Source organism: Emticicia aquatilis (assembly GCF_014644295.1).
GTDB lineage: Bacteria > Bacteroidota > Bacteroidia > Cytophagales > Spirosomataceae > Emticicia > Emticicia aquatilis.
On the sequence record NZ_BMKK01000019.1, the window covers coordinates 1 to 57,671 of the forward strand.

General features: G+C 35.5%; 48 protein-coding genes. 31 read left to right on the plus strand and 17 right to left on the minus strand.

Annotation, left to right across the window (positions count from 1 at the left end; translation table 11 throughout):
* The coding region (locus IEX65_RS26540; RefSeq protein WP_229250923.1) for a 3-coathanger stack domain-containing protein at window positions 1-1,740 on the plus strand (1,740 nt) is incomplete at its 5' end.
* Between the two features lie 123 nt (window positions 1,741-1,863).
* Entirely contained in the window at window positions 1,864-2,658 is a 795-nt protein-coding gene (locus IEX65_RS26545) for a thymidylate synthase (protein ID WP_188771283.1), read from the plus strand.
* Between the two features lie 95 nt (window positions 2,659-2,753).
* Here the strand turns inward: IEX65_RS26545 and IEX65_RS26550 are convergent, their stop codons facing one another.
* Together IEX65_RS26550 and IEX65_RS26555 are read right to left on the minus strand one after the other, a co-directional pair.
* On the minus strand, window positions 2,754-3,158 hold the full coding sequence (locus tag IEX65_RS26550) for a hypothetical protein (protein ID WP_188771193.1): 405 nt from the start codon (window positions 3,156-3,158) through the stop codon (window positions 2,754-2,756).
* A gap of 52 nt (window positions 3,159-3,210) precedes the next feature.
* Entirely contained in the window at window positions 3,211-3,648 is a 438-nt protein-coding gene (locus IEX65_RS26555; protein ID WP_188771195.1) for a hypothetical protein, read from the minus strand.
* Window positions 3,649-4,171: 523 nt separating this feature from the next.
* On the opposite strand from IEX65_RS26555, the gene IEX65_RS26560 reads away from it, so the two are divergent.
* The 3 genes from IEX65_RS26560 to IEX65_RS26570 are packed head-to-tail and all read left to right on the plus strand — an operon-like array spanning window position 4,172 to window position 7,298.
* Entirely contained in the window at window positions 4,172-4,801 is a 630-nt protein-coding gene (locus IEX65_RS26560) for an ABC transporter ATP-binding protein (RefSeq protein WP_188771197.1), read from the plus strand.
* Entirely contained in the window at window positions 4,798-5,895 is a 1,098-nt protein-coding gene (locus tag IEX65_RS26565) for a hypothetical protein (protein WP_188771199.1), read from the plus strand. The genes IEX65_RS26560 and IEX65_RS26565 overlap by 4 nt, the downstream gene beginning before the upstream one ends.
* A gap of 11 nt (window positions 5,896-5,906) precedes the next feature.
* Window positions 5,907-7,298 (plus strand): TlpA family protein disulfide reductase, encoded by a 1,392-nt coding sequence (locus IEX65_RS26570; protein ID WP_188771201.1) that lies wholly within the window; start codon window positions 5,907-5,909, stop codon window positions 7,296-7,298.
* A 5-nt stretch (window positions 7,299-7,303) separates the two neighbouring features.
* On the opposite strand, the gene IEX65_RS26575 is transcribed toward IEX65_RS26570, so the two are convergent.
* The 3 genes from IEX65_RS26575 to IEX65_RS26585 all read right to left on the minus strand — a co-directional run bounded on the left by IEX65_RS26575 (window position 7,304) and on the right by IEX65_RS26585 (window position 8,480).
* On the minus strand, window positions 7,304-7,711 hold the full coding sequence (locus IEX65_RS26575; RefSeq protein WP_188771203.1) for a putative toxin-antitoxin system toxin component, PIN family: 408 nt from the start codon (window positions 7,709-7,711) through the stop codon (window positions 7,304-7,306).
* Window positions 7,711-7,929, minus strand: coding sequence for a DUF8507 family protein (locus IEX65_RS26580; protein WP_510185809.1), 219 nt, complete (start codon window positions 7,927-7,929; stop codon window positions 7,711-7,713). The genes IEX65_RS26575 and IEX65_RS26580 overlap by 1 nt, the downstream gene beginning before the upstream one ends.
* A 104-nt stretch (window positions 7,930-8,033) precedes the next feature.
* Entirely contained in the window at window positions 8,034-8,480 is a 447-nt protein-coding gene (locus IEX65_RS26585; protein WP_188771207.1) for a hypothetical protein, read from the minus strand.
* A 39-nt stretch (window positions 8,481-8,519) separates the two neighbouring features.
* Between IEX65_RS26585 and IEX65_RS26590 the strand changes: the two genes are divergently transcribed.
* From IEX65_RS26590 to IEX65_RS26605, 4 genes are all read left to right on the plus strand, one after another.
* Window positions 8,520-9,047, plus strand: coding sequence for a peroxiredoxin family protein (locus IEX65_RS26590; RefSeq protein WP_188771211.1), 528 nt, complete (start codon window positions 8,520-8,522; stop codon window positions 9,045-9,047).
* A gap of 203 nt (window positions 9,048-9,250) precedes the next feature.
* Window positions 9,251-10,048, plus strand: coding sequence for a PspA/IM30 family protein (locus tag IEX65_RS26595; RefSeq protein WP_188771213.1), 798 nt, complete (start codon window positions 9,251-9,253; stop codon window positions 10,046-10,048).
* Window positions 10,049-10,053: 5 nt separating this feature from the next.
* On the plus strand, window positions 10,054-10,611 hold the full coding sequence (locus IEX65_RS26600; RefSeq protein WP_188771215.1) for a TerD family protein: 558 nt from the start codon (window positions 10,054-10,056) through the stop codon (window positions 10,609-10,611).
* Window positions 10,612-10,623: 12 nt separating this feature from the next.
* Complete coding sequence (locus tag IEX65_RS26605) at window positions 10,624-11,229, plus strand: TerD family protein (RefSeq protein WP_188771217.1); 606 nt, start codon at window positions 10,624-10,626, stop codon at window positions 11,227-11,229.
* 61 nt (window positions 11,230-11,290) lie between these two features.
* Here IEX65_RS26605 and IEX65_RS26610 read toward each other — a convergent pair whose 3' ends face one another.
* The 4 genes from IEX65_RS26610 to IEX65_RS26625 form a co-directional block, all read right to left on the minus strand.
* Window positions 11,291-12,997, minus strand: a complete 1,707-nt coding sequence (locus IEX65_RS26610) for a PHP domain-containing protein (protein ID WP_188771285.1) — start codon at window positions 12,995-12,997, stop codon at window positions 11,291-11,293.
* A gap of 133 nt (window positions 12,998-13,130) precedes the next feature.
* Window positions 13,131-15,557 (minus strand): TonB-dependent receptor, encoded by a 2,427-nt coding sequence (locus IEX65_RS26615; RefSeq protein WP_188771219.1) that lies wholly within the window; start codon window positions 15,555-15,557, stop codon window positions 13,131-13,133.
* Window positions 15,558-15,633: 76 nt separating this feature from the next.
* Entirely contained in the window at window positions 15,634-16,389 is a 756-nt protein-coding gene (locus tag IEX65_RS26620) for a hypothetical protein (RefSeq protein WP_188771221.1), read from the minus strand.
* Window positions 16,390-16,770: 381 nt separating this feature from the next.
* Window positions 16,771-17,709 (minus strand): malate dehydrogenase, encoded by a 939-nt coding sequence (locus tag IEX65_RS26625; RefSeq protein ID WP_188771223.1) that lies wholly within the window; start codon window positions 17,707-17,709, stop codon window positions 16,771-16,773.
* 379 nt (window positions 17,710-18,088) lie between these two features.
* On the opposite strand from IEX65_RS26625, the gene IEX65_RS26630 reads away from it, so the two are divergent.
* From IEX65_RS26630 to IEX65_RS26655, 6 genes are all read left to right on the plus strand, one after another.
* A complete protein-coding gene (locus IEX65_RS26630; RefSeq protein ID WP_188771224.1) occupies window positions 18,089-18,517 on the plus strand; it encodes a YkvA family protein in 429 nt (142 codons plus the stop codon).
* 237 nt (window positions 18,518-18,754) lie between these two features.
* Entirely contained in the window at window positions 18,755-18,931 is a 177-nt protein-coding gene (locus IEX65_RS26635; RefSeq protein WP_188771226.1) for a Sec-independent protein translocase subunit TatA/TatB, read from the plus strand.
* Between the two features lie 193 nt (window positions 18,932-19,124).
* Window positions 19,125-20,009, plus strand: a complete 885-nt coding sequence (gene yhdJ, locus IEX65_RS26640) for an adenine-specific DNA-methyltransferase (RefSeq protein ID WP_188771228.1) — start codon at window positions 19,125-19,127, stop codon at window positions 20,007-20,009.
* A 1-nt stretch (window position 20,010) separates the two neighbouring features.
* Complete coding sequence (locus IEX65_RS26645) at window positions 20,011-21,135, plus strand: restriction endonuclease (protein WP_188771230.1); 1,125 nt, start codon at window positions 20,011-20,013, stop codon at window positions 21,133-21,135.
* Between the two features lie 5 nt (window positions 21,136-21,140).
* Complete coding sequence (gatA, locus tag IEX65_RS26650; RefSeq protein WP_188771232.1) at window positions 21,141-22,559, plus strand: Asp-tRNA(Asn)/Glu-tRNA(Gln) amidotransferase subunit GatA; 1,419 nt, start codon at window positions 21,141-21,143, stop codon at window positions 22,557-22,559.
* A 157-nt stretch (window positions 22,560-22,716) separates the two neighbouring features.
* Complete coding sequence (locus tag IEX65_RS26655) at window positions 22,717-24,240, plus strand: lytic transglycosylase domain-containing protein (protein WP_188771234.1); 1,524 nt, start codon at window positions 22,717-22,719, stop codon at window positions 24,238-24,240.
* A gap of 63 nt (window positions 24,241-24,303) precedes the next feature.
* Here the strand turns inward: IEX65_RS26655 and IEX65_RS26660 are convergent, their stop codons facing one another.
* Window positions 24,304-24,948: a Dna2/Cas4 domain-containing protein gene (locus IEX65_RS26660; protein ID WP_188771236.1), complete on the minus strand. Its 645-nt coding sequence runs from the start codon at window positions 24,946-24,948 to the stop codon at window positions 24,304-24,306.
* A gap of 351 nt (window positions 24,949-25,299) precedes the next feature.
* Here IEX65_RS26660 and IEX65_RS26665 point away from each other — a divergent pair, with 351 nt between their 5' ends.
* The 3 genes from IEX65_RS26665 (at window position 25,300) to IEX65_RS26675 (ending at window position 33,969) form a co-directional block, all read left to right on the plus strand.
* Window positions 25,300-30,096 (plus strand): beta strand repeat-containing protein, encoded by a 4,797-nt coding sequence (locus IEX65_RS26665; protein WP_188771238.1) that lies wholly within the window; start codon window positions 25,300-25,302, stop codon window positions 30,094-30,096.
* A 35-nt stretch (window positions 30,097-30,131) separates the two neighbouring features.
* Window positions 30,132-32,498, plus strand: coding sequence for a DUF11 domain-containing protein (locus IEX65_RS26670; RefSeq protein WP_188771240.1), 2,367 nt, complete (start codon window positions 30,132-30,134; stop codon window positions 32,496-32,498).
* Between the two features lie 115 nt (window positions 32,499-32,613).
* Window positions 32,614-33,969, plus strand: a complete 1,356-nt coding sequence (locus tag IEX65_RS26675; RefSeq protein WP_188771242.1) for a TlpA family protein disulfide reductase — start codon at window positions 32,614-32,616, stop codon at window positions 33,967-33,969.
* Between the two features lie 111 nt (window positions 33,970-34,080).
* Here the strand turns inward: IEX65_RS26675 and IEX65_RS26680 are convergent, their stop codons facing one another.
* The 4 genes from IEX65_RS26680 to IEX65_RS26695 all read right to left on the minus strand — a co-directional run bounded on the left by IEX65_RS26680 (window position 34,081) and on the right by IEX65_RS26695 (window position 43,508).
* Window positions 34,081-34,407, minus strand: a complete 327-nt coding sequence (locus tag IEX65_RS26680; protein ID WP_188771244.1) for a LytTR family DNA-binding domain-containing protein — start codon at window positions 34,405-34,407, stop codon at window positions 34,081-34,083.
* A 308-nt stretch (window positions 34,408-34,715) separates the two neighbouring features.
* Window positions 34,716-40,655: a beta strand repeat-containing protein gene (locus IEX65_RS26685; RefSeq protein ID WP_188771246.1), complete on the minus strand. Its 5,940-nt coding sequence runs from the start codon at window positions 40,653-40,655 to the stop codon at window positions 34,716-34,718.
* A 229-nt stretch (window positions 40,656-40,884) separates the two neighbouring features.
* Window positions 40,885-41,637 (minus strand): LytR/AlgR family response regulator transcription factor, encoded by a 753-nt coding sequence (locus IEX65_RS26690; RefSeq protein ID WP_188771248.1) that lies wholly within the window; start codon window positions 41,635-41,637, stop codon window positions 40,885-40,887.
* A gap of 5 nt (window positions 41,638-41,642) precedes the next feature.
* Window positions 41,643-43,508, minus strand: coding sequence for a sensor histidine kinase (locus IEX65_RS26695; protein ID WP_188771251.1), 1,866 nt, complete (start codon window positions 43,506-43,508; stop codon window positions 41,643-41,645).
* 345 nt (window positions 43,509-43,853) lie between these two features.
* Between IEX65_RS26695 and IEX65_RS26700 the strand changes: the two genes are divergently transcribed.
* Window positions 43,854-45,026: a tyrosine-type recombinase/integrase gene (locus IEX65_RS26700; protein ID WP_188771253.1), complete on the plus strand. Its 1,173-nt coding sequence runs from the start codon at window positions 43,854-43,856 to the stop codon at window positions 45,024-45,026.
* Here IEX65_RS26700 and IEX65_RS26705 read toward each other — a convergent pair.
* Window positions 44,994-45,206 carry a hypothetical protein gene (locus IEX65_RS26705; protein WP_188771255.1) on the minus strand — a complete coding sequence of 71 codons (213 nt, stop codon included), beginning with the start codon at window positions 45,204-45,206 and terminating at the stop codon, window positions 44,994-44,996. The two genes, IEX65_RS26700 and IEX65_RS26705, sit on opposite strands and share 33 nt — an antisense overlap.
* Window positions 45,207-45,504: 298 nt before the next feature.
* On the opposite strand from IEX65_RS26705, the gene IEX65_RS26710 reads away from it, so the two are divergent.
* The 10 genes from IEX65_RS26710 (at window position 45,505) to IEX65_RS26755 (ending at window position 54,768) form a co-directional block, all read left to right on the plus strand.
* On the plus strand, window positions 45,505-45,945 hold the full coding sequence (locus tag IEX65_RS26710; RefSeq protein WP_188771256.1) for a hypothetical protein: 441 nt from the start codon (window positions 45,505-45,507) through the stop codon (window positions 45,943-45,945).
* A gap of 425 nt (window positions 45,946-46,370) precedes the next feature.
* Entirely contained in the window at window positions 46,371-46,760 is a 390-nt protein-coding gene (locus IEX65_RS26715; protein WP_188771258.1) for a hypothetical protein, read from the plus strand.
* 388 nt (window positions 46,761-47,148) lie between these two features.
* Window positions 47,149-47,730: a hypothetical protein gene (locus tag IEX65_RS26720; protein ID WP_188771260.1), complete on the plus strand. Its 582-nt coding sequence runs from the start codon at window positions 47,149-47,151 to the stop codon at window positions 47,728-47,730.
* A gap of 82 nt (window positions 47,731-47,812) precedes the next feature.
* On the plus strand, window positions 47,813-48,058 hold the full coding sequence (locus IEX65_RS26725; RefSeq protein WP_188771262.1) for a hypothetical protein: 246 nt from the start codon (window positions 47,813-47,815) through the stop codon (window positions 48,056-48,058).
* 70 nt (window positions 48,059-48,128) lie between these two features.
* The gene (locus IEX65_RS26730; RefSeq protein WP_188771264.1) at window positions 48,129-49,049 is read left to right on the plus strand and encodes a hypothetical protein; all 921 of its coding nucleotides are present in this window, start codon (window positions 48,129-48,131) and stop codon (window positions 49,047-49,049) included.
* Between the two features lie 389 nt (window positions 49,050-49,438).
* The gene (locus IEX65_RS26735; protein ID WP_188771266.1) at window positions 49,439-50,359 is read left to right on the plus strand and encodes a hypothetical protein; all 921 of its coding nucleotides are present in this window, start codon (window positions 49,439-49,441) and stop codon (window positions 50,357-50,359) included.
* A gap of 408 nt (window positions 50,360-50,767) precedes the next feature.
* Window positions 50,768-51,511, plus strand: coding sequence for a hypothetical protein (locus tag IEX65_RS26740; RefSeq protein WP_188771268.1), 744 nt, complete (start codon window positions 50,768-50,770; stop codon window positions 51,509-51,511).
* On the plus strand, window positions 51,508-52,665 hold the full coding sequence (locus tag IEX65_RS26745) for a hypothetical protein (protein WP_188771270.1): 1,158 nt from the start codon (window positions 51,508-51,510) through the stop codon (window positions 52,663-52,665). Before IEX65_RS26740 ends, IEX65_RS26745 begins: the two co-directional genes overlap by 4 nt.
* Window positions 52,662-53,327, plus strand: coding sequence for a S1 family peptidase (locus tag IEX65_RS26750; protein ID WP_188771273.1), 666 nt, complete (start codon window positions 52,662-52,664; stop codon window positions 53,325-53,327). The genes IEX65_RS26745 and IEX65_RS26750 overlap by 4 nt, the downstream gene beginning before the upstream one ends.
* Before the next feature lie 7 nt (window positions 53,328-53,334).
* Window positions 53,335-54,768 carry a hypothetical protein gene (locus IEX65_RS26755; RefSeq protein WP_188771275.1) on the plus strand — a complete coding sequence of 478 codons (1,434 nt, stop codon included), beginning with the start codon at window positions 53,335-53,337 and terminating at the stop codon, window positions 54,766-54,768.
* A 529-nt stretch (window positions 54,769-55,297) separates the two neighbouring features.
* Here IEX65_RS26755 and IEX65_RS26760 read toward each other — a convergent pair.
* Both IEX65_RS26760 and IEX65_RS28165 read right to left on the minus strand, forming a co-directional pair.
* Complete coding sequence (locus tag IEX65_RS26760) at window positions 55,298-55,438, minus strand: hypothetical protein (protein ID WP_188771277.1); 141 nt, start codon at window positions 55,436-55,438, stop codon at window positions 55,298-55,300.
* A 137-nt stretch (window positions 55,439-55,575) separates the two neighbouring features.
* Window positions 55,576-55,710, minus strand: a complete 135-nt coding sequence (locus IEX65_RS28165; protein WP_262891882.1) for a hypothetical protein — start codon at window positions 55,708-55,710, stop codon at window positions 55,576-55,578.
* Between the two features lie 301 nt (window positions 55,711-56,011).
* Between IEX65_RS28165 and IEX65_RS26765 the strand changes: the two genes are divergently transcribed.
* Together IEX65_RS26765 and IEX65_RS26770 are read left to right on the plus strand one after the other, a co-directional pair.
* Window positions 56,012-56,236, plus strand: coding sequence for a hypothetical protein (locus tag IEX65_RS26765; RefSeq protein ID WP_188771279.1), 225 nt, complete (start codon window positions 56,012-56,014; stop codon window positions 56,234-56,236).
* A 266-nt stretch (window positions 56,237-56,502) separates the two neighbouring features.
* Window positions 56,503-57,090: a hypothetical protein gene (locus IEX65_RS26770; RefSeq protein ID WP_188771281.1), complete on the plus strand. Its 588-nt coding sequence runs from the start codon at window positions 56,503-56,505 to the stop codon at window positions 57,088-57,090.
* The last annotated feature ends 581 nt before the right edge of the window (window positions 57,091-57,671 follow it).

Genomic DNA, 57,671 nt, shown 5'->3' on the forward strand with positions numbered 1-57,671 from the left:
ACTTTGACAGCCAATTGCTCTACTGGCACTATTCTTTGGTCGAATAATTCAACAAGCACAAGTTTGACAATTTCGGCAGTCGGGACATATTCAATTTCAGCTAAATGTGTTCTGAACGGCTGTGAATCTGACCCAAGTTCGGCTACGAGTTTAGAAATCAAAGATAAACCAACAGTGCCGACTATTACACCACCAACTAATACGGTAGTTTGCTCGCCAAATTCGCTGACTTTAACAGCCAATTGTACCACTGGAACTATTCTTTGGTCGAATAATTCAACAAGCACAAGTTTGACAATTTCGGCAGTCGGGACATATTCCATTTCAGCTAAATGTGTTTTGAACGGCTGTGAATCTGACCTAAGTTCGGCTACGAGTTTAGAAATCAAAGATAAACCAACAGTGCCGACTATTACACCACCAACTAATACGGTAGTTTGCTCGCCAAATACGCTGACTTTAACAGCCAATTGTACCATTGGAACTATTCTTTGGTCGAATAATTCAGCAAGCACAAGTTTGACAATTTCGGCAGTCGGGACGTATTCCATTTCAGCTAAATGTGTTCTGAACGGCTGCGAATCTAACCCAAGTTCGGCTACGAGTTTAGAAATCAAAGCACTACCAAATATTACTGCCATCAATACTGGACCTTACACTGTTGGGCAAAGTATTAGCTTAATTGGGAATGGAGGTGGAACTTACAGTTGGACTGGCCCAAATAATTTCAGTAGTACACTAAGCACACCAATTATAACAAATATTCTTTCAGCTAATGGAGGTATTTATACCCTCACTGTAGTAGGAGTAAATGGTTGTTCGACAGTAGCAACGACAAATGTTGTGGTCAGTGGCGTTGACCCATGCGACCTAAATCGAATAGTTGATTATTGGTATGTAAAAGCAGGAAATCCACACCTACCATTGTTCAATCTGACTGATGGTATGACTATCAACCAAATTCCAGAACAGGTTTCGGTTTTGGTTACACCTTCATTATGTTCGTCGGTAACTATTGAGAGTTTTGAGATGAATATACAAGGACCAGAACTGAATTGGAATATCCTCCAAAATGTATCCCCTAATGCGTTGTTTGATAATATAGGTACAGATATTTGGGGGAGACACTTCAAACCGGGTAATTATACCTTGACTATAACGGGCTACGCTCAAGACAATAAAGGAGGAGGTATTACATACGGACCAAAAGTTATAAGATTTACTGTTGTGGGTAATTTAGCAACTATCAATGCTCCAACACTTTCAAAAACTGCCATTTGTGCAGGTAGTTCTGTTGATGTAAGTTTTAACATTTCTGGAACATTCAATATCGGTAATGAATTTCGAGTAGAGTTATCTGATTCTTCGGGTAGTTTTGCTACTCCAGTCTTGATAGGAACAACCAACGGTGTTGGCACTCTGAGTTGTGCAATTCCACAAAGTACACTCGAAGGAACTAAGTATTTGATAAGAATATCATCCTCAAATCAGGTAGTAGTGAGTAATCCAGCGATAAGCCAAGTTACGATTCATCCTTATAGCTATAATTTGGTAAGCCCTACAAATAACTTGACAGATTCTAAAATCAAACAAGCAGTTGCGAGCATTAATGCCAGTAACAAAGTAATTTCACCTGCAAGCGTAACTTACCAAGCAGGTAAAGCAATCATTCTGAATGCTGGTTTTGAAGCAAATGCGGGTACTGTTTTCAAGGCAGAGATAAAAAGTTGTGATAATTAACTTTTTGAGGAATAAAACAAAAACCCTTCATTTCATAAAGATTTGAAGGGTTTTGTTTTTTGCATGGAAAAAGCATCTTTATCTATTATCTTTGCAAAAAAACTCCAAGATTATTACGATAAAATGAAGCAATACCACGATTTATTAAAGCATATTCTCGAAAACGGCACAAAAAAAACTGACCGAACAGGTACGGGTACTATTAGTGTATTCGGTTACCAAATGCGGTTCAATCTGCAAGAGGGTTTTCCGCTCGTTACGACCAAAAAAGTACACACCAAATCTATCATTCATGAGCTACTTTGGTTTATTAAAGGAGAAACAAATATTGCTTATTTGAAAGAAAATGGCGTTTCGATTTGGGACGAATGGGCCGACGAAAACGGTGATTTAGGGCCAGTTTATGGCAAACAATGGCGTAGTTGGGAAGCTCCAAATGGCCAAGTGATTGACCAATTGAAAGATGTGTTAAATCAACTAAAAAAATCGCCAGATTCACGCCGAATCATCGTTTCTGCTTGGAATGTGGGCGAATTATCGCAAATGGCATTGATGCCTTGCCATGCGTTTTTCCAGTTCTATGTGGCTGATAATAAGCTTTCTTGCCAATTATACCAACGCAGTGCTGATGTATTTTTGGGGGTTCCGTTCAATATTGCGTCTTATGCACTTTTCACGATGATGGTTGCTCAAGAATGCGGCCTCGAAGCACATGAGTTTATTTGGACAGGTGGTGACACTCACATTTATCTAAACCATTTGGAGCAAGTAGAAAAACAACTTTCTCGTGAACCACGTAAACTACCAAAAATGACTTTAAACCCAGAAGTAAAAAGCATTTTTGATTTTAAATTTGAAGATTTTACTCTCTCAGACTACGACCCATATCCAGCTATAAAAGCCCCAGTAGCTATATAATAAATTAGAGCCGTTGCAAATGCAGCGGCTCTAATATTTACAAAGGTTTTTAGTGTTGACGAAGTTTGTCTGGGTTTTGCTGACAACTCTCCATATTATTTACGGTCACCTGCCAAAGCAATTCCACGTAAAGATTGAGTAGTGATTACAAAATCTTTTTTCAATTTCTCAGTACCTAATTCTACTACGAAAGTATATTCGCCATCAACCAAGTTCGACAAATCAAATGCTTTTACATATTGAGTATCGTTTGATGGATAATCGTAGAAAAACAAGTTATTTTCTTTGTCAACCAAAGAGATTTTAGTTTTTTGTTTTGAAGGGTTTTCAAAAGCTAATTTGAAACGTAAATTTCCTAAGTCTTGTACGCTCAATGTGCTTTTTTCAGTCGATGCAACTTTACCAGCTGCTTTCGTTTGAGCCATTCCTTCTGTTGTAGCAGTTGCTAATGTGAATACTACTGCTAATGCCTTGATGATATTTTTAGTGTTCTTGTTCATTGTCTTAATTGTTTAAAGTCTGTTTGTTAATAAAAATGTGAATTTTGAAAAATTAATTGTTGCTCGCTAAAGAAACTCCTCTAAGAGTTTTGGTTGTGATAGCGAAATCTTTTTTCAATTTTTCTTTACCTGTTTCTACTACGAAACTATATTCACCGTCAGTCAAGTTAGAAAGGTTAAAAGCTCTAACGTATTGAGTATTACCGTATGTGTACTCATCGAAAAGTACATTGTTTTCTTTATCGAGTAAATATATTTTCGTTTTTTGTCGCAAAGGGTTTTCAAAAGCTAACTTAAAGCGAAGACTCCCCATGTCTTGAACGCTCAAATTTGTAACTGTAGCCGTTGAACTTGTTTTTCCTGCGGCAGGCGTTCCTGAAGCAGATTTCGCTTGTGCCATTCCTTCTGTGGCTGTTACCGAGACAATCGCTGCGGCAAGGGCCAATACTAATGCAGATTTCTTCATAATTTTCTTTGTCTGTGTTTTCATTGGAGTAAGATTTTTAAAAAGTTAAAACTAAAAAAAGTCATATCAATTATTTATCTCCGTCGAAAACCTTTGTGTTACAAATGTATGTAAGTATTTGAACACAAGTCAATTAAGAAATCGTTAATTTCTGAAAGTTGTTTTAAAATTATAGCAGAATATTAGAATATTACAACGTTTTTCGGAATACTTCAAGAGAAAATTTGAATAATCCTATTAAATTAATAGACTAAATAGCAGTCAAAATATCACTTTTTTGAGTCAGTTTGCAATACTTCCTTATAATAGTACAAAAACCGATTTTTTGACCGTTTTTACTCATTTTTGCCAAATATTCTTTTTCAAAGATTATGTAGAACTATATTTTTAAAATATTTTAATAAATAATATTGTAGAACAATTTTCTAAATTGTATCCCGCCATCACAATTTAGAAAATTGTGATGGCGATACCGTTTATGTAAATACTTATGTAGAAATTTAAAAAAAATCGTAAATCGTCGTTGAAAAAATCGTCAATCGTTAAAATGCTTAAGGTAAAAAACTTTTCAAAAAGCTATAATAACCACACAATAGTTGCGGTTGAAAACTTAGAAATCCCCGAAGGAATTCATTGGTTCAAGGGTATCAACGGGTCAGGAAAATCAACTTTCTTTCGTTCGGTAGCAGGAATTATTCCTTTCGATGGCGAAATTTCATGGAATAATCTCGACATCCGAAAAGATGCAGTTGACTACCGAATGCAAGTAAACATGAGCGAAGCAGACCCGCTCTACCCCGATTATTTGTCGGGATACGATTTATTAACTTTCATTGCTGAAGCAAAAAAAGCCGACGCTTCGCAACTCAAACAACTCACCGAAGTTTTGGGAGTAGATGTTTACTGGAAATCGGCCATCGGCACTTATTCGAGTGGAATGCTCAAAAAAATCTCATTATTGAGTTCATTTCTCGGAAAACCCAGCTTAATCATGCTCGATGAACCCCTCATTACGATTGATAACCGCTCAGTGCAAATTGTCTATGAACTCGTAAAAGAATATGCCGAAAAACAAGGAGTTAGTTTCCTGCTTTCTTCGCATCAAGACTTCCGATTTGAGAAATTGGCTATCAAGAATATGTATTTGGTTCAAAATCAAACCATTACGCAATTATGAAGACCATTTCTCGCATACTCAGTCTGACGATTACGAAAGAATATTATCGCCAAAATGCGGTATTCATATTTGCCGTAATGATGTTTACTTTTGGTTTCCTGCGTTCAAGCGAGCATATCACTATTATCAAATTGGTGTTAAAACTACCTTCGATGCTCGCTCTAACATTCTTGGTTTGGGCTTTACATACCGCCAAAGTCATGCTTTTCGCTCTCAGAATGTTTGAGGCTAAATCCAACGAATTTCTTTATAATATCAGGCTATTTTCAGCACCCAAACGCTATCTGGCTTTAGGTTTGATGCAATTCAATCTTATTCAACTAACTTTTCTGTATTCGCTATGGATGATAAAAATCGGTATTGAAGAAAAGCAATTCTTAGCCACACTAAGCATTATTTGCTTTAATATCATATTTATATTAGTAGGAATCATCGTTTACGAATATCGCCTCAAGCACCCAAATGTTGTTCGAGCTTCTCCAAAACCTATTCAAAATTTACTCAGTCGCTTTAAAACTCCATCTTATCTTTTTTTTATCAGATATTTATTTGCCAAACAGCCAGTACTATTATTATTAAGTAAACTTTTTACGTGCTTCATGCTCATTGGCGTATGTGGCCTCTACCCTACTGACACTTATGACGAACGCCTTTTGGCTCTTGGTGGACTCTTTGCAGCGGCAGGACACACCGTTTTTTGTCAACAGTTTTTCTATTACGAAAACCAGTTTTTGTCATTGAGTCGTAATCTGCCACTAAGTACACAACAGCGAATTTTGGGTTACTTACTCACCTATTCTTTGCTACTTATTCCCGAATTGATTGTTTTGCTGCGTAACCTACCCGATGGCGTGAGTTATCTTTTTGCTTTGCAACTCATTATTTTTATTCTTTCGATGATATTTCTCAACCATCATACGCAGTATATCGATAATGTATCAAACGACGCTTACTTACAGCGGTTGTTTTTTGCAGGAATTCTGTTCTTACTATTGATAATGTTCAAAATTCCAGTAATTTTGATGGCATTAGTCAATTTCTCACTGGCTATTTTCGTTTTCCACAAAAACTATTACGAAAGCCAGTCTTCATAAATCAAATAGCTATGATTCGCTTCTTTTTTCTGTTTGCTCTTTTATCAAATTTTTGTTCAGCTCAAGGGGTATTCAAACTCTCAGGCGAAGTACAAAACCCTACTGAAAGAAAAGTTCTAATTACGCTTTACCGAGACTGGGTTGGCGACGAAGAAGAATACGAAATCAAACTCAACGATAAAAACCAGTTTAGTTTTAGCACAAGCCTCAATCATGTAGCCTACATTGATTTTTATTACGCCGACCAAGGTTTTCATTATTGGATTATCGAGCCAGAAGATGACATTTCGATGAAGTTTACTCCAAAAAACTTTTGGCCGTCGTTGAAATTTACGGGAATGGGGTCGGATAAACTCAACTATTACGTAAAGCAACGAGAAAAATTTGAAGAAAAACGAGATTTTGAGAAAGAAGCTGATGCCCTCAGCAAAGCCCCGCAAGAACAATATTTTGATTTTTTGGACAATGAACAACAGGCACAAATAGAGTTTTTGGAGAAAACCCCTTATCTTTCCGACAACTTCATTCAATCTCGGAAGGCCGATATTATTGGTACGCTGCAAAACTACAAAGTAAATTTTTTGTCGGGAAGCAAGTACGGTTCTTGGACAGAAGAAAAAGTAAAGAGTTCGTTAAAAATAGAAGAACTCCCCGACTCTGTGCAGGCACATTCGCTCGAATACGGCAATATGTTTCAGAACCTCATGGATTTGTTTGTGGCAAAATCAGCGGTCAGAAAACGTAAAGATTTGACCGAACTTGAAGAAATTAACCTCATCAAATCATCGTATTCTCGTACTTATTTTTCTTTTCAATTGATAGAAAGAGTTACGGCCTTCAAACTCAAAAACATGATTGAGGCTGAAAATATTACGCCAAAAATACAGGCAATGGTCGATGATTTTCTGGCAACGGCTACGAGCCGAGACTACAAAAATTATCTTTCTAAAAAGGTGAGTTTCTCCAAAACGCTTGCCAAAGGCTCGCCCGCCAAACCATTCAAGCTAAAAGATATTGATGGTAAAGAAGTTTCGCTCAAAGATTTTCTTGGTAAGACAGTCTATCTCGATTTTTGGGCAAGTTGGTGCGGGCCGTGTATTTATGACATGAAATTTATGGAAATCGTAAAAGCAAAATTTCAAGATGAGGTAGTTTTCATTCAAATTTCACTCGATAGTGATGCAGAATGGCGTGAAGCGATAAAAATGTACGATGTGAAAGGAATCAACCTCAGAGCTGATGAAAATAGCACGATTACTAAAAACTACGGCGTTACGGGCATTCCCGCCTACTATTTAATTGATAAAAAAGGAAACTTCGCAGTTTCTCAAGTAAGCGACCCCAGCAATGACGAAGGTCAAGAATTAATCAGACAAATTGAGGAGGTTTTACAGAGGAAGTAAATCACCTACTTATTAAGAATCTGCTTAAATTCATTCAACTTTACCACGTTTAAAGGAGGGAAATCTATTTTCTTGAAAACGTCAAAATGTTTATCGTTAGAAACTAAATAATGAGCATTGGTAGAAATAGCAAGGTCAGAAAATTTATTATCGTCTGGGTCATTGATAATCAACCCTAAACGAAAATATGGAACAGCTAATTCAGTATTTGGCGAGGTAAGTAGAATTTTTAGGACTACATCTGCGGTTTCTGGGCTATAAAATTCGCTTAGTTTTTCTTCATACTCTTGCAAAATTTCAGTACTGACAACCCAAGTAAATTCCTTATTTCTGAACGCCAAGTAAAGCCAAAAATAGTCACCATTAGCTGGGATAGAGGCAATCAAGCAATTTGTATCAATAACTACCCGCATTATTTAGTACGTTGGCTATTATTCAACACATTTTCAAAGTCTTCTTTTGTGTATCCTTTATGATTAATGGCATGTTGTACTTCTTTTTGAAGCAAATTATCATAATACTTCAAAAGTATTTCATTGATTTCAGCTTGTTCAGTTTCAGACATTTTCCTACTAAACAGCTTCAATAGATTCAACTGAACATCATTTAAACTTTGGGCAGAAACACTCATGGTACATTAGTTTTATAAATCAAATATATGTAAATTTATTTTATCTTTATATATGACATTTAAATAACAATCATTCTATCATTAAGAATTAGCCTCTTTAATAATTATGACGTTGCTTTTTTGTTTAACGTCTCTATTATGACTCCTCCGTGATGTAAAACTTTCACACAATCATTGATAATAACAATATAGTCAGATGGTTGCATAAATGCACAGTCAAACTCTCCCTCGTACCATCTCACAAATTCATTAAAATGATTGATGTTGAAAGCAAAACTCATTTGTCTTTTTAGGCCTTCATCTGTAAGCAATAATATTTGAGTATCCTTTATGTTTTGGAACATCAAATCAAAAAAGTTATTTTCATCCCAAGAGTCTATTCCAAACTCAAAACTTTCCCAATCTGGAATTTGAGTAATGATAAAATCATTTTCTGGGATAGTAGAAAAAATTACATCAGGATTTACCAAAGCACGTTTGTCAATATCTTTCAAATGAAGTAAACTACTTACCGAATCAGTGAAATTTTGAATAGACAATACTTTTACCATATATTAGCTTTGTTTTTATCAAAAATAATAAATTTAATAATGTCAAAATACCTTATTTTATTCCTACTCAGCCTACTATCATTCAAAACTTTCGCTCAAGAAGAAAACCCTTACGAAGCCTATAAAGTAAAATGGATTGGCAAACCTGCACCCGATTTTAAGTATAAAGATATTAGCGGAAAAGAGTTTTTCTTATCCGACCTCAAAGGAAAAGTTGTCTTAATGAATTGTTGGTTCATTAACTGCTCTGGTTGCAGAATCGAATACCCTGGCTTACAGAATCTAAAAAACAGACTCGAAAAACAACACAAAGCAGACCAAATTGTGCTACTCTCGCTGGCTCTCGATTCTAAAGAACAATTACAAGAATACTTAAAGAAAATGCCGCTTAATTTCTTTCACATGGCCGATGCGGGCGAAATCACGCAAGGTATTTATGGGGCTTTGGGTTTCCCAACAAACCTAATTATTGACAAAAATGGTATTATTCGACACATAAAACTCGGCGGTTCTCCCCAATCAGCCGATGATATTGAATATGAGATGTTGCAATTATTGAAGAAATAGAACTTTAAGATAACCTACTCTTTTTTTCAACTACCCTTATCTTTGCTGGCTGTGTTCCTACAAACCTGATTTTTGTAAAATCTAAAAAAAGTTCCTCACTATTGTTTCCTTGGGTCATCCTTATTTTTACCCAATCATCAATTTCTCACTTGGTCGGTCATTCAAAACTCCCATACATTTGATGCAACAAAACGCAACAAATTATGTGGACATCTATCCTCAAAAGAATCTTAAATATCAGTAAAGCACAAGCACATTCGGCACTCGATTCTATCGAAGACCCAGTGCAAATGATGCAATTGGCTGTAGCTGAGTTAGAAGCCTCAATCGTCAAATTATCGAAAGCTGTGGCCGTAACGATGGCCAATCAGAAAAAGTTACAAAAAGACCATGAACAATTTAAACTCGAAGCTATTTCGTGGTATCAGAAAGCAGCTTTGGCTATGCAAAACGGTAATGAAGATTTAGCAAAAAAAGCACTGACACAAAAAACATTGGCCGAGAAAAAGGAGGTTGAATATGGACTTTTGGCCAAAAATTCACAAAAAATGGTTGAGCAACTCAATGCTCAATTAGATGAGTTTAAGCTAAAACTCGAAGAAACTACCACCAAGCAGAAGATTTATGCTGCACGAGCCGAAACCGCCAAAGCACAAAAACAAATTGCGGAATCGCTCGGTGGACTTAATGCAAGTGCATTGGCTAATCTCGAAAAGTATGAAGATAGAATCAATCATTTATCAGCCGAAGCTGAGAGTATTTCGACAATGAATTCAGCAAAAAACAATCTGAATCGAGAGTTCCGAGAAATCGAAACGGAGCTAAATGTTCAGTCAGATTTTGAGCAATTAAAAGCACAACTGGAACAAAAATCTATAACCGAAAAGCCACTCAATTTAGAGACAATCGAAGTAAAGTTTAAAGAAATGCAGTCGAAAACACCGCAAATCGAACAAAAACAAGACTTAAATAAATTATTAAACGAATTTTTCAAACAGTAAAAGCTATGTCTATTAACTTAAAAAAGGGAGGTTCGATTAACCTCAGCAAAGAAATGACCAAACTCAACAAAGTAATGATTGGTTTGGGTTGGGAAAAAACAAACATGAATATCGACCTTGATGCTTCGGTCTTCATTTTAAGTGGCAATCAAAAACTCATTGCCGATGATTATTTTGTGTTTTATAATAACCTAAAATCTCCCGATGGAGCTATTCAACATACTGGAGATAATCGCACAGGTGCAGCCGAAGATGACGATGAAATCATTTTGGCAAACCTCGAAACTATTTCACCAAACGCTCAGGAGCTGGCTATTTGTGTTTCGATTCATGATGCCGTCAACCGTGGTCATAATTTTGGCTTACTCAAAGACGCCTACATTCGCATCGTTGATGTTGATTCTAAAAAAGAAATCACCAAATACGATTTAGATATTTCGCATGCCTTTGATAACGCCGTTGTCTTTGCACAGGTCAGAAGGTCGGGTAATGAATGGCATTTTTCGGCCAACTCGCAAGGCTCGATTGCGGAATTGCAGGGTTTGGTTGATATGTATGCTTAAAAAATTTACACAATGATAAATCTAACAAAAAACGCAAGAATATCGCTCGAAAAAAATGGAATCGAGCTAAAAGAAATAACCGTTGGCCTCGACTGGGGAAGTATCAAACAAAAAAGCTTCTTTGGGTTACTGAATACTCAAGAAGCCGTTGATTTAGATGGAAGTGTGACGCTTTTCGATAAATTTATGAACGAAATCGAAACGGTTTATTATGGAAATCTAAAATCGAAAGATGGAACAATCAGACACAGCGGTGATGACCGAATCGGCGATTCGTCGGCAGATAATAAAGACAATGAAGTGATTAGTATTAATCTTGAGCGAATTTCAAATGATGTAGATAGTATTTATTTCTACCTAAATTCATACAAACAGCAAGATTTTGCTACCATTCCGTACGCAAAAATCAGAATCATTGAGGGCAAGCACCACAACCCGCAACAAATTTTTGCATCTTTCAATTTATCAACGGAGGACTCTTATCAAGGCTACGTTTCGATGCTGATGGCGAAACTCAAACGTGTAGGCACACGTTGGGAATTTACGGCACTGGGAGAACCAGTTTCAGCCAAAGACATTGCCGAAACCATCAGATTGATAAAACACAGTTATGCCTAAGGTTGTATAAAGAGTAGAGCCGTTGCATGCAACGGCTCTGCGTCTCAACGTCTCTATATTTCTATTTTTTCCTTCTTCCTAAATATTCTTCTATTTCAACCAAACTCAAAGCATTGAAGGTCATATTTTTGGTTAAACCGCCTTTTCGGGCAGCTGCCACACCGTAGTGCATATCGTGGTAGCCTTGCATTTCATGAGCATCGGGATTGATACTTAGCATTACGTTTCGGTCAAGGGCATATTCAATCCAACGCCAATCGAGGTCAAGTCTGTACGGACTGGCATTAATTTCTATTACTACTCCGTTGGCAGCACAACAATCAATAACTTCCTTATAATCAATTGGGTAGCCCTGTCGAGAAAGTAATAAACGACCCGTTGGATGCCCCAAAATTGTCGTATAAGGATTTTCGATAGCACGTACCAAACGCTCAGTTGCACGAGCTTGATTCATCGTAAGGTTCGAGTGAACCGATGCAACGATATAATCAAAACTCGCCAAAACTTCATCAGGATAATCCAACAAGCCATCACCCAAAATATCAGATTCGATTCCTTTCAAAATCTTGAATGGGCGGTCAACCGATAACTTTTTATTCAACTGTTCAATTTCGGCGTGTTGCTGTTGTACTTTCGTAATCAACAAACCACTGGCATAGGTGGCAGACTGCGAGTGGTCGGCAATACCCAAATATTCGAAACCTAATTCCTTGCAATAAGTGGCCATTTGTTCGAGTGAATGTTGACCATCTGAGTAAGTAGAGTGATTGTGCAGAATACCTTTTAGGCTATCCCACGTTACTAAATCTTCGTTCTTGTTTTTCTTTATCCAATCAAACTCATTCACGCCCTCACGCATTTCTGGAATGATGTACGGCACTCCGAATTTTTCATAAATGGCAGTTTCGGCCGATTCTTGAGTCAGACCATCGGTCAGACTTGTGGAAAGTCCTACACTGAGCAGTGAAACGCCACTTTCGTTACGGTGTTTCAGATGGTTTTCGTTGGCTGTATAAACAAACTGTTTGTTAAGTAATTCATTCTCAGCAACATAACGAATTTCAACATTAATCTTATTTTCCAAAAACTTCCCACGCCACACAAACGGAGAAGAAGTTTTCTCATCTTTTATAAAACCTTCGGCCGTGAAATCGGGTAAAGAATCGGTATAAGTTGCCAGAAAAGTCAATGTATCAACGGTTTCTGATTTTCGGCGGATTTGCCCCGAAATTTCTACTTTATTGAAACTTTTCTTGAGTTCTTCCAAAATGATTTCTGCCAGAATAGCGGCCTTATCCATTCTCAGCTTTCCTGCTTGACTTTGAATAAACTTCAACGATTCAAGAATCGATTCTTGCGTTTTTCCACCAAAACCTTTTACTTTCGATATACTGCCGTTTTCGCAAGCAATCTGCAATTCGTTGAGGTTGTCAATGCCCAATTCATTCCACAAAACTTTGATTTTCTTTGCTCCCAAGCCTTTAATCTTAAACATTTCGATAACACCTTCGGGAGTTTTGGTCAGTAAATCCTGTAAGTCTCTGAGCTGACCTGTACTAACCATTTCTAAAATTTTACCCGCCATCATTTTTCCAACTCCTTGAATTTGAGTCAGTTGCGTAAAATCAAGCTGCGATAATTCGCCTACATACTTATCCAAATTATAGGCGGCATTAGTATATGTTTTTATTCTAAACTCGTCTTCGTTGTGGAGTTCGAGTAGTTTTGCAGTGAGTTCGATAGTATCAACAATATCAGAGTTAGACATCATAGTTTTTTCTTAATTTTTGTGCAAATTACGGCAAATTCGGGTCAAATAAAACGACTTGAAGAGCAAAACACAATAAAAAAACTGTAAGGCTTTTTACCCTACAGTTTTTATTATCAAACCATCATTTATTTCAAAAGAAATTGAGATACATTTCAAGACCCACATAGGTTGGGCGGCTCCACGAAATCTGATTGCCCCACTCATACTCAAATCCATGCTGAATATAACGAGTGTTAGTCAGATTTTTGCCCCACAAAGCAATACTCCATTTGCCATTTTTAGGCATAATTCCTGCACGGGCATTCACAATAGTCGCAGCTTTACGAGCAATTACTTCATAATTACTTATATCGTTGTAGGCTTTCCCCGTATAATTGATGTTTGCCCCCAAAACCAATCTATATTTATCGCCTAAATCAACATTATATTGTGGTGCAACCGAAAACGTAGCATTCGGTGCTTTCAATAGTTTGTTGCCCGAATAATCATCTTCGCCAAACATAAATTCACGATAACGCATACCAACTACCCCACCCGAAATATCCAAACGGAGTCTTTTATACATAATATTAAACTCAAGTTCGGCACCAAATCCACTTGTGCGAGCGGCATTAGCCACTTCAATTTTATAACCTTGGTCAAGAATTTCTTGTTTATTTTTATAATCAACGTAGAAAATAGCTCCATTCAGACGAGTACGTTCGTTGAATTTAGACTTGAAACCAAACTCATACGAATTTACATACTCTGGTTTAAAAACTAAACTTGCACCTGTTTCATCGCCCGAAACACTCGTATTGAAACCAGCTCCTTTGAAGCCTCTCGAATATTTCAGATAAGCCATCGCAAAAGGATTTACCTCATAGTTTAAACTGGCTTCTCCTGAGAGTACGTTATCTATCGTACTGGTTTCGTAAGGGTCTGATTTCGACCCCAACTCTACTGCATAATAATCAATTGCACCCACAGGTTTTCCTTTATCCATAAAATAGGTCAAAGGCTGATAATAAGACAGTTTTTTGTTTTCGGCCGTAAAACGTAGGCCTATGTTTGCGGTTAGCTTACTTGTTACCTTATAGCCTCCAGATAAAAACATGGCAATACTTTGCGATGAAATTTTACTATTAGTTGTAGCCGTTTCGACATAATCATTATAACGACCAAACTTTTTCTCCATCAATTTTTCAGCTAATGGCAAAAAGTCTTTTGTCAAAGAAAAAGTGTCTTTGCCACTCACTTGTTCGTTCAGAAAATAAAGGCCTCCTACATATGTAAGCTTTTGGTCACGAGGCGAACTCACTCTGATTTCTTGACTGAAATTTTGTAATTTTTGGTTACGTCCCCAACTCGAAACACTCAACTTCGTGAGGTCGTTATCTCCCAAATAAAAATCATCTGAATTATTATAGGCAGTAATTGATGTAAGCGTACGCCCTTGTTTCAAGTCAAACTCAGCTTTTACCGAACCACCAAATTGCTGACGCTCAAATGTATTCGGCACATCGCTTGTAGTTGATTTATAAGTATCGGCAGGAATTCCAAGAGGGTTTCCGTCTTCTGTTGAACCATAAACAAAAGTATTTTCTCCTTTTACATCTTGTCCGTAATAGAAACGAGCAGTGACACGAGTTTTGTCATTTGGTTTGTAGTAAAGCGAGCCTCTTCCACCACCAAAAATAGTTTTGTTGTATCCATTACTTACCGAATTGAGGTCGGTAATATAACCATTCCGATGTGTAAATGCCCCAGTTAGGCGAAGAGCCAATTTATTCTTGATTAACTCAGTGTTGTATTTTCCCCGAAACTGAGCAAACCCATAGTTCCCAAAATTGACTTCTACTTGCCCATTATTAGCAAATTCGGGCGTTTCAGAAATTACATTGACAACACCACCGACGGTGTTTTTGCCGAAAAGAGTACCTTGAGGCCCACGAAGAACTTCTACCCTTGCGATGTCGAAAAGAGTTGAGTTAAAACCAAACCCACGAGAAAAATATACATCATCAATATAAAGAGCAACTGTTGATTCAAAACCGACGTTATCAAAATTTGAAGCTAATCCTCGAATCGAAAACGTTGGTTGTGATGCCACCCACGAATCGGTCATCATATTGGGTATGTTATTGAGAGCTTCGATGGTGCTATAAACACTTCGACGCTCAATATCACTCGACGAAACTACCGATGCTGCAACGGGTACTTTTTGCAAAAACTCCTCTACCCTACGAGCCGAAACTACCACATCGGGTAATTGCAAATCATTGCTGACCATCTGAAAATCGTATTGAGTATTCACTCCAGTAACCTTAACTGTTTTATGAATATCCTTAAAACCAATGAATTTAACTTCAATATTCAGTTCGCCTAAATTATTAGGTACTCGAAGCTCGTATTGGCCTTTCAAATCAGTAATCGTTCCTCTGCTTGTTCCTTTTATTTCAACGGCTGCCCCAACCAAAGGTTCTCCGTTTTCGGCTCTTGTAACTTTACCTTTCAATTTATTTTGAGCAAAAACCAGCGACGGAAGTAATAATAAAAAGTATATATATCGTTTCATAAGTAGCACTATTAGCGTAATTGAGCAGTTTTAATTTCACTCTTGGCCGACAACACGACCGTTTATTTACAATAATCTATTTGCTTGATTTCAGGCCACTTTCCAATAAACGAATAGCCTTCTTTTGATACAATTCTACTTTATCTGGGTCGTTTTGAGGAGCAAAAGGCTTATTACTGAATCGTACTTTCTCCATGAGATTAGTTGAGATATACGCTAATGTGCGGTTTTTATCATATTTATGCGGTTGAAACTTAACCGTTATTTCTAATAAGATATCAATGGTTTTATCAAATACCCACCATGCTTCTGTATCACCATCGAACGCTTTTGTTATTTTATAACTATTATCATCTTTTTCATCATACTTAAAGCCCAAAGCAGCATCGCCTAATTTTCCGATATATTTCAACTTAACATCATCTATTGGGGCATCATAGATACGACTGATTGCGGGATTTGCTAAAATCTCTTTTTCATAATTCAACTCCAAACCTTTACTCTCAGAAGCACTCAAATCATTCGATAGTTTTTGTATTTTACTGTAATTAATGATATTTTCTTCTTGCAGTTTTTTATTATCGGTAGAAACTCGCTGTACATACAAAGCCATGTTTTTATTGGAGGCAAGCTCAGTGTTTAACGAATCTCTAACGTTTGAAACAATCGTGATGAGTTTCTTTTGGTATTCGTGAAGATTTTTATTTTCGGCCTTTAGTTGCTTATTGACTTGATTACTATGAATGAGCTTTCGTTTTAAGGAAGTAAGCGACTGAGCATTCGTCTGAATCACAATAAGCAGTAAGCATATCGAGAAGTAATGTTTTTTCATGAGACTTATTTTAATGAATTAGGAATGTTATTTGGTTGCGTTTATTAAAGATTAAAGCAAAATAGCTATTAAATCATTCTTTCAAGCAGTACTTTTCACAGTAAATCTCTTTCTCAAATGTTTTTATAGATACTTTATAATCAACAGTTTAAAACTACAATTTTTTTAGGAATATATAAATAAAATAGAACCTTAATTTCTTTAGATTCTATTTTGTATCTATGATTACCCCAATAATTTTCACAATTAAACACATACTATAAAACACTCATAATCAACAATTTAAGATTCATCAAAAGTACATTTAACGACTTTAAGCACATAAAAAAACTCGTACAAGCAAAGCTTCCACGAGTTTTTCACGAAATAATAAATCGAATATTACAACGTCGCTAATACATTATTCATATTTCTAACTGCATCAGCCGATTTTGCAAACGCAGCTTGTTCTTCTTGGTTCAAACGGATGTTGATGATTTTCTCCCAACCGTTACGGCCAATTACTACTGGCACACCCATACAGATGTCTTTTTGACCGTACTCACCATTTAAGTAAACACTTGAAGGAATTACTTTTTTCTCGTCACGCACGATAGCCTCAACAACCGCACATGATGCGATACCTGGAGCATACCAAGCCGAAGTACCCAACAAGCCTGTAAGAGTAGCACCACCAACCATTGTGTCAGCAGCAACTTTCTCCAATACTTCTTTTGATAAGAAACGGCTTACTGGAATACTGTTTACAGTAGCCAAACGAGTCAATGGAATCATTGTAGTATCGCCGTGTCCACCGATTACTTGTCCGTGAATATCGCTTTGAGCAAAACCAGTTGCTTGAGATAAATAATAACGGAAACGTGATGAATCCAAAGAACCACCCATACCAATGATACGTTTTTTGTTTACGCCCATTTCTTGAGCTACTTGATACGCCAAGTAAGTCATTGTATCCATTGGGTTAGAAACAATCAATAAAATCGCTTTTGGTGAGTGAGTCAAGATTTTTGTAACTACATCTCTTACGATACCAGCGTTGATACCAATCAACTCTTCACGAGTCATACCTGGCTTACGTGGTAAACCTGAAGTAATTACTACTACATCAGATTTTGCAGTTTTTGTATAATCATTTGTCGAACCGATGATAGTTGTATCGAAGCCCTCTAATGAAGCTGTTTGCATCAAGTCCATTGCTTTTCCCTCAGCAACACCTTGCTTAATATCGAGCAATACAACTTCATCTACGATTTGCTTGCGAGCAATGTTGTCGGCAGTGGTTGCACCAACCGCACCTGCACCTACTACTGTTACTTTCATAGTTTTTTAAGCCCCCTAACCCCCAAAGGAGGAACTTTTTATAAATTAATTCATGCCTTGGGGTTATGGATTAGACATGAAAGTTGAAGAAATATTTAGATAAATTTATAACTTACCATGTAGCAGTTTTAGTATAAAAATCAGCAAAATGGTTTTGTTGTAAATTGGCAACAAATTTATTGGACAAAACTAATACAAAACAATGTATTTGAATGTTTTTTTTGCATTTTTTATATTTCATGGATAATTTTTATAAGTTTTTACGTTTCTATGGTATGTTTCAGAAAGTCATTGCAGCAATGCGAGCTATTTTTGCACAGGAACTTCGAGAAACCAATTACCCAAAAATTTCTTTTACAAAGCACAATAACCTAATAAAATGAGTACCAAAGCGAGTTCAACACAAAGTTTGCTGTCAAAAATAATCGAATCTGCCATTTATAAAAGTGCTTTGGGGAAAGCCCCTCGAATCGCAAAAAATGCAAAAAGTTTATTGAAATTATTACAAGCCGCTCTCACTAAAACCCAAGAAATGGGCGTAGGCGGAATTTTTGATGTCATCAGAGAGAAAATCACAATCATGGGTACGCTTATCAAAGCATACGCTGTGGGTGATTATCGCCAAATCGAACTCGGTAATTTACTTAAAATCATTGCCGCTTTTGTATATTTTATATCACCGATTGACATCATTCCTGACTTCTTGCCATTTATTGGCTTGAGCGATGATGTGGCTCTATTGGTATTTATTTTTAAAAGTATTGACGATGAACTCGTAAAATTTGACCAGTGGAAAAATAAGAAATAGACAATTAGGAGGATTGAATCGACATAAACTAAAATTCAGTTGATAATCAATCTTTTAATCATCGAAGCCTTATTTTTTACATCAAATATCGAACTCAGCCAGTCGAAAGTTTAAGACGAAATTAATTTTTTAATTTCCAATTTACTTTTACATTTGTAGTAGAATAAACAAAATAAAAACACTGTGGACAGTAGTCTGCGGTCTATCGACTAAAAAACACTTTAAATTAATAATATTATGTTTGGTCTTGGAAGTACAGAAATGATTCTGATTTTAGTTGTAATTCTTTTCTTTTTCGGTGCTAAGAAATTACCTGAGCTTGCACGTGGATTAGGAAAAGGAATTCGTGAGTTTAAAGATGCTTCTCGTGAAGTAAAAGAAAACATCGAAAAAGCAACTTCAGAAGATAAATAAGGATTTTTTTGCCAATATTCTGCTGCCTTCGGCTTCGCTCAGGTAACCGCATATTGGCAACACCTTAACAACAGCCACTCAGTTTTAAATTGAGTGCTGTTGTTTTTTTGTTTAGATACATCTCATTCTAAGTATTACATCTGCTTTTTTGTAGATTTGCAGAATTAAATTAATTAATTGTAAGAGTAAAAAAATGGAAATATTTGGCAATATCAATTCTTTAGATTGCTCATCACAGATTATACTTGGTGATGCCTTAGAAGTATTGCGAACACAAATTAAAGATAGTTCCATAGATTTAATTTTTGCAGACCCTCCGTACAACATCGGAAAAAACTTTAATGGTACTTTAGATAAATGGGCTAAAGATGATGATTATCTAAGTTGGTGTTATGAATGGCTTGATTTATGTATTCAGAAACTAAAGCCAAATGGAAGTTTGTACGTAATGACTTCCACCCAATTTATGCCTTATTTCGATATCCACCTGAGAAAAAAGTTACATATTCTATCCAGAATCGTTTGGTCGTATGATAGTTCGGGGGTCCAAGCCAAAAAATATTTTGGTTCAATGTACGAGCCGATACTTTTTTGCACCAAAGATAAAAGCAACTATACTTTTAATGCTGAAGATATCTTGGTTGAAGCTAAAACAGGAGCTAAACGAAAGCTAATTGACTATAGAAAAGCAGTTCCTACGGTCTATAATTCCGAAAAAGTCCCTGGTAATGTTTGGGATTTTGCCAGAGTTCGTTACAGAATGGATGAATATGAGAACCACCCTACTCAAAAACCTATTGCTTTGTTGGAACGTATTATTAAAGCAAGTTCTAATAAAGGAGATTTGGTCTTAGACCCATTCTCTGGCACGTTTACAACCTGCTTTGTTGCTCAAAAATTAGGTAGAAAATCTATTGGAATTGATTTACAAGAAGATTATATAAAAATAGGTTTAAGACGACTTAATTTAGCAAAAGAATACAAAGGCGAGTCGTTACAAAAAGAAACTCGAACTTTTGAAACTAACTATGTTTCCACTGACAATAAATTGCCACAGACATTAACTTTATTTGAATAAGATGGAACATACATTTACGTTGAATATTAAAACTATTTTACAAAAAGAGTTTCAAGAAAATGCAGATAAGATTTTTGAAAAAAGCCTGTTAATTCAGTATATCAATGAAAAAACTCGTTCTGCTAATCGTGGTTCTAAATCACGTTCAAGCTTTGCGAATCTTTATGCGATATACGTAATCGTTGAAGATTATATTTCAAATAGATTCCAAGAAAAGGGTGGTTATACAGATTACGAAGGTGCATTATTTAACAAACTTTTGGCAAGACAGAGAGAATTACCTTTTGGCAATAAGTTACAAAATCATGCTTTGAATAATCGAATGAACGCCGAGTTTCAAAAATATTTTCCCAATTCAGAGTATATTCCAATTATTCGTAATCTGACAACTAACCGTTACTGGATTAATGAGAATCTTCTAAAAATTCAAATTGAACAAAAGAACTTCAATATTTCAAAGACAATTATTGAGATAATTGATGAGTATTCTAAAACTAAGCAAGATGCCTTTCAAAGATTTATCAAATCATGTGAAGAGCTACAAAAAATTGCAACTCAAAACTCAACCGAAGTTGAAGAATTTATTATTAGCCTGTTAGCTCCAAGTGTAGATGCAAGGCTTTTTGAAATAATAAGTTTCTCTATTCTCAAATACCATTATCAAGACAGTATAATTTATTGGGGATATGACCTTACTCAACTCAATAAGGAAAAACTAAAGTTATATAAAACAGGTAGAACAAATGCTAATGATGGAGGAATAGATTTTGTAATGAAACCTCTTGGAAGGTTTTTCCAAGTTACTGAAACTTTAGATTTTAAGAAATACTTCTTAGACATTGACAAAATTCAAAAGTATCCAGTCACATTTATTGTAAAATCTGATGTAGAAATAGATATTCTGTACAATAAAATTAGGCAAAATGCCCTAAAAACTTATTCAATCAATAGCATTGTAGAGAAATACTTGAGTTGTATTGAAGAGCTTATTAACATTTCTATACTCCAACAAAGGCTCAAAGAAGCTGTTAACAATGGTTATTTGAATCAGATACTTGAAGAAATAATAAACCAAAGCAAGGTAGAGTTCAACTACTCAGATGACGAAGAAATCGACGAAATTTAATTAAAATGACCAAATACAATTCATTCAAAGAAGTAAAACAAGCCATTTCCAGCGGTGAAACCAACTGTGTTTCGTTGGTAAAGCATTATTTACAGCAAATCGAAACCCATAAAAATCTGAATGTTTTTCTGGAAGTATATGCCGATGAAGCCCTAAAACAAGCAGAAACTGTTGACCAGAAAATTAAAGACGGAACAGCTGGACGTTTGGCGGGTATGGTTATTGGCTTGAAAGATGTGTTGGCCTACGAAAATCATGGATTACAAGCATCAAGCAAAATCTTAAATGGTTTCCAGTCGCAATTTACGGCTACTGCCGTTGAGCGAATCTTGGCCGAAGATGCCATTATTATCGGTCGCCAAAACTGTGATGAATTTGCAATGGGTTCGTCCAACGAAAACTCTGCTTTTGGCCCAACCCTCAACTTTGCCGACCCAACTCGTGTACCGGGTGGCTCTTCGGGAGCTTCGGCCGTAGCCGTGCAAGCCGACATGTGTTTGGCATCGCTTGGGTCTGATACTGGTGGTTCGGTACGTCAGCCAGCGGCTTTTTGTGGCGTAGTTGGCTTAAAACCAACCTACTCGAGGGTTTCTCGTTGGGGTCTGATTGCCTACGCATCATCTTTTGACTGCATCGGGCCAATTACCAAAACGGTTGAAGATGCTGCCCTCCTACTCGAAATCATAGCAGGTGCTGACGAACACGACAGTACCGTTTCGCATACCTCAGTTCCTGCCTATTCTGAAAACCTTGCTCCGAAAAAACAATATCGCCTTGCGTACATGCGTGAAGCACTCGAAAGTGAAGGACTGGACGAAGACGTAAGAAAAAATACGGCAGTAAAAATTGAGCAACTTCGAGCGGCAGGACACATTGTTGAGGCGGTTGACTACCCTTTGATGAAATATTTATTGCCAACGTATTATATCTTAACAACTGCCGAAGCAAGTTCAAATCTTTCGAGATTCGATGGCGTTCGTTACGGGCATCGTGCCGCAGGTGTTAAAAATTTAGAGCAACTCTACAAAAAATCACGTGCTGAAGGCTTCGGAGCAGAGGTGCGTCGTCGCATTATTATAGGTACTTTTGTATTAAGTGCAGATTATTATGATGCTTATTATACGAAAGCCCAGAGGGTTCGTCGTTTAATAAAAGAATCGACTGATGAGATTTTATCAAAATACGATTTTCTGATTTCGCCAACCACGCCGACACCGGCAATTAAGATTGGTGAAAAATCAGATGACCAATTACAAATGTTTTTGATGGACATCTTTACGGTTCAAGCAAATGTGATAGGAAATCCTTGTATTTCGATTCCAAATGGTGAAAATTCAGAAGGTTTACCAATCGGAATTCAAATTCTTGGCAAGAATTTTGATGAAGCAGAAATGCTCGCTTTTGCAAAATCATTAGAGCAATAGAATATTTTTGAATAATTTATACTTTCAGAAATATTTGAAAATACAAAAATAAAACACTATTTACTTGACAAAAAAGTACTTATGAATTATTTTTGATGATGGTTTGCTTTCCTAACACCATAAATCAAGCGTAAAATACCTTCGCTAATATATTATAATGATGAAGATATCTAAAAAAATTCTTGTCCTAACGAGTTTTTTGGGTTGTGCGTGTTTCATTACAAATGCACAATCAGTCATTCCTGAAGAGGCAATTACAGTTTCGGCCGAAGACTCGCTCGTTGAAGAACTTCCTACCGTAGAGGCTTTCATTCCGACTGCCGACGTCAATAAAGTGCGAGAAGGGTTTCAGAACATGCAGCGTTCGATTCCTTTACAGTATAATTCAATCGTACATAGCTTTGTAGATTATTTTATCTTCAAAAAGCCGAGCTTTACAAAAAAAATGCTCGAAAGGAAGAATTTTTACTTCCCGATTTTTGAGAAATATTTAGCAAAATACAATATGCCTGACGAACTAAAGTATCTTTCGATGCTTGAATCAGGCTTGAATCCGAAGGCAATTTCACACGCAAAAGCGGTTGGTCTTTGGCAATTTATGAAACCTACGGGTAAAGATTTTGGCTTACGAGTTGACGAATACGTTGATGACCGCATGGACATCGAAAAGTCAACCGAAGCAGCTTGTAAGTATTTCCGCCAGTTATATAATATCTTCGGAGATTGGGAATTGGTTTTGGCATCATACAATACTGGTCCAGGTAATTTACGTCGTGCGATTCGTCGTGCAGGAAATATCACCAACTATTGGCAATTACACCCCTACTTGCACAAAGATACTCGTGCGTATGTTCCGCAGTTCACGGCCATTATGTACATGATGAATCATGCTGATGAATATGGTATCTTCCCAGAAGAAATCATGGAGCCTGTGGCAGTTGAGAAAGTAATTATTGATGGCTATTTAGACCTCGAAACTTTCTCAAACATGAGTGGTATCAGTATTGATGATATTCAGAAACACAATCCTTCAATTCTAAAAGGTGTTTTACCAGCTCACTCGAGAGGTTTTGAATTAAAAATTCCTGCTGAAAGCTATGCGTATTTTGAGGCTAATCGACAAATGATTTTAGATTCGGCTCAAAGACAAAATGGAGTTTCGGTGATGTTGGCATCAAGTAAAGATGTAATCGAAAATGGTGTGGTTATCATAGGTGGTGGCTCGGCAAGAGCATCGAACGATAACGAAACAATAGTTGAAGAAAATGATAAGCCTGAAAAAGTCGAAGACGAAATCAAGAAAATTCGTAAAGTAAAGAAGAAGACTTATACAGTAAAAAGAGGCGATGTATTGAATCGAATTGCTGAAAAGTATGACGTTGATATGTATGATTTGAAAGTGTGGAATCACTTAAAGTCATCGAAAATCATGGTTGGACAAAAACTCGTAATATTGGATGACGATGAAGAGGTTGTTGAGGTAGAACGTACGATTAAGGAAGAAAGAAAATCGAAGAAAACGATAGAAAAGACCAAACCTAAATATCATATTGTTCAGAGAGGTGATACGCTTTGGAGCATTTCGCAAAGATACGGTGGTATTTCGGTAGAGAAAATCAAGAAAATGAACGGTTTACGCTCAAATTCAGTAAAAAAAGGTCAGAAATTGAAAATTGTTTAATCGGCAATGATTCTATACAAAAGCGGTATCAAGAAAAATCTTGGTACCGCTTTTAGTTTATATTTACCTATGGCAGTAGCCCCAAAAACTACATTTATAGGGGTCTTCGCACTGGTTGCCAACGCTAATTTGTGGAATACTATCTTGCTCCAAAACATTCTTAAAATGCTCAATATTTGCCGCAATACTGCCTTGTAGGGCTTTTACTTCGGTAGTTACATCTATAATTTTATATGTTTCTACTTCATCACTTAGTACTAATTTGGCATCAAGGTCTTGCCCTAAAGCTCCTTTCGTAACAAAGTATTGCAAGGCTATGTCTTGAATATGCGTTTGCTTTAGTTCCGAACTACTTTTTATCTCTTGAATCTCCCACTTTCCACTACTTCTCGTCAACACATCATTCATTACCAAAACTTCTTGATAGACAAAAGTAGCCTCAAAAATATCAGAAACTTGTTTTTGTAATGCTTTCTGGGTCAAAGATTGATAATCATTTCTGCTCTTGGCAATTTTCTCAATATCAACTGCAAACGGAAAATACTTTGCTCGGTAAGCATCTTCAAAATCATGGCCGCCTTTAAACTTAGCCAGTGTTTCAGGACTGAGAGGGTCTTGAAGTTTATAGTGATATTTATAGAGATATAATTGCTTATCACACTGGACGCCTTTAATATAGGCAGTCTTTGAAAATAGGTAATTCGACATATTTTTGATTCAAATGAATTAGTAAGCAAAAGTATAAAAACTTATAGCAGTAAATTAACTAACGAAAGTTTGATTTTGCTTTACAAGAAGCTCATTTTTTATATTATCTACCACCAAAAGCTTTGCTAAAATCTAATCCGTTCAATATTCTTCTTTTATATTCAAATCACAAAACCAAATGTATCCGTTTGATAAGTTTATTAATTACTATGATACCGCAAGATAAGTTATCGTGTTTTTTGGCATGATAGGGTATGCTTTTTGTCCCCATTGAGGTAGAAAAAAGTGTATTTACTCACTTAAAGCATTCGGCATATACTTTTGAACAAAGAATATTTTTCCTAATATACCATGAAAGATTCAATAACGTGTATCAACAATCGAGGGAGAACATCCACAAGTATTTTATGGTTTGTAATGTTACTTTTTGTGAGCATTACAAGTTTAGGACAGGTCAGTTATCGTGTAGGATTAGATGCCGATAATAAAACTTATCGATTGTATATGAAGTCGGCGGTAGGTTATACTGGCATCCAAGCAAAAATCAGTACCGCCCAAATGACGATTGTTGTACCTCATGGCACAGGAAATGATTATTTTCAACCTACAAATATTAAAGGAAAATTAGCTGGTACGAACCAAATGTCGTGGGGAGCTACAAGAGTTGATAAACCGAATGAAAATCAGCTTTCTGACTACATTTCGTTTGGTTTTAGCGGAAGTGGTAGCCAAGTTTTGTTTGATATTATTGCCAATCAAGAAATTGAACTATTGAATTTTCAGAATGCAGGAAGTTGTGTTGGTACTGTAAATTTAATCTCAAATACTGACCCTTTTTTAGCACCTAACTCGCAAAACACAAATCCTGGTAATCAGATGACAATTTTGGGGTATGGTACGAGTAATGCTTATAGCAGTAATTACGGTGGAGGGGCAAATTGCCAAACATCTTTTCCTGACTTAACGGTAGGTATTAGTGGCAGTAGTAATATTACGGCAGGTATCAATACTAATTATACAATTTCGGTCAATAACATTGGTACTGATGTATCTAACGGGCAAATAACGGTTTCGACTACACTTCCAGTGGGTGTTAGTTATAATTCATTTAGTGGTGCTGGTTGGAGTGTGAGTTCGGCAATTCAATCGAATGGTAGCACAATCGTTACGGCAAGCACTAATAATGTGGTTGCTATTAATGGTTCTTTGTCACAATTAGTGCTGAATGTTACAGCCTCTGAAAGTATTGGCAATGGTAATTCAATTACGATTAGTAGTCTCTTGTCGGGTGGTGAAGATAATAATTTGACTAATAATTCGGCGAGTACAAATTCATTAGTGACGGTCAATTCTCCTAATTTATCGTTGGCAATGAATGGCCCTTCTACAATTAATCCAAATCAATCAGCTAATTATACGCTAAACATTTCAAACATTGGAAATTCGGCCTCGGTAGGGACAGTTACGGCAAACATTACGATTCCGAATGGCTTATCTTATAATTCATTCACGGGTAACGGTTGGGTATATGGAAGTAGCACTTTACAAAATGGAGGAGCTATATTGCTTACTTTTACGAATACGAATGTAATTAATGCCAATACAAGTGCCAATGCTTTGATTCTGAACTTAACTGCTGGTAGTAATACAAGCAATAATATGGTTCTACCAGTTGTAGCAGCAGTTTCGGGTGGTGGCGATAATACCAATAGCAATAATGTATCTTCGGTCAATACCACAGTTATTATTGGTAGTGTTGCCAATTTGGCATTAAATATTAGTGGTCCAAGTAGTATTATTGCGGGGGTCAGCAGTAGTTTTACCATCAATGTAAGCAATACAGGCACTGCTGCTACCGATGGACAGATAGTTACGACAAGCATACTTCCTGTTGGATTTATTTATAACTCGTTTGTTGGTGCAGGTTGGTCGGTTGTAGCAACAGCCCAAGGTAATGGTACTACTCTTCTTACATCAACCTATAATGGAATTATTACAGCAGGTGGAGCAGCGACTCCACTTGTGATTAATACAATTACCCAGTCAAGCCTCGGTACTGGCACTACTTATATTATCGGTAATACATTAAGTGGTGGAGGTACGATTGGGAGTATTTCGAGCAATTATAATGTAATTGTTAATGCCGCAGCGAATCTTTCTTTAGTTATTAACGGAATAAATAATATCAATGCAGGTGGTACTGGCAGTTATGTTTTTACACTTTCTAATAATGGTTCTACGCCTTCGAGCGGTATAATTACAAATACTATTACATTGCCTGCGGGGGTGAATTATTCTTCATTTACGGGCAATGGTTGGATTTTCGTTAATGCAGTTCCTCAGTTAAATGGTACTACATTAGTGACATTTACATACAATAATAACATTGCAGGAAATAGCTCGGCTTCTTCATTATCTTTGAATCTATCATTTGCCAATAATCTGACGATAAATTCTTCGATAATTATCAATAGTATCATAACTGGCACCGGCATAAATACTAATTCAAGTATTACTTTAATTGTTGGTTCTTCTCCTATTCCCGACCTACAATTAAGTATCAATGGTACAACCGTTACCAATCCGAATGGTTTGGCAAGTTATACCATCAATGTAAGTAATACTGGTACAACAACAAGTAATGGACCGATAAGTGTTTCGTTGCTCATTCCGAATGGATTGAGTTATACTTCGTTTACGGGTAGTGGTTGGAGTTATGGAAGTAGCACGCTACAAACTGGTGGAGCAATACTCGTTACTTTTACGACTAACAATATTATCAATGCAGGGGCATCAAATAATAGTTTGGTTGTAAATCTGACGGCAGGAGCAAATGTGGTGAATAACACAATCTTTACGATTCCAGGCAATGTATCGGGAGGTGGAGAAACTAATACTGGCAATAACTCTTCATCAGCAAATTTAACTATTATTACACAAGGTGGCCCAATACTCACTGCCACTATTAATGGGGTGCTTAATGTAGATATAAATTATTCGTATAACTATACCATTAATGTTAATAATATTGGCACAGCGGCTACCACTGGTACCACAACAGTAACCACAGTATTACCCATTGGTGTTTTTTATAATAGTACATCAGGCAATGGTTGGATTTCTGTGGCAATTCCTCAACCCAACGGTACAACATTGGTCGTTTCGACATACAACGGAATCATTGAGGCTAATGGTGTAGCAAATCAATTAATACTCAATATAACTCCTTCGGGAATTCTGACTGCTGGTAGCATTATAATCTTAAACGGTTCGGTGACTGGTGGCGGTGCAACAAATATCAATAATACATTTTTCACGAATATTATTGTTAATAATAGCTCGCTCACAGCCGATTTAGGAGTAAGTGTGAATATTAGCAATAATACACCAAACTTAAATCAAACTGTTAATTATACATTTACGGTTATCAATAATGGCAATGGAACACCTAATAATGTACAAACGCTCATTTCACTTCCTGCGGGTTTTGTGGTAACAAACTTCAGCACCACTAATGGAGGATATGATATAAATTCAAGAATTTGGAATGTCGGAACAATTTCGGTTGGGCAAACATTTACATTAAATATTTCGGGTTATGCCACAATCGAGGGTATTGATTTTGCTATAATCTCGCTTATTAACACAAGTTTACAAGATAACCGTGCATTCAATAATATTGCAAAAGTGTGCTACGCAACGCCTGTGAGTATTTGTACTGGCGAAGGATACGTAGCTTACTTGGGCAAGCAAAACACTAATATTCAATGGTTTAAGAATGGAAGCCAAATCAATAATGCAACCGCCGATTCTTTATTTATAACTACTGCTGGCTCTTATTCGGCTACTTATACAAATAGTTGTGGTGAGTTAGTAATTACTCCAGCAGTTACAGTTATTACAGGCACGGTTCCCAATGCACCAATCATTACAGCTAATAAAACTGCTATTTGCGGTAATGAGTTGGTTCAACTCACTGCTTCGAGTTGCGGTTTGGGTAAAGTTTTGTGGAGTACTGGTGCAACGACCTCAACAATAAATATTAATACGGCGGGTACTTATACCGCATCTTGTGTAAATGGGTGTGGAACAAGCCAACCTTCTACTCCATTGATAATCAGCAATAATTGTCAAAATGCAGGAAAAATCGGAGACTACGTATGGTATGATAATAATAACAATGGTAAGCAAGACAGTAATGAATCGGGAGTAAAAAATGTCAGATTAGAACTTTATAAAGATGGTGTTTTTACGGGGCTGAGTACATCAACCGATAGCACTGGTAAATACTTATTTTCAAATCTAACCACAGGAAATTATCAAGTAAAAATCTTACCGATTAGCCTTCCTGCAAAATATTATTTATCTAAAAAACCAAATGCTGCGACCGTAGCCGATAGTTTAGACTCTGATTTTGATAACTATACTGGCTTTAGCCCAGTTATCAATATAAATACCTCGATTCCTTCGCAGTCAGTTAACTTGACTATTGATGGCGGTATATTCTTGAAACCAGAAGCCGATATTAGCGACCCTTGTAGATGCTTTGGTGTGGAATATACTTTAGATGAAAAGAAAGAACTTTTTGAAACTGTAACCGTAAATGGACCAACTAACGACACTTGGAGAGTGATTGCACAAACAGGTATGCTCGCTTTGGATACCCTCGTAAAACGACCTGTGCTTATTGGTACTCTATTGACTGAGGTTTCACCTGGCAAATATCAAATAAATTTCACCCATGAAGATAACATTGGATATACAGTAAAGGTATCAAATGGAATTGACACACTTTCTATGTCGAATTTCTGCTCTATTTATCCTCAACTTACAGCCACTAAGCTCAATCAAACAGTTTGTAGAAATGCCCCACCGATTCCGCTTAGTGCTACGATGAATTTACCGGGTACTGCACAGTTTTATTACATAGATAAACTGACTCAACAAAAAGTAATTATCACACAGTTTGACCCTAAAAAATTCACATCAGGCGAAACAGTTTATATCAAAATTGATGTAACTCCGGCCGATGGTCGTCTTTGTACATACGTTATTACGCAAACAGTAAATATAAGTGTTTTTGATTGTAGTACAGAATGTAAACCAATCATTTGCGTGCCATTAACAATAGCTAAAACCAAAAATTAATCCCCCTTACAACAAAGGACTATCTAAAAAATATCATGAATAAAACATTCAAGATTTTCGGAAAAACATTATCGGCCACAACAGTATTGATTTTTTTGATGTCTATCATTGGTCAAAACAGTTTTGGGCAAATTAGCTATCGAGTTGGCTTAGATGCCGATAAAGTAACTTACAGAGTTTTTATGAAGTCGGTGGCTTCTTACTCAAATATTCAAGCCAAAATCAGTACGGCTCAGGTAACACTCATAGTACCTCATGGTATTGGGGCAAGTCAATTTTTGGTTTCGAATCTGCAAGGAAAATCCGTAGGTAGCAATCAGATGAACTGGGGTGTATCGAGAGTAGATGCCCCAAATGAAAATAAAGCTGCCGACTATATTTCTTTTGGATATAATGGCAGTGGTAGCCCTCTCCTATTCAATATTGTGGCGGGTGAAGAAATTGAGTTGTTTAACTTCAAAAACACAGGTACTTGTACTGGAAGTGTAGCTCTTATTACGAATACTGACCCATTTTCGCCACCAAATTCAGCTAATACAAACCCTGGTAATCAGATGACCGTATTGGGCTTTGGTACTGGGAATGCCTACCAAAGTAATTACGGAGGTTCGGTTACTTGCCTTACTTCAACTACCGTGGCCGATATTACAGCTGCCATTACAGGCTCTAACGTAGTTACAAGCAATACTGCCACTAATTATACAATTAATGTAAGTAACATCGGTACTGCCGCCAGTAATGGCACTATTACGGTCAGTACAACATTACCCGCAGGAGTTGTATATAATTCAACCTCGGGAAGTGGCTGGAGTTCGAGTACAAGTCCACAAACTGGAGGAGCAACATTAGTAAGTTCTACTTATAACCAAAGCATTGCTACTGGGGCAAGTGCCACACCGCTTCTCATCAATGTAACACCAAGTAATGCCTTAAATATTGGTTCAAGTTTTACACTTAATGGAGTAGTTGCTGGTGGAGGAGAAACCAACCTTACAAATAATAGTTTCAATAAAACATCAACGATTCAAGCCAATACAACTTCAACAGATTTAGGCGTTTCGGTGGGTGTTAATAGTACCACTTCAACCATTGGTGGAAATGTTATTTTTACATATACAGCTCAAAACTTCGGTTCGATAAGTGCTTCGAATATCCAAAACCAAATTTCACTCCCAGCTGGTTTTACGATTAGTAATATCAATGTACCTGCGGGAACAACTTTTAACCAAACAACAAAAATTTGGACAATCAATACGCTAACTGCCAGCCAAAATATTCAGTTGGTGATTACTGGTAGTCCAACAACCGAAGGTGTATCTCATACTTTTATTAATTTCATCACATCGAGTGTTACCGAAACTAATACTTCAAATAACCTTGCAACTGCCTGTTATTCAATACCTGTTAAGCTTTGTGCTGGCACAAATTATATTGCACGCATTGATAAGAAATTTACGAACATACAATGGTATAAAAATGCCTCGATAATCTCGGGGGCAATTACTGATACTTTAGTAATTAATAGTGCAGGTACTTATACTTTTACATCTTCAGTAACAACAATTAGTTGCCCTTTAGTAGTGACGGCTAATACCAATACTTCAACTTTGGTCATCAATCCTACAAGTGTAAATACTTGTGGAAATTACAATTTAACAAGTCTAAAAGTTACACTAAATGGCAATACAATAACCAACAGTTTAAGTTATTATAAAACCCAAGCCGATGCACTTGCTGGTACAAATCAATTAGGTAGTTTCGTAACCCAAAGTGGTAAATATTGGATTCGCTACAAGCCTTCTAATGACTGTCCGTACATTGGTTCGGTAGATGTAATTTTGAGTTCATCTTTGAGCTTTACACAACCAAGTCCAACCTGTGCAGCTAATTTTGATTTGGCCAGTGTCGAACTCTTTAATAATGGCGTAAAGGTTACCAGTGGTATTACATATTATGGCACTTTCTCTAATTTTGCGAGTAGTGTTGTAATTTATCCATTGAGTGGCACGATTGTATCAAATTCTGGTCTATACTATGCTACCGTAAAAAACAGCAATGGTTGTATTAGTTTGGCATCTATTCAAGTAAAACTTACGGGTCCGAGAACACCGAGTGTGACGGACGTAAGTAATCAATGTCCAGCAACAACCGTAAATTTGCTTTCATTAAATCCTTATCCTTCAACAGTTGGAGGGGTCTTTGAATGGCACATAAGTAATAGTGCAACTTCGGCACTGGTCAATACGCCATCGGCAGCAGGGGCTGGCACTTACTATATTTTTGAAAAAAGCACGAATGGTTGCATAAGTAATGGAGATGCCGTAAAAGTTGTTATCCAAAGCTGTTGTAGCACACCTGATTGTGCTCCATTCAGAATGCTAAAAACAAGCAGCATTAAATAAGCAAAATACTAATAATCAATAGTTTATATAGAATTTAACGAATAAAAACTTCCTAAATATGTTTATTTAAGAACACTGTTTTATGGAAGTTTTTATTCTTAAAATATATTTGCCAATGTTCAGATTTTATTTTATTGTCATAATAAATTTACTATTATTTGAGCCATTAGAACCCATAGCAGGTTATCAAATAGTAGGAAATATAAAAGATTTAAAGGCAAATAAATGTCTGTTAGGTTATTATTTTGGCTCGTCGAATCAGGTTGTTTTTGTTGATACTGCCAAGGTTGATACCAAAGGTAATTTTGTTTTTGAAGGTAATCAACAACTCGCTGAAGGACTTTATTTTGTTGAGTTCCCGACAAAAAAACGCCTTGATTTAGTAATTGGAGCAGGCCAAAATTTTGAATTTTCGACTGATTTTGCAAATTTAAACAATCACATTTCTTTCAAAAACTCAGACGAAAATACGCTTTATTATAGCTATATTAATTTTGTTCGCCCTCGACAAGCATCTCTAAAAACTCGGTTAAGTACAGAACAAAATAGCAAGATTCAGCAAGAATTATACACTTTTCAAACAAGCTTTTTTAAAGAAAAAAGCGGGCATTTGGCTACCAGTATTTTGGCAGCCAACGAAATACCTTATATTCCGACCTTTACGCTGCCCAACGGAAAACCCGATAATGACAAGGTATACCACTATTACAAAAATCATTTATTTGACAATATAAATTTAGGAGACGAACGATTGACTCGGACGAATCTGATTGAACCAAAAATCGACGAATACATTCAGAAACTTACTTATCAAGTGGCTGATTCTGCCATAAAATCGGTAGATGCACTCATGCAAAAGGCTCCAGTGCCAGCTTTTAGAAAATATTTTGCCTCGAAAATGCTCAATTTCTATCAAAAAAAGCCATTTATTGGAGCTGAAAACGTATATATACATCTAATTGACCGCTATTATATCAATGAACCAAACTTGTGGGATGCTTCGGCACTCAAGCAAATGACATCTCGGGCAAATACGCTCCGCCCCCTCCTACTCGGTAAGAAAATTCCGAATATGACCGTAACTGGCACTGATGGGAAAATGTATTCTTTACACGATATTCAAGCACGCTATACGATACTCTATATTTATAGCCTCGACTGCCCTCACTGCCAAGAACACGCCCCTAAAGTAGCGGCACTACAAACTAAATTAGCAGTCAAAGGTGTTAAATTCTTTGCCGTTGCAGTAGAACGTGACGAAGCCAAGTGGCGTAATTTTATTGCCAAATATCACACTCAAAACCTCTTAAATTTGATGGATAAAAATAATATCATCAACTTCGTGAAAGAATATAATACGGTAGAATACCCAACTGATTTTGTGCTGGATTCTCAAAAAAGAATTGTAGGAAAGCAAATAAATCCTGCTCTTTTGGAAGACTACATAAAATATTTAGACCAGAAGAAATAAACTTTTTGAAAATAAAAATAAGACTCAATGAGTCTTATTTTATATAATTTGCTTGCATTTGAAACTTACTAAACAACCCACGCTGTTTGTGTGCTTACTCCTATTAAAATTTTAAATATTTGTAGTTTCGTAAATAAATTCTTTTAGGTGTTTTCGTCTCCTTCTCGATACATTTAGTTCAACATTATTGACTAATTTCACGACTGCGTAGTTTTCAAGAGTTTTTGATAAATATCTGATATTAACTGCATTAGAACGATTTATTCTAAAAAAACCGTGTTCAGAAAAAGTACTATACAAGATTTTTAGTGTTTTGGCTAAGATAATTTTTTTGCCGTTTTTGAAGTGAAGCTCTGTATAATTTACATTTCCTTTGAGCATGACTATTTCATCAGCAAAGACTCTTTTTTTGTGCAATATTTTCACTGTATTCATCATGGATGCTTATTAAAATGCGAGAATAACCTTGTGTTTTCCTTGGCTTTTAGGAGATATTTGCCATTCGTATCCTGTACAGGCACTAACACACAGGATTAGTAAGATGAAAATGGATAATTTTCGTTTCATGGTTTTGTTTAATGTGTTTTGAGTTACGTATATAAATGCAAGATAAACCTTATTTTATACATAAAAACCCCCATCTCAGTAGTGAATTGTTTCTTTTCATGAATGATATGATTTGTTTTGTAAGTGATATTGCACGACTCCAAATCTCGTATAATTCATGATTTTACCTTCATCAAAAGCTAATTACAAGCTCTAATTTCAGCCTTAAACACCGTCCCACTATTGGCCACAAAACCTGCCAGCAGTTCAATTACTTTTCCTGCCTGATAAGCTACATTGGCCGGTGCATTTACCTTATTGGAAGCAGCTATTCTTTGTACAGCTTGTTCGGTTATAGTACCTGTTACATTATTCGTAATCGTGTTTGTAGCAGGAATGACCGAAACAGTATTTAAGCTTTGATTTCCAGCCAAAATAGGATTTGAAGAAATTACTCTTATACGATAGTTAGTTCCTCCTGTTGTAACCATTGGAATCTGGCAAGTGATAGTCCCAGCAGAGGTGGTAGTTCCAATATTCGTTGAATTACTGAAGCTTCCGTTAACATCTGAGAGTTGTATAATAAAATTATTGTTCAAATTAAATGCTCCATTTGTCGAAAAACTAACATCTACCGAACTACCTGCACAAATCGAATTGTTACTGAGCGTAGGGATAGAGATTGTCGATAAACTTCCGACAATCGTAAAAGTAGTAGAAACAGGCCCATAGGTAATTCCTCCACCACGATTATCTTGGGCATAGCCTGTGATTGTAACCGTATAAGTACCAGGAAGAAGATTTCTACCGAAAACATCTTGTCCTAAATTATCAAAAAGAGCAAAAGGTTGAACATTTTGAAGAATTGTCCAATTTTGTTGAGGCCCAACGATGTTCATCTCAATACTTTCGATAATAATGCTTGAACAAAGAGGAACAGCTAAAATAGATGTTGGTTCAGTGAGTTGTTGGATAGTCAGACCATTACTCAACGAAACCAAAGACTGATAAGGATTTCCTGCTTTAACGAACTGTAAATCAAGGATTTGTGTACAAGGGTCAACTCCCGAAACAATGACATTGGTAGTTGTGGTTGCTGAACAAACTCCACCAATAGCCATAACGGTATAAATACCAGCATTTATAGGTAAAGCATTTGAAATAATTACGGTCGAATTTGTGCTGCTAAAACTATTGGGCCCCGTCCAAATATAACTTGAAGGTGTTGTTCCGATTCCAGCTATTATATTTAATTCAATGGTTTGGCCAACATTATATGGCCCTGTGTTCGAGGCAGAGATATTAAGGTCATTGGTAAATGTAACACTTGTCGTAGCAGTAGCAGTACAACCATTCCCTCCAGTTACCGTAACGGTATAAGTCCCTGATGATATGATATTTACAGTTGATGATGTACCCAAATTATTTGACCATAAATAACTGCCAACTCCCGAAGCTGTTCGCTGAACACTCGTTACCGAACAACTCAAATTTGCATCCCCCGAAATACTGGCATTGGGTGGGGTATTGTCAAGGGTTACCGAAGTCGTGGCGGTAGCGGTACAGCCATTTGTTCCAGTAACCGTAACCGTATAAGTCCCTGATGATATGATATTTACAGTTGATGATGTACCCAAATTATTTGACCATAAATAACTGCCAAATCCCGAAGCTGTTCGCTGAACACTCGTTACCGAACAACTCAAATTTGCATCCCCCGAAATACTGGCATTGGGTGGTATGTTATCAAGGATTACCGAAGTCGTAGCAGTAGCGGTACAGCCATTTGTTCCAGTTACCGTAACCGTATAAGTGCCTGATGATATGATATTTACAGTTGCCGATGTACCCAAACTATTCGACCATAAATAACTTCCAACTCCCGAGGCAGTTCGTTGAACACTCGTTACCGAACAACTCAAATTTACATTACCCGAAATACTGGCATTGGGTGGGGTGTTATCAAGGGTCACTGAAGTCGTAGCAGTAGCGGTACAGCCATTTGTTCCAGTTACCGTAACCGTATAAGTGCCTGATGATATGATATTTACAGTTGCCGATGTACCCAAACTATTCGACCATAAATAACTTCCAACTCCCGACGCCGTTCGTTGAACACTCGTTACCGAACAACTCAAATTTACATTACCCGATATACTGGCATTGGGTGGGGTGTTATCAAGGGTTACCGAAGTCGTAGCAGTAGCGGTACAGCCATTTATTCCAGTTACCGTAACCGTATAAGTACCTGATGATGTGATATTTACAGTTGCCGATGTACCCAAACTATTCGACCATAAATAACTGCCAACTCCCGAAGCTGTTCGCTGAACACTCGTTACCGAACAACTCAAATTTACATTACCCGATATACTGGCATTGGGTGGGGTATTGTCAAGGGTTACCGAAGTCGTGGCAGTAACGGTACAGCCATTTGTTCCAGTTACCGTAACTGTATATGTTCCTGATGATATGATATTTACAGTTGCCGATGTACCCAAACTATTCGACCATAAATAACTGCCAACTCCCGAAGCTGTTCGCTGAACACTCGTTACCGAACAACTCAAATTTACATTACCCGATATACTGGCATTGGGTGGGGTGTTGTCAAGGCTTACTGAAGTTGTAGCAGTAGCGGTACAACCATTTGCTCCAGTAATCGTAACCGTATAAGTCCCTGATGATGTGATATTTACAGTTGATGAGGTACCCAAACTATTCGACCATAAATAACTGCCAACTCCCGAAGCTGTTCGTTGAACACTCGTTACCGAACAACTCAAATTTGCATCCCCCGAAATACTGGCATTGGGTGGGGTGTTATCAAGGGTTACCGAAGTCGTAGCAGTAGCAGTACAGCCATTTACTCCAGTTACCGTAACTGTATATGTTCCTGATGATATGATATTTACAGTTGATGATGTACCCAAACTATTCGACCATAAATAACTGCCAACTCCCGACGCCGTTCGTTGAACACTCGTTACCGAACAACTTAAATTTACATTACCCGATATACTGGCATTGGGTGGGGTGTTGTCAAGGCTTACCGAAGTTGTAGCAGTAGCGGTACAGCCATTTGCTCCAGTTACCGTAACGGTGTAAGTCCCTGATGATGTGATATTTACAGTTGATGAGGTACCCAAACTATTCGACCATAAATAACTGCCAACTCCCGAAGCTGTTCGTTGAACACTCGTTACCGAACAACTCAAATTTGCATCCCCCGAAATACTGGCATTGGGTGGGGTGTTATCAAGGGTTACCGAAGTCGTAGCAGTAGCGGTACAGCCATTTACTCCAGTTACCGTAACGGTATAAGTCCCTGATGATATGATATTTACAGTTGATGAGGTACCCAAACTGTTCGACCATAAATAACTGCCAACTCCCGAAGCTGTTCGTTGAACACTCGTTACCGAACAACTTAAATTTGCATTACCCGAAATACTGGCATTTGGGGGTGTATTGTCAAGAGTCACTGAAGTCGTAGCCGTAGCGGTACAGCCATTTGCTCCAGTAATCGTAACCGTATAAGTCCCTGATGATGTGATATTTACAGTTGATGAGGTACCCAAACTATTCGACCATAAATAACTGCCAACTCCCGAAGCTGTTCGCTGAACACTCGTTACCGAACAACTTAAATTTACATTACCCGATATATTGGCATTGGGTGGTATGTTATCAAGGATTACCGAAGTCGTAGCAGTAGCGGTACAGCCATTTACTCCAGTTACCGTAACGGTATAAGTACCTGATGATATGATATTTACAGTTGCCGATGTACCCAAACTATTCGACCATAAATAACTGCCAACTCCCGAAGCTGTTCGCTGAACACTCGTTACCGAACAACTCAAATTTACATTACCCGATATACTGGCATTTGGGGGTGTATTGTCAAGAGTCACTGAAGTCGTAGCAGTAGCGGTACAGCCATTTGCTCCAGTTACCGTAACCGTATAAGTGCCTGATGATATGATATTTACAGTTGCCGATGTACCCAAACTATTCGACCATAAATAATTGCCAACTCCCGAAGCTGTTCGCTGAACACTCGTTACCGAACAACTCAAATTTACATTACCCGATATACTGGCATTGGGTGGGGTGTTATCAAGGGTCACTGAAGTTGTAGCGGTAGCGGTACAGCCATTTGTTCCAGTAATCGTAACCGTATAAGTGCCTGATGATGTAATGCTAATCGCTGAATTTGTACCAAGATTATTTGACCATTGGTACGTTCCTCCACCCGAAGCGGTTCGTTGAACACTCGTTACAGAACAACTCAAATTTGTATTACCTGATATACTCGCAGGCGGAAACGTTCCTGCGTCACAATTACCAACTCCTTGAATACCAAAAGTGAATGGGTTTTCATCAGCATCATCATTGGCAATACTCACAGTTGCAGTTCTCAAACCTGTGGTTGTTGGGTCAAATGTTATCTGAAAAGTAGTTGTTCCATTTGTTGCAGCTACTGGTGTTGAAGGCTGAAGGCTAACAGTAAAATCAGCAGTATTTCCACTAATAGCAACCTTTGGTGAACCTGATAAATTTAATGCCCCAGTACCAGTATTTTCTATTATAAAAGTTCTAATAATTGCACCCGAGCTTGTTGCAACCGAACCAAAATCAGTGTGGTCAGTTACTGAAGGAGTATTATCACCATCAGTGATATTGATATTATTCCCCTTTACTGCTATTTCTGGACTCGTAGCTACCACATTTTCTAATCTGAAATTATCCACTGCCCACTCTTCGTTGTTGCCATTTGAGTAAACCGACAAACGAATTTTCATCGTAGAACCAGTTCCTGTAATAGATTTTACAATCTCTGTAAGGCTATTTGTTAATTCAAGGCCATCACCAACACCATCATTGTTTGTGTCTTCTTTAAGTTTTTTTGCAGTGCCAATAGGGCCTACGATATTATCACCAATAAAAAGTGCTAATCGAGTATAAGCTCCACCATCAATAGCATATTCCAGCATAATATAATCATTAATTCCAGTAGGCCCAGCAGGGTCGGAGCCGCCAGTATTAGTACTATTATCCCATGAACCACTTACATTATTGGCAGCTAAAAGCCCTTTAAATGAAATATTCGACTTCCCCGAAATATTAATATTAGTCCATTCGATAGTCTCCAACGAAAAAGGAGGTTCGCCCGCCGTTCCATCAATATTATCATGGTCTTCTCCTGCCCAAATATATGTCCCAGACATACCTGCATAGGTTGAACCAAATAATGCGTTTAAGCTAATATCGGTAATAGTGTTTGTGCTTCTCTTGAAATAAGCAACACTTGGTAATGCTGAACCCATGTTAATTGAAGGTGTACGAGTGCTACCAGCTGGAATATCAGGTGTAGTGGCGTTTTCAAAATTATCTTGCCAAAAAACATTACCTGTAAAATTTCCAGTCACCTCAATCAAATCAATTCCTAACTCTTCTGTTCCCCCTACTTGGTCAAAGTCCAGTTTGACCTGCATAGTATTTCCTGTATATGGAATCGAGAAAGTATATTTTGTAAAATTTAGTTGGTCACAAGTTGTCGAAACATCATTTGCATCAATAATACCGTCGAGGTTGCTATCAATTCTTAACCGTCCTCCTGTCACTACATCTCCCATAAAACGACCAACGGCATTAAAAACACCTCCATTGATACTTACTTGCACATTAATCGAATCGGCAATTTCCCATCTGGTTCCATTATTTGAAGATGTGGCTAAATACAAAGAAACCGCCAAAGAAGAGTATCCGCTTATATTAATAGAAGACGTAACAATACTTCCAGGTGGTTGTGCATTTGGAACAGGACTGCTCGAACGAATATCTTCACTTGCCCAAAAATAAGAACCTTGAATATTTGTCAAAGCATCTGCATGCCCAATTGTGCAGCCTGGAGGGGTGGCAGGATTTGTGTTTGTTCTTAAAAAGTAATCAGGATTATTGCCTGGCGAACCCGAACAAAATGAAAAAGTATTTGTAGTATATCGTGTTCCTTCGCCATCAGTTTCAAAACTTTCGGAGTATAAAACTGTTTGGCAAAAGCTACTCATTGGCAACATCAATAATAGAAAAAATGATGCCCAATAAAACATTGCTTTTTGTAGTAGTGATTTCATAGCTTGGGGTTACTTTTTTGGTAAAAGAAGACAATATTTCCTTGAAAATATTGACAAGTTAATTTCAATTTGAAGAAGAATATTGCGGCATTTCACAAATGAAGAGTTGCGTTTCGCAAATGATGCCTTATAATTTACATCTGCTAAAGAAGACGACAAATAAAATACAAAAAAGCATACAAATCACTGTTTATCAGCAACTTATACGCCTATTAAATATAAAATGGGGTTAACCTCTATTTTCTAAAAGCTGTATTACAAAATCTTTTTTTCTTTGAGAAACTGGTATCAGATGGCCACTTTCAAGAATCAAAATTCCGTTATCGGTTTTGCGGTCGAACACCTTAATTTTTGAGGGATTTACTAAACACGAATGATGGGTACGAATAAAGCCCGCAGGGGCTAATAATTCTTCATAAGAACGGAGGTTGCGGGAAACAAAAATGGTTTCGCCATTTACTAAATAAAACTTCGTATATGAGCCTTCGGCTTCACAGAAGAGAATATCATTTATCTTTAGAAAATATGTTTTTTCAATGTCTTTCAGTACGATTTGCTTTTCATGCTCATATTTAGGCGAAAGCTGCTGCATCAAGACCGCAAGCTGACTTTGAAGAGTGTTGTTGGCAATCTTCATAGAAGCTTTTGTAAGACTTTCGTTAAGCTCAACGGGGTCAATGGGCTTCAATAAATAATCAATAGCACTAAACTTAAATGCCTGCACGGCATACTGATTATGAGCAGTTGTAAAAATCAGTTGAAAAGTAGGATTTACTAATTGTTTCAATAAATCAAAACCTGTTCCATCGTCCATTTCAACATCGAGCAGCACAACATCAGGTACAAAAGTGCTGATTTTTTGTAGGCCACTACTTACACCATCAGCCTCATCTACAATGTGCTGACCTTTGCTCCAAGCCAAAACCATTTCTTTCAAAACCGCCCTAATTTCTGGCTCATTATCAATCAATAATATCTTCATGTCTATCAAATATTTGACTCCGATTTATAGAGCAAGGGTAAATGTATTTTTACGACTACCCCCTGCCCCGATTCGGCATTGGCTATACTAAAACCAGCTTTTGTTTTGAGTTTGATATTAAGCAAATAGATACGGTCTTTGATAATCTGACTTGCTCGACTTATATGTTCGTTTTCTTCCTTAATTGTTGTGCTTAATCCTTTACCATTGTCTTCAATTTTTATCAATAATTCTTGGTTTTCGGCACTGAAAATCACACTAATTTTACCTGCATAATCAATTCCTACAAAGCCGTGTTCGATACTATTTTCGACAAATGGCTGTATAATCATTGATGGAATCAGCACATCGTCAATCTCGATGTCATTATTGGCCACTACCTCATAACTAAATGTCTTAGGAAAACGGATTTTCTGCACCTCCAAATATTCATTCAAAAATTCAATTTCTTGCTCAACAGTCACATATTCCTTGTAAGTACTTTCGAGGGTTTCACGCATGATATTACTAAATTTCGACAAATTACTCGCCAAAGCTTGTCCATCGTTTTCTCGCAAAGCAAATTTTTGTAGTGTCGTTAGGGCATTAAAAAAGAAATGTGGATTCATCCTTGCCCGATTAAGCCTTTGTTCGGTTTCCAAAATATCTTTTTTGTGTTTCAATGATTGCTGACGTAAATAAAACGCAATAATCACAACTCCCAAAATTCCGGCCAAAGCCACCAAAAGATAGATACTCCGCTGTTGGGCAAGTTCCTTGATTGTTTTTTCGTTTTTGGCTTTGTTGTATTTTTGTTCGAGTTCGTTTATTTTTTCCGAACGTTGAACCTTGAAAAGGCTGTCTTTTAGGTGTTCGTATGTTTTCAAAGAAGCAAATGCTTTGGGTAAATTTCCAGCTTGCTCATAAATCTGTACTCCTTCTGAATAAATCCCAATTGAAGCAATAGTGCCATGATTGAACTTCTCGGCGTACAAAATACTCGTATCCATCGTGGCAATTGCCTTTGTATTTTCCTTCAAATCAACCAAATCCCACGCTTTTGCCAGATACATCGAAGCTAAATTGGTCGGTATTTTTATCTTTTTTGCGTAGTTCAATGCGGTATCCATATACGCAACCGCCTTTTTTAGGTTATTTCGATGATAGGCAACCGACTCGAATACCCGATAAGAAGCCGTTAACTGCTCATAATTTTGGTATTTTGCACCCATCAACTTTGCTTTTGTTGCAAATATCAAAGCCGAATCAAGCAATGTCTTTCTTTGAGTTTGTGTATATTTATTTTCATATTCAAACGCAAGCCAGTTATAATTTAAGGCAGTGTAATAATTGTCGGAAGAGGTCAAAATAATTTTTTCGCCTCTTTTTATATAAGCCCAATTCTTATCATCTTGATTTTGACGGGTAAAAAGATATACCAAATACTTTATTGCCTTTAATTCGCTATCGGTATTGGCCTGTGTCTCAGCATTTTCCAAAGCCTTAAAAGCATATAATGATATATTTTCAAAATCTTCTTTGGCTTTATAATACCGCAAATAATTGAGGTAAGTATGTATGCTTAATTCGTTTTTGCAGTTTAGAGCATTGATTATTTTTTCTTGAGTTTCAATGAGTGAGAGTACTTTGTCTAAGCGTCGGCGGGTTGCCCAAAAATCAACTTCAAATGTCATTGCATTGACCTGACAAATTTTATTTTTGCTCATTTTGAGAGTCGTGATATATTTCACAACCGCCGTCGAATCATTGTTGGTGTTCAGCACATCAAACAGCTGTTGGCTGGCTTCGTTGCAATTACAATTTTGTTGTGCTTGCAATGCCGTATTTCCCAAAAAGATGAAATACACAAACACCATTATATTTTTTTTCATAGCATTAATAGGTAGTAGAAATAGCGTTAGTTTTTGGGCTTTCAATACAAGTTACGATTTTAAATAAAATCTATTAAAATATGCAGTCAAGATTAGCAAATTTTATTGACTGGTTTTGTGTAGAATAACGTAAACTTTTTGGGTAACGAGACTTCAAGGTAGGTCTTTAATCAACAAAAAGCAATGAATGATTGATAAGTGATGGTTTTGAAATCATAAGTGATTATCTAAGATTTATAAACGAATATATTGCTTTTTTCAAGAAAAAACACCATTTTTTAGTTAATTTTACTTTTACATCTGCATAATTTTCATTAATTTAGCAGTAGAAAAATTGCTGCTGAAATGATAGAAATCCTAAAAGATAGAAATGAGTCAGACCTCTTAATGGTCCGATTTTCAGACCGAAGTTCCAATCCAATCATCATGAAAGTTCCACAACGCAGGTGGAGTCGCTCTCGCCAAGCGTGGGTGGTTCCTAATACCCGACAAAGCGTTTCGATGATTGGACAACTATTCGGTAAAAACAACTGTAAATTCTCGAAAGAAATCATTTTACAATACAAGCCCAATATCTCAAAAGCTGAAATCAATCAATACTTTGCTCGGTTCCGAAAATCGTGGTCAAATAAGCCAACTTATAGCGAAATTTATAAACATCCAATCATTGCGGAATTAGGCCAGAATATGCGAGTACGTAATTATAGTCATAAAACCATTACGAATTACCGCAGTCAGCTTATCAAACTAATCCACTATTTTCATGACACCGAACTGAAGAATATCACCAAAGCACAATTTGAGCAATATCTCGATTTTCTGGTCAGTAAACGAAAACTTTCGGCCTCATCCCTCAATACTGTTATCAATGCGTATAAATACTACCGTGAAAATATGCTTGGCCTTGAAAAAACGTCGTATTTTGAAATGCCCAGAATAATCAAAGCCAAACAACTGCCCAAGGTATTGAGTAAAGAAGAAGTTGAACTGATTTTACAGAAAACAACCAGCTTGAAATATCGTGCAATTTTTAGCCTTATTTATTCGACAGGAATCCGAATCGGAGAAGCAACAAATCTGAAAATAGCAGATATTAATCGGTATAATAAAACTATTTTCATCAAAAATGGCAAAGGTAAAAAAGACCGTTATGTGGCTTTATCAGATAAAATATTGAGCTTATTGAGAGAATATTACGCAGCACACCGCCCAAAGGAATATTTGTTTGAAAATGAGTTTGAAGACGAGCCACTGAGCGAACGAAGCATTCAGATAGTATTCAGTAATGTGGTGAAACAATGCAAACTCAACAAAGAGGCAAGCGTGCATACGCTCCGCCATAGTTTTGCCACTCATCTACTCGAATCGGGTGTAAACATCAGATATATACAAGAGCTACTGGGCCATAGCGATATTGCTACCACCATGCGATATACGCACGTACACAGTCAGGCGTTACGACAAGTTAGTAGTCCATTTGACCTCTTAAACATCAATCTTTCGCAGAAGCGGACGTAGTTGATGAAGACTAAAAAACTTCCGATTAAGGTAATAGCCCTTGGTGTATCCATTGAGGGTTAGCTTGATTTCTCGCTGGGTTTTCAGTCGATACATTTTCTTATCTTCACCAATAAAGAAATCAGGTTGTCCATCAATCAGCCATTTTGCTTTTATAATTTTTTGCTTAACTATTATCATTGCAATATGACAAATATCTTATAATTAATGATTTATAATAATGTAAAGTTAAATAATTTTTATGAGATAAAGAAATTATAATATAAATTTATACACAACTATAACTAATTATTTATCAGTATTTTATAGCTATGTAATATGTAGTATTTATAAAAACTAAATAAACTTTTTGGAATTGTAAGATTTAGAGATTAATATTGCAATATAACGCTCAGAAAAGAACCGTTTAACTAACTAATAATCAATGACTTGTAGTTAGACGCCTTTCGTCTAATTATAAGTTGGAAGTGTTCCACACATGAAAAAAATAATCTTTGCAGTATTTGGATTTATTGTTATCCTATTTCTTACAAACAGGTATAAAAATTCAGTTTTACAAAACACATTTTATTACAGAGAAAGTACAGATTATAAAACTACACAAAAAGCAATTTTAAAGAAACTTGACCAACTCGTAACAGAGAATTATTTAAATCAGGATTATTATGAAGTTATTGTTCCGCCAAAAAATGGAAGTACAATCGTTGTCAATTACAATAAAATAGCTCAAAAATTAACTATCTCATCTGATATTTGCAGTGGGTATATTCAATTTAATTCTTCTAAAAATCAACTCCATAATTTAGTAGTAAGCAATTGTGATTTCGACTCAATTCATCTGAAGTTAAAATCAAGTGATAAATTTTACAACATTCAAACAAAAGTTTGTGCATGCGGAGATTTTTTATGTAGTTTTTAGCTCTTAGTAACCTTCGACACGCAAAATTCGCTGGTTTTTCAGTTTTTCAAACACATAATTTTCAGTTGACGGGACAGCTTTCTGGCATTTTTATTTGGGGTTTTCTGCTTGCAAAGTGGGTCTGCGACAAGTCCTCTGATTGGTATTTTTGCCAACTTTTCTTCGATTCTCAAAGATTTATACAACTCATTTGCTTTTTTATATTTTTCCGTGCAATTTTACTTCCGGCATTCAGCCTTGCTGGCTTGGGTTGGTTGGCGTGCAAGCCGTCCTTCGGACGTCTTATCAGAGCGAACGCAAAGTCAGTTTAGTCCAACTTGAAAGCATTGTGTAAAGGTCTGATGTTTTATTAATTAACTCTAAATTTACTCCAAGTCCATCACAATGCTGGTCGTTGGAACGAGGTTCACGCAAGCATCTATAATATGAAAAATAATGTAATATTTCTATATCTTTATGAAGCAATTAGGCTTATTATAATACTTCTTTTTGGATATAAGCTAATGCAATATTTTTCGGGAACAGGAAAAGAAAATGTAGAAGCCTTAGCAATGATAATTGTTACACTTATTTCAAGTATAATTAATTTCTTTTCGCAAATTGTTCTAAACTTAAATAATACTAAATCAACCAATATCGGCTTTTTCAAAAAACAGATTGTAAATTCACTAATTGTATTTTTTACTCCACTGATTCTTATTTATTTTTTAACAGGTGGAGAGAAAGTAATTTTTCATCATTTTTTACCATTTACATCAATATTAATAGTCGTAAATCTTTTCTTTTCGGGAATTTATCAAACCCAGTTAAAATAGTTTGACAGTTTTAGCTAACCTCCGACGAGCCGAATTCGCTAAGTTTTCAAGCGTTTCAAACGCCTAATTTTGCGACGTAGCAGCATTTTGGTTCACCATGTAAATTTTCCAGCTTGCAAAGTGGGCTGGCGACAACTCCTCTGAGTGGTATTTTTGCCAACTTTTCTTCGACTCACAAAGTTTTATCCAACTCATTTGCTTTTTTGTATTTTTCCGTGCTATTTTACTTCCAGCATTCAGCCTTGCTGGATTGGGTTCTTAGCGTGCAAGCCGTCCGTCGGACGTCTTATCAGAGCGGACGCAAAGTCGGTTTAGTCCAACTCGAAAGCATTGTGTAAAGGTCTGATGCTTTATTAATTAACTCTAAATTTACTCCAAGTCCATCACAATGCTGGTCGTTGGAAAGTTTTCAAAAATGGATATTAACAAAATAATAAATGATGCTTATGTTGAATTAAATCAAGATGGAATCATTTTTAAAATGTTTTATGATTTTGACTTTATCCAAGACCTTGAGCGTGGCGGAGTAACATACCAAAAAATATTTTTCATTTTGTGTAAATCAGACTTTTTCGATAAGCACTCAGATGAAGCTTTAAAATTTTCAAGTAAAGGGCTTGAATTAATACGAGATTTTAAAACTTACTATGAGTATTTAGATTTCTTAAAAGATGAAAAAGAACGTAAAGAGTTACGAGAATTTGAAGCACATGAAGCTAACCTAACAGCTTCAAAATCTTCTAAAAACTCGATGGTAGCCGCTTGGGTAGCTGGTATTGCTACCGTGTTGTCATTTATGTTTTCTCTTTATCAATATTCTGAATCAAAAGGAAAAGAAAAATTGATTGATAGTTTATCTAAAAAATATAGAATATTAGAAGGCAAGTTTGCAGTCCAACACCAAAGCCTACAAAAAACCAAGGTACGTATAGATTCATTATTATATTCTCAAAAATCCAAGCCAAAATAGATTTCATAAATTTGACAATTTAAAAGTTTTTAATTAACTTTAGTTCGTCAAGTTTAGCTCACAGGCACTTTCGACAATTTCAATGCGAAATTTTCAAGCGTGGACTCTCGAAAACTTCGCTATTTTTTGGTTCTTTGTTCTCATCGTTACTTTCGACACGAAATTAGCGTGGTTTACAAAGGCTTTTTTCTCAAAAGCTTTGCGGTTTATAGTACGTTTTTTATATCCTTGGGTCGCTTATTTTTCGGGTGAAACTCGGAATGAAGAGCTTGCAAAGTTGGCTTTTCTCCAAAGTGAGCAAGCAAGTAAAGGTTTGATAATCAAGTAATTAACTAAATATTCGCTCCAAAAACCATCATAATACTGGTCGTTGGAATAAATCAAACTCAATGAAAAACATGGAAACACAAGAAAAGAGTAGCAAGACTGAAAATAAAGAAAAGTCTAAAATAAATACAGAATATATAAAGAAACTTTTTGAACAGCGAGTTCAAGTTTATGCTATTTTAAGCTTAATAAGTGGATGGCTACTAATTTTTATTTATTTATATTTCAAAAAAACAGGTAATGACTACTTTTTTTTGTCATTCTTGCATGAATTAGGAATAACATTAGCTGCTGTTGGTTTTGTTTCTGTAATTTATGAATTTCTACTTCGAGAGCACTTACTTGAAGTTATTGAGAATATTATTTTAAAGATTGCAGATAAAACCGCTTCGAGTTCTAATAACTTAAGAAATGCTGGGTTGATTGATATATACGATGAACTAAAAGCTAAAGAGTTAGGTGAGAAAATTAGTAAACTTGCAGGGAAAGATATAATTTTCCTACATATTTGGATTCCTCATTTAGACATTCTTAAAACCCCAATTTTGGAAGCTCTTCGTAATAAATGTAACATTAAAATTCTTGTCTTATCTCCATCTTCAGAAGAAGCTATTATCAAAAGAAGTACTGCTTTAGGTGGATATTCTCCAGAAATAATTAAAAATGAAATTATTAGGAATTGGTCTATTTTAGAAACGATTAAGCAAGAAGCCAATAAAACAAACCTCAAAGGAAGTCTTCAATGCCTACGTCACGATAATTTTATTGGTATATCCTTAGTTGGATATGGTGATACATTTTTAATGGGACATTATCTTGATAACAACTTAGCTTCTAATACTTATCAATTTAAGATATGTGACGCTTCGAAACCGTTATTCAAAATATTAGATGAACATTTTCAATCACAATGGAATAGAGCAGAAGAGAGAAGAGTAGAAGTAAAAAAAGAAGAAATGTCGAAAAATATGGACTTTTGCGATTTGTTTTAAAACGTGATGCCAAAATAGTTTGATAATTTTATTTTCACTCACAGGCAATTGCAACAAGACAAAAGCGAAATTCAAAGTGCTGATTCTCAGCAAAGTATCCCAATTTACAGGCTCAGCCGACATTTCCAATGTGCGGTATTAACTCAAATTTTACTCCGAAAAATAAATTCTTTTGCTTTTCATTTTCTTTTTTCAGAACTTGGTATGCAGATTTGGTCAGCGACTTTCGATTAGAGCAGTTTCTACGCTTTTACCATCTTAGCACGCAGCTTTGTTGGTGGACATCAAATCGGAACGGTTCGCAAAGTTGGTCTGCCTCCAACACGAAGCATTATGTAAAGGCTTGAAAATTAATAAATTAACTCAAAATTAACTCCAAATCCATCACAATGCTGGTCGTTGGAAGTTTAAAAGCAATCCTATTTAAAATGGCAAATTCAAAGCAAATTTCATACGAAAATAGGGTTACTGCATTTATTGATATTCTTGGGTTCAAACAATTAATAAAAGAATCAACAAGTAATATTGAAAAAATAGAATTGCTCTATAAAGTTCTAAAATTCCTTAAATCTTTTGAAAGACCAAGTAAATGGTCAACTGAAATCGTTTCAATTGAAGAAAATGCTCAATCTAAAGGTATTGATAATTTCAAAATCGAAGGTTCTGTACAATGTACTACATTTTCAGATTCAATAGTAATTTCAATCCTTGTAAATGATACAAACATCAATGAAGTTACATCAACTTTAATTACTAATTTATCTGAAGTTGGCTCCATATTAGTTCAAGCTAATATTCTATGGAGAGGTGCTATTTCAGTAGGACAGCTAATTCATGAAAAAAATGGCATTGTGTTGGGTCAAGCTTTAATCGACGCATATACTTTTGAAAATTCTTATGCAAAGTACCCAAGGATTATTCTAACCGATAAATTAATTAAACAACTAAATTATCCATATAAATCCAAGCCTGAAAGTTATCCATATCACCTTTATGTTGAAAGGTTTGAGGATGGATTGGTTGGATTTCACCAATTAAAATATTTTGAAGTTGTTCAAGATGCACTTTTTGGAAATACAAACATTTTAAAAAATTCTATTAATCGAGCTAAAAATACAATAATAAATGGGTTAGATAGTTCATTTGATTCTCCAGATGTATTTCTAAAATATAAGTGGTTGAAGGAGATTTACAATAATTTATATATTGATTCCAAAATTAAACCTAAAATTCATGAGCTCAATGAATCTATTCGTGGGAATAACATTCATTTCTCATATACTCAAGATTTTTATTCAAAAAATGATTGATTTAGTCTTTAGATTCGTAAGTTATAAAATGATTTAATAGCACAAATTTTCGCTCTTAGGCTCGTCCGACATTTTGAATGCGTGGTATTCACTCAAATTTAACTCCAAAAAATAAATCATTTGTTTTTCAAATTATTTTTTCAGAAATTGGTATGCAGATTTGGCTCGGGACATTTTATTGGCGGGTAATGGTTGGTGTGCAAATTTAGTTTTCAGCATCATATTTTGTGGGGTTAGTTTGGTTCGTTGGCATGCTTGGTGTCTTTCGACACCAAATTAGAGCGGTCTCAAAGTTCATCTGTTCCAACACGAAAGCATTATGTAAAGGCTTGATAATTAACTAATTAACTCTAAAATTACTCCAAAAACCATCATAATGCTGGTCGTTGGAACGAAAACATAAATATCATGAAATATCTTAAAACATACATTCTTATATTTATATCCTTTCAACTGTATTCACAGCAACCGAATAAAAATGTATTACAAAATGCTGAACAAGGTAAATTTGGCTATCAGAAACGTACAAGCGATGAACGATATGAAGGACTTTTTAAAACTCAAATTTCAGGTTCAATTATTGAAGTGGTATCTGTGACACAAGGAGACATTGAATATCAGATGAATAGCAATGAAGTTTTGAGAGTCGCCTTGCCAAAAATTCAAAATATCAAAGAAACCAAAATTACAGGAGTTAGCTATGGTATAAATATGAATTATCAAATAGACATGGTAATTAATGATGGAAAATCTAAACAAATTCCATTGAGAGAAGTTATTTTACCTCAACGAATTTCAAGTAATAATTTAGGTATTTTTGGTTATATTGAACTTCCGAACTCGGAAATGGAGTATGTACCAGTAATTGTATCGTCAAAATTGAACCCAACTCAAAATTCTGAAATAAAAATTAAACTTGCTTCAAATGTTAAAATATCTCAAGTAAAATGGAAATATTCAGTATATAAGAATGGAGAATGTAATCCAACGCAACCATATATAGCAATTAATACATCTTTTGAAAAAGAAGAAGCAATCGAATTAGTAATACCGAATGAATTAAAAACCACTAAGATTTGTATTGAAATTCAAGCACAAATAGCAGGAAATAATAGATGGATACCAAAAACGCTTAAAGTTTACATACCATGATAAAAATTATACGTATGTTTTTGTCTTTTTTCAAGAAAGTATTGAATTACTTTCTTGTTTTTTTTATACCTCCTGTTAATAACTTAAAAAACTACTCTAAACTTAACGAAGAGTATAATAGAGTTTTAAATGGTTTAAATACAAATTTTAAAGAAAAAGAATTATCAAATTTAAAAAATATTGAATATTTGATAGATTTGAATTTAATTAAAATAATAAATTGGATAACAAAAATAGTGTCTTTTGTTACAATAGTTTTTGTAATAATAATAATCGAAAAAAAAGTTAGTTCTACTAAAATCAGTGTAGATGTGGAAGTGAGTGCATTCACAATATTCCCAAATTCTCATAAGGGTTTTGATAATTTCATTAACTTGAGTTCAAAAAAGAGTCTGTCAATCAGTAAAAGTAAAATATTGTCTGGACTAAGTAATGGTGTTGGTGAATTCAAAATTCAAGCAGTTGCAGACAGTACAATCGAGGGAGTAGTTGAAGCTACAATTAATAAAATATCTCCTCACACTAAAATTAGATTTGAATCGCCTACGATAGAACAATCGAATATTTATTTTACTACTGATTCTTCAATTTCATATATTAGTGGTGAAATCAATAACTACCGAGAATTAATTATAAATGAGAAACGAAGTTCAGATAAGTTTGATTCCGATAATACATTCTCAATAATTTTTGAAAAGAAATTAAATTTTAACGAGCGTTTCAATATTAGTTTAGTTCATCCAAATCTATCAATCAAACCTATTTTAATTGATTCATTAACTTTTTTAGAAGAAACTAATATATCTGGTGCAGAAAAGCCTATTTCCTCAATTATTTCAGGGCAAGTTAATTTTCTTGAAATTGAGCAAAAGCCTCATTTATTAAATTTAAGAGATACTCTTTCTTTTTCTCTAACTTCTCCAACCGAAGTCACCATTAAAAAAAATATAAACGGCAACTTTACTATTCATTTTGATTGTGAGGTAAATAAACTAATTTCTGGTCAATTAATTTTGAATGAAAAAGATAAAAATATAATGCCCAAAATATGGAAATGGCTGTATTTCTCTATGCCTTCATATATTTGGGCTTTACTTTTTGCAAGTATTCCCATTTTGTTAAACCATTTTTTAAAAACTACGAAAAAAGAATGAAAACTTATATTTATTTGATTATACATATTTTAAGTATTTCAAAAATATCTGCTCAAGTAGCAAATTCTGAATTATATTTAAAATCCACTGTGAGAATTAATAACGTAGAAAACAATGAAATCGGAACAGGATTCATAATTGGTCAGAATAGTGATTCTCTTTTTATTATAACTGCAAAACATATCATTGATGGAGTGAATGCTTCATTATTAGTTGATTTAACAGATGAATTAATCAATATTCCAAGTAAAATTAGACGAAAAAGTAATGATTTAGATTTGGCATTATTAAGTATTCCTAAACTAAATTATTCTTGGAATACATACAATCATATTAAACTATCAGACCCATCATCTTCTAAATTATTTTTAGTATATTACGTTGATGTTTTAGGTCAAAAAAAAGAGTTAGAGCCTAAAACAATAAAAGCTATTATAAACAAATGGTATGAAGAAAACGATATTTATGAGATTTCTGAAACTCTGATTGGTAATGGAAACTCAGGTACAATGTTATTATGTAATAGAGGGGTTATCGGTATAGCGATTGAACAAAGAGGAAATGGTATTTGCAGAGCGTATCGAATAAATCTTGTAAAAAAATGGATAGATTCTTTTGATAGTAAAATTTGGCAATTGATAGAAACCGATTTTTGTAATTAATAATTTTATGAAAACACGAATATTTTTACTTTTCTTTTTTGTTAGTAATATACTAATGGCACAAGATTTAATTTCAAATTCAATATTGAAATTTGGCTTAGATGGATATGGTCTAATCGTTGCATCAAATGAAAAAGATAGTTTGTATTTTATTAAAATTACAGATAAAACTAAAAAATTACCCGTTTTATTAAATTATACTACTCTTAAAACATCAAGAGATAAATTAGAAGGTTCTTTAATTGTAGAGTTCCCTTTTGAAAATTATAAAATTGGGTTGTATTTTAGCAATAGTAATGTAGAAAAAGAATGGGTAAGACCTTTTTACCTCAGTCTTTATAATCTTGATTTAGGGAAACATAATACCTTTATAGATACAGAGCCTCCAACATCAGATGATAAAATGAACTTACGCTTGAATATGTTTCACAGTTTATATTATGCTAACACTATTTCAAATATAAGAAGATTTAAAATTGAGACTGGAGGAGTTTTTGAAAGAGGTTTTCCACTAATTTACGACAACAAAGTGGTAGGAGTAATAGCTAATTCTAACTACCAAAATAAAACAAATATAGCAGAAGTAATTGAGATAAGTAAAATTAGAGATTTATTATACAGTCAAAATAAAGGATTTATAAGATGTAAATATTTTGAACTTCTTGAAGATAACAAAAAAGAAACACCATGCGAAAAAGAGATAAGAGAACAAAAAGAAGTTGAGAAAAAGCTTGCTGAGATAAAAAAAAGAAGTAAAAAAGAATACAGAGAAACAAAAAACTATCCGATTGATTATACTTTTGGAGGTAATTTGTCAACGGGTATGAACTTACAACCGTTCACATCTGGAAAGATAACAGATGATAAAAGCCTTTTCTTAAACATAATCTTAAATCCTGATAATTATGATAAATGGTCTATGACAATTTCTCCTCAACTCGGTTCAACAAATATTGGAGGTACATTTCTATATATTGGAGGAAATACAACAAATTCAATTGGAATTAAATATTTAAATGCTAAATCTAAAACTTATTCCGTTTCATTTTTAATGGAACGGAGGTACTTTCTCAAATCCGATTATTACTTTGGTCTTGGATTTGGCTATACCCCCCTTTTGTCATCTCCAATTAAATTTGATTATATACGTAGTGATAGAAGCAATGTATCGTTCTCTGAGAGTACAAAAACAAATAGATTTGTTAATCTTATTTCTACACGTTTAAGTTTAATGGCGTGGAAATTTAGAGCGGATTTTCATGTTAATTATTACCTCAATAATATAGTAAATAATACATTCTCTTTTGATGTAGCAGCAATAAATAATTTAAATCAATCATACAATATTTCAAAATTTCCTTTTCTTGAAATAAAACAAAATGGATTTAATTATGGAATATCAATATCATACAGACTTAAAGGTATTTGGAAAGCACAATAATTTAAATTCATATGCTGCTGAAATAGTTTGACAGATTTTTAGGCACTTGCAACATGACAAAAGCGAAGCTCAAGGTGTTAATTCTCAGCAAAATGTCCCAGTTAACAGGTTCGGTTAACATTCGATTAGCGTGGTATTAACTCAGATTTCACTCCGAAAAAAAATCTTTTGCTTTTCATTTTCTTTTTTCAGAACTTGGTATGCGGATTTGGTAGGTGACATTTGGGCAGAGCTGTTTCTACGCTTTTTAGTCCTTAGCACGCATCATTTCGGGCGACTTTTTATCGGCGTTGGCATTCAAAGTTGGTTTCTCTCCAACACGAAGCATTATGTAAAGGCTTGATAATTAATAAATTAACTCTAAAACTACTCCAAAACAATCATAATGCTGGTCGTTGGAAGATGGTTCACGCAAGTCTTTTTATCTGCTCTTTTTAGTTTTTTTCGACAACGCCAAAATCAAAAATCTCAGCGTTCTTTTAGCATTTAAAACATAAGACTTAAAAACTTTTTTGCCTGTTCTACGCTGTCAAATTTCAGACTTAAAAGACTTTTTTGCGGTTGTTTTTTTAGTATTTTTCTCGCAAGTTTTGCTATTTTTTACTCTTTTCGCTATTTTTATAAAGTTTTCAAGACTTTTGCGACAAGCAGAAATCGCTGGTTTTTTCATTTTTTCAAACGCATAGTTTCCTGCGACAAGACATCGTTTTGGTAGTTTTTTTTAGGTTTTCTGCTCGCAAAGTTACCCTTCGACAAGTTCTCTGAGTGGTAGTTTCGCAACTTTTTCTCCGAAAATCAAATTATTTCTCAACTCATTTGCTTTTTTAGATTTTTCCGTGCAAATTTACTTGCGGCAGCTAACTTTACTGGCTTGGGTTCGTTGGCGTGCGGCTGTCCTTCGGACAGCATATCAGAGCGGTCGCTAAGTTTGCTTAATTCCAACTCTTGCAAGTGCGTAAAAATTTGATAATCAATTAATTAACTCAAAATAAAATTCCAATCATCGCACTTGCGGGTTGTTGGAAACGTGGACAAAAATATACTTTAAAGTACAAACCTTTGGTTTGACTTTTAATAATTTTCATAGCATGAAAAAAACAAGCTGGCTTATGGTATATGTTTATTTATAATAGCAAGTGTTTTATTGCATCATTATCATAATGATTATAAATTATCCTCTTGTAGCAGAATCACAATAGCTACTATTACAGGACGTTCAGGCGGAATGACTACATCAAAAACATTGACATATTCATTTAAATATAAAGGACATGAGTTTTCAGGTTCTGATGGTGAAGGGTTGAAAGATTATAAATCATTTATGGAATTTAACATTAATGAAAAGAAAAGATACTTTGTAAAGTTTGCTTGTGATGACCTTGATGTTTCAAAACTAATATGGAATATACCTGTGCCTGACACATTGAAAAATATTCCACTTAATGGCTGGGATAAAATTCCTTTGTAATTAAAAGCGTTCTTTTTTATTAAGTTTTTTAAGTTCGGTTGACAAATTCAAAGCGAAGTTTTTAAGTGTAAATTCTCCGTAAAATTTCAAACGCATAGTCATTTTCGACATTTCCAATGCGTGGTATTCACTCAAATTTCACTCCAAAAAATAAATTCTTTTGCTTTTCATTTTCTTTTTTCAGAACTTGGTATGCAGATTTGGTGAGTGACATTCTATTAGAGCAGTTTCTACGCTTTTTTTCATCTTAGCACGCAGCTCTGTTGGTGGACATCAAATCGGAACGGTTCGCTAAGTTGGTTTGTCTCCAACACGAAGCATTATGTAAAGGCTTGATATTTAATCAATTAACTCTAAAATCACTCCAAAACCATCACAATGCTGGTCGTTGGAATTTTTTAAAACATATGATTCCAAAAAAAATAAAAATCTTACGCATTGAAGATTATCATACTCACTATATAGGTAAATTTGATAGTGGTAAACAATTTTTTGGATATGAACATTTTGTAAGTAAGCCTTCCATTAATGAAACAGAATGGCAAAAAAATCGTCATGAATATGTTGTTTTATATATCTTTGACAAAAATGGCAGCCTTGAATCATTCAAATATTGGTATGCTGGCACAACAGCAGAACTGAATTGTGATACTAATAAAAAACTTGACGAATTAGTAAAAAGTTTAGGTAAACTAAGATTCTGTAACATTAAAGTTGTACCATTCCAAATAGAAATAGATGGAATCACTTTTGGGCTTATTCCTAAAACAGATGATGATTATGAGAGAATTGAATTAGACCCAAGTAGCACAATAGCATTTAGTGAACCTTGGGATGGTGAATATGATACGTAATAAAATCGTATGCTTCTTAAGTTTGGTCAAACTCAAAGTCTCGGTCGACGAGCAAAATTCACTGGGTTTTCAGTTTTTCAAACGCATAATTTTTGGCGGACAGGACAGCTTTTTGGCAGTTTTATTGGATTTTCTGCTCTCAAAGTGGGTTTGCGACAAGAAATCTGCGTGGTAGTTTCGCAACTTTTGTCCCAAATCTCAAAATTTCCATGAACTCGTTTGCTTTTTTAGATTTTTGAGTGCAGATTTGCTTTCAGCAATTTAGTTGATGGGATGGGTTCGTTGGTGTGCTTGGTGTCTCGCGACACCAAATCAGAGCGGTCGCAAAGTTCCGAAGTCCCAACACGAAAGCATTATGTAAAGGCTTGATAATTAACAAATTAACTCTAAAAACACTCCAAAAACCATCATAATGCTGGTCGTTGGAAAAATTTCAACGCAAGTCTTTTTATTTGCTCTTTTTAGATTTTTGCAACAACACCAAAATCAAAAATCTCAGCGTTTTTTTTAGCATTTAAAACATAAGACTTAAAGACTTTTTTGCCTGTTCTACGCAGTCAAATTTCAGACTTAAAAGACTT

Excerpts from the sequence above, each read along its gene's own strand:
- IEX65_RS26695 (WP_188771251.1), bottom strand. The coding sequence starts at position 43,508 with ATGAAAAAAAATATAATGGTGTTTGTGTATTTCATCTTTTTGGGAAAT.
- IEX65_RS26720 (WP_188771260.1), top strand. The coding sequence starts at position 47,149 with ATGCTGGTCGTTGGAAAGTTTTCAAAAATGGATATTAACAAAATAATA.
- IEX65_RS26690 (WP_188771248.1), bottom strand. The coding sequence starts at position 41,637 with ATGAAGATATTATTGATTGATAATGAGCCAGAAATTAGGGCGGTTTTG.
- IEX65_RS26565 (WP_188771199.1), top strand. The coding sequence starts at position 4,798 with ATGAAGACCATTTCTCGCATACTCAGTCTGACGATTACGAAAGAATAT.
- IEX65_RS26590 (WP_188771211.1), top strand. The coding sequence starts at position 8,520 with ATGTCAAAATACCTTATTTTATTCCTACTCAGCCTACTATCATTCAAA.
- IEX65_RS26620 (WP_188771221.1), bottom strand. The coding sequence starts at position 16,389 with ATGAAAAAACATTACTTCTCGATATGCTTACTGCTTATTGTGATTCAG.
- IEX65_RS26580 (WP_510185809.1), bottom strand. The coding sequence starts at position 7,929 with ATGAGTGTTTCTGCCCAAAGTTTAAATGATGTTCAGTTGAATCTATTG.
- IEX65_RS26635 (WP_188771226.1), top strand. The coding sequence starts at position 18,755 with ATGTTTGGTCTTGGAAGTACAGAAATGATTCTGATTTTAGTTGTAATT.
- IEX65_RS26555 (WP_188771195.1), bottom strand. The coding sequence starts at position 3,648 with ATGAAAACACAGACAAAGAAAATTATGAAGAAATCTGCATTAGTATTG.
- IEX65_RS26600 (WP_188771215.1), top strand. The coding sequence starts at position 10,054 with ATGTCTATTAACTTAAAAAAGGGAGGTTCGATTAACCTCAGCAAAGAA.
- IEX65_RS26575 (WP_188771203.1), bottom strand. The coding sequence starts at position 7,711 with ATGCGGGTAGTTATTGATACAAATTGCTTGATTGCCTCTATCCCAGCT.
- IEX65_RS26615 (WP_188771219.1), bottom strand. The coding sequence starts at position 15,557 with ATGAAACGATATATATACTTTTTATTATTACTTCCGTCGCTGGTTTTT.
- IEX65_RS26665 (WP_188771238.1), top strand. The coding sequence starts at position 25,300 with ATGAAAGATTCAATAACGTGTATCAACAATCGAGGGAGAACATCCACA.
- IEX65_RS26680 (WP_188771244.1), bottom strand. The coding sequence starts at position 34,407 with ATGATGAATACAGTGAAAATATTGCACAAAAAAAGAGTCTTTGCTGAT.
- IEX65_RS26655 (WP_188771234.1), top strand. The coding sequence starts at position 22,717 with ATGATGAAGATATCTAAAAAAATTCTTGTCCTAACGAGTTTTTTGGGT.
- IEX65_RS26610 (WP_188771285.1), bottom strand. The coding sequence starts at position 12,997 with ATGTCTAACTCTGATATTGTTGATACTATCGAACTCACTGCAAAACTA.
- IEX65_RS26715 (WP_188771258.1), top strand. The coding sequence starts at position 46,371 with ATGAAAAATAATGTAATATTTCTATATCTTTATGAAGCAATTAGGCTT.
- IEX65_RS26730 (WP_188771264.1), top strand. The coding sequence starts at position 48,129 with ATGGAAACACAAGAAAAGAGTAGCAAGACTGAAAATAAAGAAAAGTCT.
- IEX65_RS26735 (WP_188771266.1), top strand. The coding sequence starts at position 49,439 with ATGCTGGTCGTTGGAAGTTTAAAAGCAATCCTATTTAAAATGGCAAAT.
- yhdJ (WP_188771228.1), top strand. The coding sequence starts at position 19,125 with ATGGAAATATTTGGCAATATCAATTCTTTAGATTGCTCATCACAGATT.
- IEX65_RS26705 (WP_188771255.1), bottom strand. The coding sequence starts at position 45,206 with ATGATAATAGTTAAGCAAAAAATTATAAAAGCAAAATGGCTGATTGAT.
- IEX65_RS26595 (WP_188771213.1), top strand. The coding sequence starts at position 9,251 with ATGTGGACATCTATCCTCAAAAGAATCTTAAATATCAGTAAAGCACAA.
- IEX65_RS26725 (WP_188771262.1), top strand. The coding sequence starts at position 47,813 with ATGCGAAATTTTCAAGCGTGGACTCTCGAAAACTTCGCTATTTTTTGG.
- IEX65_RS26585 (WP_188771207.1), bottom strand. The coding sequence starts at position 8,480 with ATGGTAAAAGTATTGTCTATTCAAAATTTCACTGATTCGGTAAGTAGT.
- IEX65_RS26630 (WP_188771224.1), top strand. The coding sequence starts at position 18,089 with ATGAGTACCAAAGCGAGTTCAACACAAAGTTTGCTGTCAAAAATAATC.
- IEX65_RS26685 (WP_188771246.1), bottom strand. The coding sequence starts at position 40,655 with ATGAAATCACTACTACAAAAAGCAATGTTTTATTGGGCATCATTTTTT.
- IEX65_RS26550 (WP_188771193.1), bottom strand. The coding sequence starts at position 3,158 with ATGAACAAGAACACTAAAAATATCATCAAGGCATTAGCAGTAGTATTC.
- gatA (WP_188771232.1), top strand. The coding sequence starts at position 21,141 with ATGACCAAATACAATTCATTCAAAGAAGTAAAACAAGCCATTTCCAGC.
- IEX65_RS26570 (WP_188771201.1), top strand. The coding sequence starts at position 5,907 with ATGATTCGCTTCTTTTTTCTGTTTGCTCTTTTATCAAATTTTTGTTCA.
- IEX65_RS26745 (WP_188771270.1), top strand. The coding sequence starts at position 51,508 with ATGATAAAAATTATACGTATGTTTTTGTCTTTTTTCAAGAAAGTATTG.
- IEX65_RS26710 (WP_188771256.1), top strand. The coding sequence starts at position 45,505 with ATGAAAAAAATAATCTTTGCAGTATTTGGATTTATTGTTATCCTATTT.
- IEX65_RS26605 (WP_188771217.1), top strand. The coding sequence starts at position 10,624 with ATGATAAATCTAACAAAAAACGCAAGAATATCGCTCGAAAAAAATGGA.
- IEX65_RS26660 (WP_188771236.1), bottom strand. The coding sequence starts at position 24,948 with ATGTCGAATTACCTATTTTCAAAGACTGCCTATATTAAAGGCGTCCAG.
- IEX65_RS26645 (WP_188771230.1), top strand. The coding sequence starts at position 20,011 with ATGGAACATACATTTACGTTGAATATTAAAACTATTTTACAAAAAGAG.
- IEX65_RS26700 (WP_188771253.1), top strand. The coding sequence starts at position 43,854 with ATGATAGAAATCCTAAAAGATAGAAATGAGTCAGACCTCTTAATGGTC.
- IEX65_RS26625 (WP_188771223.1), bottom strand. The coding sequence starts at position 17,709 with ATGAAAGTAACAGTAGTAGGTGCAGGTGCGGTTGGTGCAACCACTGCC.
- IEX65_RS26755 (WP_188771275.1), top strand. The coding sequence starts at position 53,335 with ATGAAAACACGAATATTTTTACTTTTCTTTTTTGTTAGTAATATACTA.
- IEX65_RS26675 (WP_188771242.1), top strand. The coding sequence starts at position 32,614 with ATGTTCAGATTTTATTTTATTGTCATAATAAATTTACTATTATTTGAG.
- IEX65_RS26750 (WP_188771273.1), top strand. The coding sequence starts at position 52,662 with ATGAAAACTTATATTTATTTGATTATACATATTTTAAGTATTTCAAAA.
- IEX65_RS26545 (WP_188771283.1), top strand. The coding sequence starts at position 1,864 with ATGAAGCAATACCACGATTTATTAAAGCATATTCTCGAAAACGGCACA.
- IEX65_RS26670 (WP_188771240.1), top strand. The coding sequence starts at position 30,132 with ATGAATAAAACATTCAAGATTTTCGGAAAAACATTATCGGCCACAACA.
- IEX65_RS26560 (WP_188771197.1), top strand. The coding sequence starts at position 4,172 with ATGCTTAAGGTAAAAAACTTTTCAAAAAGCTATAATAACCACACAATA.
- IEX65_RS26740 (WP_188771268.1), top strand. The coding sequence starts at position 50,768 with ATGAAATATCTTAAAACATACATTCTTATATTTATATCCTTTCAACTG.
- IEX65_RS26760 (WP_188771277.1), bottom strand. The coding sequence starts at position 55,438 with ATGAAAAAACCAGCGATTTCTGCTTGTCGCAAAAGTCTTGAAAACTTT.